Here is a 56,266-nt window from a genome sequence, read left to right as displayed (position 1 = left end):
TGGACCGGCCGGCGCAGCGGGGAGGCGGCCCACCGCTCGGACACCGTGCCTGAGCCGCAGCCCGGCGCGCTGTCCCGGGCCGGGTCCACGCTGCCGAGGGACCGCGCCCACGAGGCGGTGACCTCCGGCCGCAGCGCTCCGCCGTACGGCGGGACGGTGGCCGTCCTCAGCCGCGGCACCCAGCGGGACCACTCGTCTTCCAGGGCGGCCCTGCGCCGCCGGAGGTCACTGCGCTGTGACATCTCTTCCCCTGCCGTCGTCCGGGGACCGCCGCCGGCGGTTCCCCGCCCCGCGGGACCGCGCCTGTCCGGCCGGCCGGGCGATCCCGCTGCGGGCGGACGAGGAGCACACCGAGGCCGGCCCGCCCGCTCGCCTGCTTCGGGGCCGACGACAGAGTTATCCGTCACCCGGTGGGCAAAAGCAAGCGTGCGACGAGGGCCCGGTGGCGGCCGGCCGGAGGCGGCCCGTTCCGGTAGGCAAGGAGGGACGTCTCGTCCCGGCAAGGGGCAGCCCGTTCCGGTAGGCAAGGAGGGACGTCTCGTCCCGGCAAGGGGCAGCCCGTTCCGGTAGGCAAGGAGGGGCGTCTCGTCCCGGCAAGGGGCGGCCCGCTCCGGACAGAGGGTCGTCCCTCACCGGTCCACCGTCCCGGGCCCGGCCCCGGGGCGCGCGCGAGGCCGCACCGGCGAGCCGGGGGACCCGGCTTCCGCGGGTCCTGCGGCCGTCAGCCCGTTTCCCGGACGTGCCGCAGGAGGGTCCGCAGGATGGGGCGGGCCTGCGTCCACAGGACGGCGCCGCCGGCGCCGGGGACGAGGTGGCGCACGGCGCCCGGTATCCGGGACGTCAGCGTGCGTCCCTGGTCCGGTGAGTGGGTGCGGTCCTGCGCGCCGTACCAGACGTCCACGGGCACGGCGACGGCCGAGAGGTCGATGTCCCAGCGTCCCATGGCGAGGACGGTGTCGCGGGCGTATCCCCCGGGGCCCTGCGCGAAGGCTTCGCCGAGCGCGGTGCGGTAGGCGGCGGCGAAGCGTTCCTCCCGGTACACGGCCTGGTCCACGGCCGGGCTGCCGGCCATCACCATGTCCCACATGGCCTGCGGGGTGAAGCCCGCGAACACCTTCTCGGCGGCGTCCGGGTCGGTCCGGGTCAGTTCCACCAGGCGCCGCAGGTCCGGGGGGAGCGCCGGGGCGAAGTGCGGGGCGGCGACCTCGTCGGCTCCCGCGACCACCGCCAGGGCGCCGGCCACCCCGGCCGCGGCGCAGGCCAGGGCGAACGGGGCGCCTTGGGAGTTGCCGACGACCGCGGGCCTGCCCAGGCTCCGGTCCCCGGCGAACAGGCGGACGTCCTCGGCGAAGTCCGCGAGGGTACGTCGCGGTGACGCGGTGGAGACACCGAGCCCCGGCCGGTCCAGGGAGATCAGCCGTACTCCGAGTCCGGCCACGGCCTCCCCGCCGAAGCCGAGGTGACGGCTGGTGGCGGCTCCCGGGCAGAGCAGGACGGGGACGCCGTCCGGCGGGCCCCACTCCGCCCAGCCCAGGCGTCTGCCGTCGGGCAGCCGGTGCTCGCCGATGCGTGCGGGAGGGATGACGAAGGTTTCCATGCCGGTCATGATGCCGCCGGCGGCCGTGCCGCCCCGCGGCCGTGTGCCGGTGCCGGCCGGCCGTGTCCGCCAGTCCCACGGGAGGGTTTTCAGGCGGTCGTCCGTGACGAAGGCGGAGGCGAGGGCGTACTCGTTCTGGACGGGCAGGGGCTGCGGGACCGTCACGGACCGTCCTCGCACGCCCCCCGGCACGGCCACCGGGGCGGTCCGCCGCTCCCGGGGGCGGACCGGGGCGGCGGTGACCACGTCCCGCCGAACGCGGTGAGGTTTCCGTAACAGCCCGTTCACTGCAGGCGGGACTTCCGGGTAATGAGCACTTCCTACGGTGTCCCGCCATGGGCGCAGAACCGTATACACCGCCGTTCACACGCTCCGCCGAACGCGCGGCGCCGGCGTACCGCTCGCGGCGGAAGGAGCACGCGCGACAGCCGCGCACCGGTGCGCCGGCGCGGTGGCCGTGCGGCTCCGGCGGACGCCCGGCGGCGCCGCCCGCCCCGCGCTGATTCCCGTATCCCCCGCGCGGCGCGCCCGCCGCTCCCCCACCCTGCCGGCGACGCCGGGGGGACCGTCGGGCACCACACCCGCACCCCGGCACCCCGGCACCCACTCCAGGAGATATGACATGAGCACGACAGACTCACGACCGGTGACCGCGCCGGAGACAGTCCGGGCCACGACCGGCCGGGCGGCCGAGGAGACGCTGGAGGACTACACCCTCCGTTTCGCCCCGCGCAGCTACCGCCGCTGGAGTCCGATGGTCGTGGCGACGACCGCGCTGGGCGGCATCGCCTACATGGCCGACTTCTCCATCGGGGCGGGCATCGGACTGACCCACGGCACCGGCAACGCGCTGGTCGCGATAGCCGTGGCCGCCGCCGTCATCTTCGTCACCGGCTTCCCGCTCTCCTACTACGGCGCCCGGTACAACATCGACCTCGACCTGATCACCCGCGGCTCCGGCTTCGGCTACTACGGATCGGTCCTCACCAGCGTCATCTTCGCCAGTTTCACGTTCATCTTCTTCGCCCTCGAAGGCGCGATCATGGCCCAGGGCCTCGAACTCGGCCTGGGCCTGCCGCTGTGGCTGGGCTACGCCGTCTCCACCCTCATGGTGATCCCGCTGGTGATCTACGGCATGAAGGCCCTCAGCAAGCTCCAGGTGTGGACCACGCCCCTGTGGCTGCTGCTGATGGTCGCCCCGCTGGTCCATCTGATCGCCACCGACCCCGGCACCGTCGACCGCTTCCTCTCCTACGCGGGCACCGACGGCGAGGGCGGCGTGAACACCGCCTCCGTCCTGCTCGGCGCGGGCGTGTGCCTGTCGCTCATCGCGCAGATCGGCGAGCAGATCGACTACCTGCGGTTCATGCCGCCCAAGACCGAGGCGAACAGGCGGAGCTGGTGGACCGCCGTGATCATGGCCGGTCCCGGCTGGGTGGTGCTCGGCGCCCTGAAGCAGGCCATCGGCGTCTTCCTCGCCCTCCACATCCTGGCCGAGGCCGGGCCGGACGCCGCGCCCGAGCCGATCCGGCAGTTCCAGGGCGCCTTCGACGCGATGATGCCGTCCTGGATGGTGGTGCCGCTGGCCGTGGCGCTCGTCGTGATCAGCCAAATCAAGATCAACGTGACCAACGCGTACTCCGGCTCCCTCGCCTGGACCAACTCCTGCACGCGCGTCACCCGGCGCTACCCCGGCCGCATGGTGTTCGTCCTGGTCAACCTGGCCATCGCGCTCACGCTGATGGAGGCCGACATGTTCAGCGTCCTCAACAGCGTCCTCGGCTTCTACTCGAACTGCGCGATCGCCTGGGTGGTCACCGTCGCGACCGACATCCTGGTCAACAAGTACGTGCTGAAGCTGTCCCCGCACGCGCCCGAGTTCCGCCGCGGCATGCTGTACGCCGTCAACCCGGTCGGTGTGGTGTCCTTCGTCGCCGCCTCGGGTCTGTCCATCGCGATGTACTTCCACCTCCTGGGCGACACCCTCCAGCCGTACTCCCCCGTGGCCGCGGCCCTGATCGCGTTCGTCCTCACCCCGCTGACGGCCGTCGTCACCCGGGGCCGGTACTACCTGCGCCGCACCGACGACGGCATCGCCGAGCCGCTGCTGGACGCGGACGGCAACCCCAGTGCCGTCACCTACGACTGCCACGTCTGCCGCCGGTCCTACGAGCGCCCGGACCTCACCGCCTGCCTCACCCACGACGCGGTGGTGTGCTCCCTGTGCCTGAGCACGGACAAGACCGGCGACCACGTGCTGCCGGCCTCCTAGGGCCTGCCGCCCGGCCCGCGCCGCGGACGCGGGGCGCGGCACGCACGCCCCGGGCTCTTCGAGCAGGACCCCGGCCGCGCTGTCGTCGCTCACCGGCGCCGACGGGAGCCGCCGGTTCCCCGCGGCCCGCTCCATCCGGCCGTCCCGGGGCGCGCGGCCGGGTGGACGAGCCGGCGGCGCCGGACGCCCGTCCGGCCCGTACGGCGGCGTATCCCCGGGCCGCGCGCGGGACCGACGTGCTGCCGGACGGCCGGACCAGCACACTGGTGCCATGGGCGACCTCGATCCGCCGGAGGCAGTGACGCGTCGGTTTCCCCTCGCCCCGCAGAGCGCCGCGTCGGCACGGCGGTTTGTGCGAGCCGCGCTGCCCGCCGTCCCCCCGGACCTGGCCGACACGGCCGAGCTCCTGGTCAGCGAGCTGGTCACCAACGCCGTACTGCACGCGCGCACCGAGACCGACGTGACGGTCTCCGTCCTCGGCGGCACGGTCCGGGTGGCCGTCGGCGACCGACGGCCGGACCTCGCCCTGGTGCCCCACCGCTGTCCCCCGTACGGAGGCACCGGGCAGGGTCTGGCCCTGGTCGAGCACCTGGCGTCCCGCCATGGCGTCGACACCGGCGCGCGGCACAAGACGGTGTGGTGCGAACTGTCGCCCGGCGGGCCACCGCCACCACCGCTGCCGCCCCCGCCACCACCATCGCCGCCGTCCGGCTCCTCGGACCGGACCGTGACGCTGGCCGATGTGCCGAGCGCCCTGTACACGGCGTCCCAGCAGCACCGCCACGCCCTGATGCGCGAACTCGTACTCGCCGCGTCCACCGGGAAAGGCGTCGACGTGCGTCCGGAGGACCTCACCGCGGCCCACGACGCCAACAACGCGATCAGCGCCTGGGTGGCCGCCGCCCTGGACGGACAGCCGGCCGACGCGGGGCTCCGCTCGCTGGCGCTGCGGGTGCCGGCGGACGCGGTGCAGGCGGTGCGCGCCCTGCGCGACGTGCTCGGCCTGGGCGAGGAGTCCGCCCGGGAGGAGCGCCTGCTCACCCTGCCCGCCCTGCCGCGCTGTCTTCTGTTCCAGGAGTGGCTGTTCGACCAGATCAGCGGCCAGCTCGCCGGCGCCCAGCCGACCGCCTGGACGGTGGTGCCCCGGGAACCGGGCCTGAGCTCCTCGGAACTGGTGCCGTGGGACACCGGCCATGTGCGGGCCGGCCGGGTACCGACCATCGCCGCCGACGAGGACAACCGGATCATCGCGGTGAACGGGCCGGCGGCGGACCTGCTCGGCTGGGACCCGGAGGATCTCGTCGGGCACAAGGTCACCGTCCTCATCCCCGAGCACCTGCGGCAGCGGCACGTCGCGGCCTTCTCCTCACTGCTGCTCACCGGCCGGCCCCGCATCGTGGGCCGGTCCGTGCCGCTGCCGGCACTGCACCGGGACGGCCACGCCGTCCCCGTTCGCCTGGTCATCCAGACCCAGGAGACGGCCGACGGCCGCACCGTCTTCGTCGCCCAGCTCATTCCCCGGGCGGTCGCGTCCGACGAGCCGCCGGACGCACCGGGCGGCACCGGTCAGACGGCACCGCGGCAGCCCGACGAGACGTACGCGCCGCTGCCGCCGGAGCGCCCCGGAGGGACGGACGGCGCGGAGCCGGAGATGTCACCCGTGGAACGGCTCTCCCTGCTGGCGAACGCGGGCGCCGCGCTGAGCAACACCCTGGACCTCGGCACGGGCCTGCGGCACGCCGCGCGGCTGCTCACACGGCGGCTGGCGGACTGGTGCGCGGTGGACCTGTTCACGGGCCCCTCCCGGGTCGAGCGGATCTGTTTCGCCGCGCGCGATCCCGGCGAGGCGCACCCGGCGGCGCACGAGGGCCCGCTGCCGCCGGTCTCCGGGACCGCGCGCGGACCGCTGGCCCGTGCGCTGCGCGGCGCGGGCCCGCTGCTGCTCACCGGGGCCCCTCCGGCGCACCGGAGCGAGAACCCGCTGGACGCCCACTACCTGACGCTGTTGCGGCAGCTCGGCGCGGGCAGCGCCGTGGTCGCTCCCCTGCGGGCCCGCCACGAGATCTTCGGCGCGCTGACCCTGGCCCGTGCCCGGCGAAGACGGCCGTTCGCGCAGGAGGACCTGCCCCTGATCGAGGACGTCGTCCGCAGCATCGCCCTGGGGGTCGACAACACGCGCCTGTACCAGGCGACCCGGAACATCGCCGAACGCCTCCAGCGCTCGCTGCTGCCCGCGCTGCCCGACGTCGACCACCTGCAGCTCGCCGCCCGGTACGCCGCCTCCTCCACCACCGCGCAGGTCGGCGGTGACTGGTACGACTGCTTCGTCGTCCCCAACGGGGACACCGCGGTGGTCATCGGTGACGTCACCGGCCACAACCTCGACGCGGCCATCGCCATGAGCCAGCTGCGCAGCATGCTGCGCGGCATCGCGGTCGACCGGCAGGAACCGCCCGAGGTGGTGCTGCGCCGTCTGGACCTGGCCAACCACAGCCTGTACCGGGAGGCGACCGCCACCTGCATCTACGGGCTCGCCCACCGCTCCGCCGACGGCTCGTGGGAGCTGACGCACTCGTCCGCCGGCCATCCGCCCCCGCTGCTGACCACCCGCGAGGGGGACACCCGGTACCTGGAGGAAGGCGCGGGCCTGCTCCTCGGCATGGACCCCGAGATGCCCCGGCGCACCACCCGGGACCGCCTGCCCGCCGGGTCGACGCTGCTCCTGTACACCGACGGCCTCGTCGAACGCCGCGACGAGCCGCTCGACGACGCCCTCACCCGGCTCCGCCGGCACACCGCCGCCCTGGCCCGCGCGCCCCTGGACACCTTCTGCGACGAGCTCCTCATCGGGCTCGGCGCCGACAGCGCCGACGACATCGCGGTCCTCGCGCTCCGCCCCACACCCCCGGCCTGAACGGCCCGCCCGGCCGCCCGGAGTGCGGCGTCCCGCCGGGAGCCGTCCTGCGGCTGCCCGCGCGGCCCGTCAGAACCGCTTGGGAGGCGGCTCGGCCGCGGTCATGTGCTCCAGCACCGCGACCAGCTCCTGGCAGGCCCGCTCCACCGAGCGCCGGGTGTTGCGCTGCTCGGCGATCACGGAGGACAGCAGCAGGGCGGTCAGCGCCATCGACCCGTTGAAGGCCTGGAGCTTCGCCATGACCTCGACATCGGTCAGCCGCGCGAACGAGCCGACCCGGTCCGTGGCGGCGACGGTGGCCATGACGGAGGCGGCCAGGGCGCACAGCATGCTGCCCGCGAGCCGGAAGCTCAGTGCCGCCCAGACCAGCAGCGGATACACCAGGAACAGCAGGCTGAGGGTGCTGTGCGTGGCCAGGGGCACCAGGGCGCAGGCGATGAGGGCGAGTGCCGCGGCCTGCACCCACCGCGTGCCGTGGGGCGGCAGGCGTGCCCGGCGCAGCAGGAGCAGCAGCGGGGTGAGGATGAGGACTCCCGTGGCGTCGCCGACCCACCAGGCCAGCCAGACGGGCCAGAACCCGTGCGCGGCCAGCTTGTCCGTCAGGACGAGGGAGCCGACCCCGATGGTCGCGCTGATCAGCATGCCGGTCAGCGCGCCCAGGAAGACCAGGGCGAGGCCGTCGCGCAGCCGGCCGAGATCGGTGCGGAAGCCCACTCTGCGCAGCATGAGGCAGGCGCACACGGGCGCGGCGGTGTTCCCGAACAGGGTGGCGACCACGGCGGGCCGCACGGGGGCGATGGACATGATCACCAGGAGGGCGCCGAGCGTGATGCCGGGCACGCACCGCATCCCGAAGAGCAGCAGGCAGGCCACCGCGACGCCGGTGGGCGGCCAGATCGGGGTGACGACCGCCTCCTCCACCGCGAGCTGCCATACCAGGCCGAGCCGCCCCGCCGCGTAGTAGCAGCCCGCGACGGCCAGGGTCTGCACGGCGAGGACGACCGGCCGGGGCCACGCTCGGATACCCACCACAGCAGCCATCAGACACCGGGGCCGCCGGGTCGGCGAGACGGGGAAGGACGCGTCCCGCCCTATGGCTGAACGTTTCGCCCGTCGTGCCCCACCACCAGTACGGCGGCGTCGTCCTCGTGCCCCACGCGCTCGGCGTTCTTGATCACGGCCGCGGCCAGCGACGACGCCTCCATCCCCGCGACCGCCGCGATGCCCGCCAGCCGTACGACCTGGTCGAGCCCGTCGTCGACGTTCATCGACGGGCCCTCCACCACTCCGTCGGTGAGCAGGACGAAGACGCCGCCCGTGGTGAGCCGGTACCGGGTCACCGGGTACTCCGCTCCCTCCAGGACGCCGAGGGGCGGCCCTCCCTCGTCCTCGGAGACGCCGGACTTGCCGTCGGCGGTCGCCCACACACAGGGGATGTGCCCGGCCCGCGCGCTCTCCAGTGATCCGGTGGACGGGTCGAGCCGCATGAAGGTGCAGGTGGCGAAGAGGTCGGCGCCCAGCGACAGCAGCAGGTCGTTGGTACGGGCCAGCAGGTCGCCCGGCTCGCTCGTGACGGAGGCCAGCGCCCGCAGCCCGACGCGGACCTGCCCCATGAACGCCGCCGCGTCTATGGTGTGGCCCTGGACGTCCCCGACGGACAGCCCGATACGGCCGTCGGGCAGGGTGAAGGCGTCGTACCAGTCGCCGCCCACGTTCAGCCCGGAGTAGGCGGGCGAGTACTGCACGGCCAGGTGGATCCCGGGAACGGTGGGCATGTCCGCGGGGAGCATGCCGCGCTGGAGGGCGATGGCCAGTTCGACCCGGGACCGCTGGTGCTCCGCCAGCCGGCGCGCCTGGGCGGTCAGCGAGCCGAGTCTGGCCAGCAGCTCGTCGCCGTCGTCCGTCGGGCGCTTGCGGGACATCGATCGCTCCGGGGGGCCGGGAGACCCTTGGGGGACATACCCCATATAAGGCTTTTACCTGATCATAACGGCACGAGTAACCGCACGAGGGCGCGAGCCGACGAGGAAGGCGGGGAACTGCACGAGGGCACGAGCCGACAGGGAAGGCGGCCGCGGGACACCGGCACTCCGCGCTCCGGGAGCGCGGCCCGACCAGGCCCCTTGCCATCCGGCCGGGTTCCGCGCTATGGTTGGCGACGTTGCAGTTTTGGTACCCAAAGACTTTGTGCGCCTGACGGTATGTGACCATCAGGCGCATTTTTGTTTTCCGGAGCCCTCCGGATGGGGACATTGTTGCGGCCGGGTTCCGCGCGGTGCGGAACTTCGATCACTTCCCCCCACAGAGGAGAAAACATGGCCACCGGAATCGTCAAGTGGTTCAACTCGGAAAAGGGCTTCGGCTTCATCCAGCAGGACGGCGGCGGCGCCGACGTCTTCGCCCACTACTCCAACATCGCCACCTCCGGCTTCCGTGAGCTGCAGGAGGGCCAGCGGGTCTCCTTCGACGTCACGCAGGGCCAGAAGGGCCCGCAGGCGGAGAACATCCTCCCGGCCTGATCCGGCGATTCACCGAGAGCGGACCGCATGAAGTCCGCCCAGCGGCAGGGCCCGCGCCTTTCCCGGCGCGGGCCCTGCCGCGTTCCGCGTTCCGGAAACCGGGCTTTGGGCTCCGGGCTCCGGGCTGAGCCCGGCCGCCGCATCGTGTCGCCGGAGATCCCGCGTCCGCGCCCGCCCGCCCCTCTGAGCCGCACCACCCCGGTACCCGCCACACGGCAGTTGGCCGGAAAACGTTCCCTCATGTGTGGCGGACACGCCCCTGGGGGATACTTCGCGACCGGCCCGCGACCCGCCGCACGGTCCGGTCGGCGGGGTACCCACACGTCACCGATGCCGACAACGCGCCATTCCCCTTAACACACGCGCCAGTTGCAGCGACACGTTCGCGACGAAATCGGGTACCGCGCAGACTGTGCGCCCTGTCCGATCACGTCGCCCGTCCGGGTGGCTAGCATGTGCCAGTACCTGGCCCGGAAGATCGCCATCCTCTTGATGTCGATGGCCTTCCTCCGGCCTCCGGCCGTCCCCTGTCGGCCGGCCGCCGCTTCTCCTGTTCTCAAGGACCGAGGGACCGCGAATGTCAGTGCCCCCACCGCCCAGTCAGCACCGGTCGGCGAAGGCGCGTCCTGCCTCGCCGGCCCTGCCTGTGATCGTGCTGGCGGTGAGTGCCGCGGCGGCCGGGGCCGCGGTCGCGGCGGCACCCGCCGCGGCCCGCACCTGGACCCTGGTCTCCGCCCTGGCCGCCTGGCTCTGCGCCGCCGTCGGCGCCCTGCTGATACGGCGGGCCCGGCGCTCCGCCGCCGCCCGGGAGTCCGAACTGGCCCGGCTCAAGGCGCAGATGGCGCAGCAGTCGGCGGAAGCCGCGCACCTGGTGAACGTCTCCCTGCCCGCCGCGGCGAAGCGGCTGCGGGACGGCGCGAGCGCCGGGGACACCCTCGCGGGCGTGACACCGCCCTCCGACCCCCCGCTGCGCCAGGTCCTGGACATCTTCATCCGCCTGCTGGAGGAGGCCGTCCGGCACGCCGCGGCGCTGGACGCCGAGCGGCGGCGGACGCGGGAGGAGATCGAGCGGGCCGCGGGCCAGCTGGAGCGGCTCACCCACGAGACCCTGCCCACCGCCGTGGCGAGGTTGCGGGAGGGCAGCTCCGCCGACACCGTGCTCGCCGAGCTGGAGTGGCCGGACATCCCCCTGCTGCGCATCCCCGCCGAATCGTTCGTGCGGGAACTGGCCCGCAGCGAACGGCGCGCCGCCGCCGCGCAGGCCGCCTCGGCCAAGGCCCTCAGCCGCGTGCAGGCCAAGGCGGTCAGCATGCTCGCCGACCTGCGGGAGATGCAGGAGCGGCACGGCGAGGAGGTCTTCGGCGACCTGCTGAGGCTGGACCACAGCACCTCGCAGCTGGGTCTGATGACGGACCGGCTGGCGCTGCTCATGGGCGGCCGGTCCAGCCGCGCGTGGAACAAGCCGATCGTGATGGAGAGCATCCTGCGGGGCGCCGTCGGCCGGATCGCCGCCTACCAGCGGGTGCGGCTGCACTGCGCCACGAACGCCGCCGTCTCCGGCTTCGCCGCCGAGGGCGTCATGCACCTGCTCGCCGAACTGATGGACAACGCCGCCAACTTCTCGCCGCCCATCGACGAGGTCCACGTCTACGTCGAGGAACGCAGCGCCGGCATCGTCGTCACCATCGAGGACAGCGGCCTGAAGATGGCCGACGCCGCGATGCGCCACGCCGAGGAGGCGGTGGCCGGACGCATGACGGACCTGGCCTCCCTCCAGGGCACCCGGCTGGGCCTGGCCGTGGTCGGGCGGCTGGCCGTCAAGTACGGCATCGGCGTCAGCTACCGGCCGTCGTCGCGCGGCGGTACCGGCGTGGTCGTCCTGCTGCCCCCGCAGCTGCTGGCCCAGCAGCGCGGTCCCGCGCCGCAGGAGACCCCGCGCCGGCCCGCCGTCGCCGCCGCGCCCGCCCCCGCTCCCGCGGCGGCCGAGCTGCCCGGCTCCCCCGCCGCGACCGGGACCGCGGTGCCGCCGGCCACCCGGGCGGAGCTGCCCGAGCAGACCACGCACGAGCGTGCGCGCGGTGCCACGCCGAACGGCCTGCCCGTGCGGACGCCCGGCCGGACCATGGCGGAGGCGGAACGCGAACGCGAGCAGCGCCGGTCCGCGCCCGACGCCTCCGCGCCGGACGGCACGCGCACGGCCGAGCGCGCCCCGGCGCGCGACGCGGGCTCGCGCTTCGGCGCCTTCCACCGCGGCCGCCGGTCCGGCAGCCGTACGGCCGGACCGGGTGCCCTGCCCGACGCCGAGCCGCCGTCCGTCCCGTAGGCGGACCACCGTCCTTCCGCACGGCGCAGGGCCCTGGAGCCCACGTCCCCCCTTGAGTACGTGAGATTGGAGGAACGGGCCGGTGACCGGGCAACCGGGCACCACCGTCCCATCACCCACCATGCAGACCACCGACAACAGCCTCACCTGGCTCCTGCAGAACCTCCTGGAGCGCACGCCCGGCACCCGGCACGCCCTGGTCCTGTCCCGGGACGGCCTGAAACTGTGCTGGACCGAGCATCTGACGCTCGACCAGGCCGACCAGCTCGCGGCGATCTGCTCGGGCATCCAGGCCCTCGCCCAGGGCGCGTCCGTGGAGTTCGGCGACGGCACCGGCGGCGTCCGCCACTCCATGACCGAGTTCCACGGCGGTCTGCTGTTCATCGTGGAGGCCGGCGAGGGCGCGCATCTGGCCGTCGTCGCCGAGGAGGACGCCGACCCGGGCGTGGTGGGCCATCAGATGACCGAGCTGGTCGAGCAGATCGGTGAGCACCTGCGGGCCGAGCCCCGCAAGCCCGTCCACGGGAGCGCCTCGTCGTGATGCGCAAGCCCGTGGACACCGGTGACCCCGACCGGCTCTACACGGTCACGGGCGGACGCAGCCGTGCCGACGACTCCTTCGACCTGGTCACCCTGGTGGTCAGTGAGTGCGAGCCCACCGCCGGGATGCAGTCGGAGCACGCGCGGATCCTCGAGATGTGCCGGCATCCGACGGCCGTGGTCGAGATCGCCGCGGAGCTGAAGCTGCCGATCACGGTGGTGCGGATCCTGCTCGGCGACCTCCTCGCCATGGGCCGCATCACCGCCCGTCACCCGCGCGCGGCGCAGTCCGTCGCCTCGCTCCCCGACTCCGCCCTTCTCAAGGAGGTGCTCCATGGGCTCCGCAACCTCTGAACTGCCTGTCCGCCGCACACCCCTGGCCGATGCCGCGGAAACCGGCCTGAAGATCGTCATCGTGGGCGGGTTCGGAGTCGGCAAGACCACCCTGGTCCGCTCCGTCAGCGAGATACGGCCGCTCAACACCGAGGAGGTGATGACGCAGGCCGGCGTCGGCGTCGACGAGACGCGCGGGGTGGCGGCGAAGACCACCACGACCGTGGCGTTCGACTTCGGGCGGATCAGCCTCAACGAGCGCATGGTGCTCTACCTGTTCGGCGCCCCGGGGCAGGAACGCTTCTGGTTCCTGTGGGACCGGCTGTTCTCCGGCACGCTGGGCGCGGTCGTCCTGGTGGACACCCGCCGGATGGACGACTCCTGGTACGCGATAGACCGGCTGGAGCACCACAGGACGCCGTTCGTCGTGGCCGTCAACCGGTTCGACGACGACACCCACCGCCACTCCCTGGACGAGATCCGCCAGGCGCTCGCCCTGCCCGCGCACGTGCCCATGATCGACTGCGACGCGCGGGTGCGGCAGTCCGGGAAGGACGTGCTGATCACCCTCGTGAACCACCTCTACGAACGGGCCGTGGCCCAGGAGGCGACCCTGTGACCGACACCGGACCCTCCGCCGGCGGCGCCGCCCCGGCCGGCTGCCCGGCGCACGCGGGCGCGGTGCGCCTGGGCGGACTGGAGTACCAGCAGACCCCCTCCCAGCTGTACCGCGCCCTGCGCCGGGAGCACGGTGCGGTCGCGCCCGTGCTGTTGGACGGGGACATCCCGGCGTGGCTGGTCCTCGGCTACTCCGAGCTGACCTATGTGACCAGCCACGACGAGCTGTTCGCCCGTGACTCGCGGCGCTGGAACCAGTGGGAGAACATCCCGGCGGACTGGCCGCTGCTGCCGTTCGTCGGCTACCAGCCGTCGGTGCTGTTCACCGAGGGCGAGGAGCACCGGCGGCGGGCCGGGGTGATCACGCAGGCGCTGGAGGGCGTCGACCAGTTCGAGCTGGCTCGCGACTGCGAGCAGATCGCCGACCAGCTCATCGCCTCGTTCGCCGGGAGCGGCGAGGCGGAGCTGATGAGCGCCTACGCGCACGCGCTGCCGATGCGCGCGGTGGTGCGGATGTGCGGGATGCCGTCCGCCGGTACGGACACCGAGCAGCTCGTGGACGACCTGCGGATCTCCCTGGACGCGGCGGAGGGGGACGACCCGGTGGCCGCGTACGCGCGGGTCGGGGAGCGGATCCACCGGCTGGTGAAGGAGAAGCGGGAGCGTCCCGGCCCGGACGTCACCTCGCGGATGCTGCTGCATCCGGCCGGGCTGTCCGACGAGGAGATCGTGCAGGACCTGATCTCCGTGATCGCCGCGGCCCAGCAGCCCACGGCCAACTGGATCTGCAACACGCTGCGGCTGCTGCTCACCGACGAGCGGTTCGCGCTGAACGTCTCGGGCGGCCGGCTCAGCGTCGGGGAGGCGCTGAACGAGGTGCTGTGGCTGGACACGCCGACGCAGAACTTCATCGGCCGCTGGGCCGTGCGCGACACCCAGCTCGGCGGGCGGCTGATCCGGGCGGGCGACTGCCTGGTGCTGGGGCTGGCCGCGGCCAACACCGACCCGCAGATCTGGCCGGAGTCGCACGTCGGCGCGGAGAACGCCGCGCACCTGTCGTTCAGCAACGGGGAGCACCGCTGCCCCTACCCGGCGCCGCTGCTGGCCGACGTCATGGCCCGTACGGCGGTGGAGACGCTGCTGGAGCGGCTGCCCGACCTGGTGCTGGCGGTGGAGCCGGAGGAGCTGACCTGGCGCCCGTCGGTCTGGATGCGCGGGCTGACCTCGCTGCCGGTGCGGTTCACGCCCGTGGTGCACTGACGGCCGGGCCGCGCGGCGGATGCCCCGCGCGGCCCGGCACGCCCCGTTTCAGGAGGCGACGGGGGTGAACCGTACGGGCAGGGCCTGCGGGCCGCGGGTGAAGACGCCCTGCTCGGCGGGTTCGAAGCCGTCGGCGAGCCGGACGTCGGGCATGGCGTCCAGCAGCTGGCCGACGCCGGTCTCGACCTCGGCCTTGGCCAGCAGGGCCCCCACGCAGAAGTGCCGGCCGAGCGCGAAGGCGAGGTGGTCGGCGGCGGCGGAGAAGGCGGTCGTGGTGGTCAGGTCGTCGCGGAAGATGTCGAACCGGTCGGGGTCGCGGTAGCGGGTCTCGTCCCGGTTGGCGGCGCCGATCAGGCAGGTGACGGTGGCCCCGGCGGGGATCGTTCCGCCGCTGAGGGTGACCTCGGCGGCGGACTGCCGCATGATCATGTGGACCGGGGGCGTGTAGCGGAGGGTCTCGGCGAAGGCGCGGGGGATCAGGGAGCGGTCCTCCCGTACGGCGGCGAGCTGCTCGGGGTGGCGCAGCAGGTTGGCGAAGATGCCGGCGATGGCCTTGTCGGTGGTCTCGCCGCCCGCGGCGAGCAGCAGGCTGCAGAAGGACTTGATGTCCTCGTCGCTCATCCTCACGCCGTCGACCTCGGCGGCGCACAGCGTGGACAGCAGGTCGTCGCCCGGCTTCTCGCGGCGTTCCCGGATGATGGGGAACATGTACGCGGCGAACTCCGCGCGGGTCCGCTCGCCGGCGGCCGCCACCTCGGGGTCGCCCGACAGGTTCCCGAGGAAGGCGATGACCGACGTGTACCAGCGGTGGAACTTGTCGTGGTCGGCCTTGTCCAGGCCCAGCATGTCCGCGATGACGTTGACGGGGAAGCGGGTCGCGTAGTCGGTCACCAGGTCGGCGGAGCCGGTGTGCCGGAAGGCGTCGATCAGCTCGCGGGAGTTGCGCTCGATCACGGGCAGGAACTTCTCCTGCAGGTCGCTGCCGCGGAACGCGGGGGCGACCAGCGCGCGCCGCACGGCGTGTTCCCGGCCGCTGAGCTGGAGGATCGTCTTGCCGTGGACGGGTTCGATCTGCCAGTCGTAGTTGTCGGTGGTGAACTCGCCGTTCTTGTCCTTGAAGACGCGCTCCACGTCCTCGTAGCGCGAGATGATGTAGCTCTGGGTGGCCTCGTGCCAGATGAGGGGTGCGCTGTCGCGCATCGCGCGATAGGCAGGGTAGGGATCCGCGGCGAACTCGGCAGAGAGGATGTCGGGGACCTGCTGCGCGGTGGGCATGGAGCTCCCTGTGGTCTGTGGCCGGATGTACCGCACAAGGTTATGGATCACCCGGTGACCGGAACAGGTGCCTCCTGGCCGTCTGCCGGGTCCGGGACGGCTGTTGGCCGAAAATCGACCATGTGTTCCGGGCGTGCGCCGGTCCGGGCCGGCCGTCTCGCCCACAGCGCTTCCGCAGCCGTCTTGAGTCGCCTGCTGTCAACAACCCTCCAGTCGATTTGTCACATTCCTTGGTGGCTGTTACATCATGAGGGTGTCGTCACGGACCGTGTCAGGACTCGTGCTCACGGAAGGAGCGACTCGTGTTGATATCCGCCGTGGTGATCCCGTTGGTGCTGCTCGCCGCCGTTTTCGCGCCCGACGTCTACGAGGACTGGAAGCTCTACGTCCGGCAGAACCGCCTGCCGCTCCCCTCCCCCAGGCCCGCGCTCCGGCCCAGGTTCCCGCGGCCCGTGACCGCCCGGGAGAACCGGGGTACCCGGGTGCACGATGTCCGGACCTGACCGTAATCGGACGGAAGGGAAGGTGACGATGAAGTACGAGGAATTCCTGGCCCGGGTCCGCGAACGCGGCGAGTACGACAGCCAGGACGAAGCCGCCAAGATCAGTGAAGCTGTCCTCGCCGTGCTGGCGGAACGGATCAGCCCCGGGGAGAGCGAGGACCTGGCGTCCCAGCTGCCCGGACCGCTCGGCGCGTCGCTGAGGGACGCCCGGCCCCAGCGGGCCGAGAGCTTCGGCATCGAGGAGTTCTACCGCCGCGTCGCCGAACGCACCGGCGCCCACACCCGCACCGCTCAGTGGGACGCCTCGGCGGTGCTGACCACCGTGGCCGACGCGATCAGCGGTGGCGAGCTGAACCAGGTCATCAGCCAGCTCCCCTCCGGTTACGCGGTGCTCTTCGGCAAGGCCGACCTGGCGGACTGAACGGACGAAGCCGCCCCCCTCCCCCGCCGGGCGGCCGCCCCCGGCAGGCCCGCGGCGCGCGTCACCCCTTGATCCCCACCCCGGCCCACAGGCTCACCTCGGCGTCCGTGGGCTGCTCCGTGGGCTGCTCCGCCCCGGCGTCCGTGGCGGCGGCCTCGGGGCGCCAGCGGTGGCCGACGGCGAGGCCCGGTTCCAGCAGGTCCAGCCCGTCGAAGAAGCGGGCCACCTCCGCCTTGGTGCGCAGTTGCATGGCCGTTCCGGACCGGGTGTAGATCTCCTTGATCCGGGCCACGGTCTCCGGGTCGAAGTCGGGCGTTCCGTGGCTGAGGGCCAGGGCGCTGCCCGGGGGGAGGACGTCGAGCAGCCGGGCGACGATGCCGTAGGGGTCCGCGGCGTCGGTGACGAAGTGCAGGACCGCGTTGAGGGAGAGGGCCACCGGGCGGCTCAGGTCCAGCACGCCGGTGGCCCGTACGCGGTCGAGCAGGGTGCCGGGGTCGGTGACGTCGGCCTCGACGTACGCGGTGCGGCCCTCGGAGGTGCTGCGCATGAGGCGCTCGGCGTACTTCAGGACCAGCGGGTCGTTGTCGACGTACACCACCCGCGCCTTCGGCAGGACCGACTGGGCCACCTGGTGGAGGTTGGGCTCGGTGGGGATGCCGGTGCCGATGTCGAGCCACTGGCCGATTCCGTGGTCGCGGGCCAGGACCCGGGTGGCCCGGTGCATGAAGGCGCGGTTCTCCCGGGCGCACACGAAGACGCCGGGCCAGGTGAAGGCGACCGCCTCGGCGGCCTGTTCGTCGACCTCGAAGTGGTCCTTGCCGCCGAGGTAGTAGTCGTACATACGGGCCGAGTGCGGCTTGCCGGTGTCGAGGTCCCGCGGGGCGTTGTCGGTCATCCTGTCCTCTGTCCTGGGGTGGTGGGCACGTGGGCGGTCGGGTGCGGCGCGGCTCGCGCGGGCGGCCGGGCGGCGATGGGGGCCGGCGCGGTTCAGGATGCGGGGCGAGGGGCCGCCAGGTGGTCCGCGAGGCCCTTCTTGACGCCGGTGACGAAGGCCGCCATCTCCTCGGCCGTGTAGATCAGGGCGGGGCCGGCGGGGTCGGTGGACTGGCGGAAGGCCACCCGCCCGTCGGCGAGCCGCTTCACCTCCACGCACTGCCCGCCGTTGGGGCCGCTCCAGGGGCGTTCCCAGCCCTGTTCGCCGAGGTGCGAGGCGGGCATGCCGTTGTAGGCGCCGCCGGGGGCGATGGTCATGAGTACTCCTTGCGCATCCGGTGCAACAGCGCCTTGCTGGTCTCGTCGCAGGTCCGCAGCGACATCCGGCTGTGCGCCTCCAGGTGGGCGGCCACGTCGGACCGCCGGTCCAGGTACACGGAGGCGGAGAGGATCTCGCTGTAGACGATGTCCGGCAGCTCCGGCTCGGCGAAGCGGAAGTACGTGAACGGGGCGCCCGCCCCGGCGTGGGGTCCGGCCGAGAAGGGCACGACGTCGACGCTGACGTGGTCCAGCTCCGAGACCTCCAGCAGGCGGTCGATCTGCTCCCGCATCACCTCGGGGCCGCCCACGGGCCGGTGCAGCACGGCCTCCTCCATCACCACCCACAGCGTGGGCGGGTCCGGTCTGCCGAGCAGCCGCTGGCGGCGCAGGCGCAGTTCGACCCGTCGTTCCAGGTCGGCGTCGCCGTCGCCCGGGAAGCCGGCCCGCAGGACGGCGCGGGCGTAGTCCGGGGTCTGGAGCAGACCGGTGACGTACTGGGGTTCGTAGGTGCGCAGCACCGTGGCGTCGGTCTCCAGGCTCACGTAGGCGGTGAACCAGGCGGGCACGACATCGCGGTAGGCGTGCCACCAGCCGGGCCGGTTGGCCTGCTCGGCCAGGGCGAGGAACTCTTCGGTCTCGCGCCGCCCGACCCCGTAGGTGTGCAGCAGTTTCTCGACGTAGACGATCCTCAGCGCGACTTCCGCCTTCTCCAGGCGGCGGATGGTCAGCGGTTTCACGCGCAGGGCCCTGGCGGCGTCCTCCAGGGACACGCCGGCGCCGCGCCGCAGTTCCTTCAGCCGCTTGCCCAGGATCATGCGGAGAACGGTGGGCGCGGGGGCACCGCTCGGGCGGGCTTCGCTCACGGCTCCACCTCCTGATATGCCCTCACGGAGCCGACAGTGCCCGGCAGTTGGCGGCGGCGTCCACGCGGATACCGGCTTGCTGAAATTATCAGAGAGTCGGTTGCGGCGTGAATACGGCCGAGAGCATGATTGCCTGGGCGAGCGAGCCGTGAAGGCGGGCCCACTCGTCCGCCTCCCGCCGCTCTCCGCCCGCACACCGGTGCACCGCCCCGTGGCCGGACGGCTGCTCCGGCCCACGAGGCGTGGACGCGGTCGCTGTCACCCGCCGGTCGTCACAGCCCCCGTTCCCGACGGAAGGCGCCTGCCGTGTCCCCCCACACCCCTCCCCTTCCCCATCCGCCGGACGCCGCCCACCGGAAGAGGACCCAGTGGCTCGAACTCCCGGCCCGCGCGGACAGCGTCACCGCCGCTCGCCGGTCCCTGGAAGCGCGGCTCACGGCCTGGCGGGTGCCCGGCGACGCGCGCGCCGATGCCGCCCTGCTGCTGTCCGAGCTGGCGGCCAACGCCGTTGTGCACACCAGCAGTTCCTGCATCCTGTGCGGCATCGGGATGATCGGTGACGCCTGCCTGCGCATCGAGGTGCACGACCACGACCGGCGGCGTCGCCGGCTGCCCCGGGGCGGCGTCCCCGGTGTGGACGCCGAGAGCGGGCGCGGCCTGTTCCTCGTGGAGCGGCTCGCGACGGCCTGGGGGGTCGGCCGGTCCCGGCTCACCGGGGGCAACGCGGTGTGGGCAACCCTGATCACGGTCCCCGGCGTCACGGCCTGACACCGGCGCGGTGCCCCGCGCGCCGGAGGGCGCCGCCCCGCACGGGACGGCGCCCTCCGGACCCGGGCGTCAGCGAGCCGTACCGCCCGCCTGGCCTCTGCGCGCGTTGTTGTACAGGCGCAGCAGGTGTTTGGCCACGGCGCAGCGCGCCGCGTCGGCATGGCACTGACGGCAGGTCCGCATGTGGTGCTCGTAGGCCGTGCGGGCTTCTTCCAGGGCGTCGTTCTCAGAAGGCATGGATTCTCCGGGTGAGACGTGGGTCGACAGAGCCGCCAAGTGGTTGTATGACACACCCGAGAGATAAGGTGATCATGTTACTGGCGGTACTGGAAAGTCAGCTTCCGCTCTCTCTCACCGCCTGTACCGACGGCCTCGCACGGCGAACAAGAAGATGACGCTCGAACACGCCGGAGGCATTCGCCAGGGCACGCCACCCCTTCCGGCGCATAGAAATATCCACCAGCATGAGGGGCCCTGAACGGGCGCCCTTTCCGCCCGCGGTCACACAGGGCTGTCGGGTCACGTCCTCGTGCGGGCCCGTTCCGGCGAAGCCGATCGTCGTGCTGGGGGTAGGACATGCAGCGCTGCTGGGGGAAACAGGCCATCGAGTGGCTCGCCGCGGCCGCCACCGACCCACGTCGGTGCAAACGGGAGTGGGACGAGGGAACGGGTACGGCGCTGCTGCCGGCGGGGCGGTTCTGGGACGTGCTCAGCGTCCCCGAACGCCTGGGGCTGTGCGCCGTGGACCTGCTCAGGCGCGACCTGACGGGGGCACCCGCGCCCATCCTGATGGACCACACGGCCGCCCGGGTCGGGTTCTTCCTGCCTCCCGATCCGGCCAGCGAATGGACCGGATCGGGCGTGCGCCGCGTCGGCCGGGGGTCGTGGGTCGCGGTACCACCGCCCTACCGGGCCACGGGGCGTCTGGGCTGGCTCGTGCCGCCCGACGGGACCGGCGCGCTCCACGACCCCGGCGCGGTCGAGCTGGCACTGCGCGAGGCCACCGGCATCCTGGCCGTGCTGGCCCCCGTCAGCTGTCAGTCGTCCGCGGGGGGCAGGCTTTCGCCGGGCCTCGGGTACCGGTAGACGTCGCCGGTCTCCTCGGCGAGCAGGCCGTCGGCGGCGGGAGCGCGCTCGTCGTTCCGGGCCCCGTGGATCGCGGACGGCCGCCCGGACCCGGCCGCCCCGGCGAAGCCGTTCGCCTCCGCCGCGCTCGTCCACGGCGCGCGGACCGGCGCCGGCGGCGTCTCGTCCCGCCACCCCGGTGACGTGTCCGTACGTCCCCGGGGTGGCGGAGCGCCTCCTCGACGACATGGCCGAGGGAGGGGGGACGACCGCGGCCGGGCCGGCCCGCTCGTCGCCGGGCCGGCCCGCTCGTCGCCGGGGCGGACCGCTCGTCGCCGGGGCGGCCCGCTCGTCGCCGGGGCGGACCGCTCGTCGCCGGGGCGGACCGCTCGTCGCCGGGGCGGACCGCTCGTCGCCGGGGCGGACCGGTCACGGCCAGGGGATCTCCGTGGAGGCCAGGTACGCGAGCCCCCGCTCCCTCCAGAGCCGCCCGTGGCGGGCGAGGCGGGAGCGGTGATCCGCCCAGTCCGGCGCCCGGCCGGCCCACGCGGTCTCCGCCACGGACGCCAGGCGCGGCAGGAGCAGGGTCGTCAGGTCGTCGAACGCTTCGACCGATTCGCCGAAGAGCGTCGCCTCGACACCGGCGATCCGCGCGTCGGGGATGCCGTGGGAGGCCGGGTCCCACAGGGCGGTGTGCCGGACACCGCGCGGCCGGTAGGCGGCGAATCCCAGGCGGGCGGCGTGCCCGGCCTGGTGGGGCGGTGCCACCTCCGGGGCGTAGGGGCGGTCGAGATACAGGTGTGACTGCGGGGACAACAGGAGGCGTCCGCCTCCCTCGACGACGCGGGCGACGTCGTGGTCGGCGGGGGCGAAGAACCGCTTGAGGGCCTTGATGAACTCCAGGGTGTGGCCGGCCGCGAGCAGTTCGGGCCGGCGGGCGAGCTCCTCCTCGGTGTCGGGCAGGTCCGTCATCGGCACGTCCACCCAGAACTGGGCGATGTCGTCCTCGGTGATCCCGGCGCGCGAGGACTCCTGCCAGGCCAGTGGCCGTTTTCCCGCCTCCCTGACGAGGGCGCGCAGTTCGCGCACCGCGAGGGCGAAGCTGTCCGCGGTCATCCCGACGGCCTCGTCGCCGCCGATGTGGACGAAGGGGCCGGTGGTCAGCCGGCACACGTCGGTGAGGACCGAGGCGACGGTGTCCCGGGTGGCCGGGTCGGCGAGGTCGAGGGGAGGGACGAACGGATAGCGGCCGGCCAGTCCCTCCGGCGCGGGTGCGGGCGGCAGGTGCGGCAGGGCCTCGCGCAGGGCGGCGCAGTGGCCCGGCAGGTCGATCTCGGGGACGACGGTCACGAAGCGTTCGGCCGCGTACTCCTGGAGGTCCCGGTAGTCCTCGGCGGTGTAGAAGTCGCGTGGCGCGCCGTCGTCCCCGGCGGCGGCCGGTCCGGGGACGGCGGGCAGGCGCAGGCGCCAGCCCTCGTTGTCCGTCAGGTGCAGGTGCAGCACGTTCAGCTTGTAAAGGGCCGCGAGGTCGATGACGCGGCGCAGTTCGTCCGGGGTGAGGTAGGCGCGCGCCGGGTCGACCATCAGACCGCGCCACGCGTAGTGCGGGGCGTCCGTCAGCTCCTGGCGGGGGACGGGGGCGGTGGACGCGATCAGCAGCTGGGCCGCCGTGGTGGCGGCGCGGAACACCCCCTCGGGCGTGGCGGCGCGGCAGGTGATGCCGTCCGCGGTGACCGTGAGGCGGTACGACTCGTCCGCCGGTTCGGCCAGGCCGCGCGGGCAGACGCCGACGGGGACGCGCCGCGGCGCCGGCGGCGCGCCGAAGGCCAGGACGAGGGCGGGTGCGGCGGGGAACCGCCGGTCGTCGTCCGGGTCCGGCGGCAGCAGGCGGTCGCCCAGGTGCGGTTCCAGCAGCGCCCGCACCGTGCGGGCGACCGGCGCGAGCCGGCTGTCGGCGACGTGGATCCGCCAGGGGCCGGCGACGGGCGGTCCCCCGTCGGCCGCGGCCGTCGTCTGCCGAGCGGGCCGGGGAATGACGGCGTTCATGGTCTCCTCCAGCGGGCCGATACGGACCGGTTCCCCGCCCGCGCGTACCGGGCGGAAACCGGGGGGCGGCGCCACGGCCCGGCGGGGCGGCCGGCCTTCGCCGCAGTGGCCCGGCGCCCTCGTGAGGTCGGCGCCGGGCCCCGCGGGCGGGCCTGCCGCGTCCGCGGCGGCGACCCGCCGCCACCTCTTCCTGCCGGACCGGGGCCGCCTGTACGCTAACACGAAAACCGATCAATGAACGCTTTTCATGGAGCCGGAGCGGGCCGTCGTCCGCCGCCCCCTGCGCTCCCACGGAAGGAGCAACCCCCTATGACGCCTTCGACCGAGCCCGGCCTCGTGCTGCCGGACGGCTTCCTGATGGGGGCGTCCACGTCCGCCCACCAGGTCGAGGGGAACAACGTCTCCAGCGACTGGTGGGCCCTGGAGAACCGGCCGGGCAGCTTCGTCGCCGAGCGCAGCGGGGACGCGGCCGACAGCTTCCACCGCTGGCCCGAGGACATGGACCTGTTGAGCGGACTCGGCTTCAACGCCTACCGGTTCGGCATCGAGTGGGCCCGCATCGAACCCGAGCGCGGCCAGGTGTCCCGGGCGGCCGTCGCGCACTACCGTGCCATGGTGCGCGGCGCGCTGGAGCGGGGCCTGACCCCGGTGGTGACGCTGCATCACTTCACCTCGCCGCGGTGGTTCAGCGAACTCGGGGGCTGGACGTCACCGGAGTCGGACGAGCTCTTCGCGGCTTACGCGCGCACGGCCGCCGAGATCCTGCGCGAAGGGGTCCGCTACGTGGCCACCATCAACGAGCCCAACATGATCGCGTTGATGCACACCCTGGTACGCCGTGCCGTCCGGGACACCGGCGGCGGGGACGGCTCCCCGGCCGGCGGACACGGGGAAGGCGCCGCGGCCCTCGGCCCCGGTGCGGTCGAGCCGGACGCCGAGGTCACCCGGGCGCTGATCCGTGCCCACCGGGCCGCGTCCGCCGCTCTGAAGGAGGCCGGTCCCGGGCTGCGGGTGGGCTGGACCGTGGCCAACCAGGTCTATCAGGCCGAGCCGGGGGCCGAGGAGGTCGCCGCCGCCTACGCCCGGCCGCGCGAGGACGTCTTCCTGGAGGCGGCCCGCGAGGACGACTGGATCGGCGTACAGGCGTACACGCGGCACCGGATCGGCCCCGACGGCCCGCTTCCGGTACCGGAGGGCGCCGCCACCACGCTGACCGGCTGGGAGGTCTACCCCGAGGCCCTGGGCGAGGCGATACGGCACACGGCCGGCGTGGTCGGCCCGCACGTCCCCGTCCTCGTCACCGAGAACGGCATCGCCACCGACGACGACGGCCTGCGCATCACGTACACGACGGGAGCGCTGGCGAGCCTGGCCTCGGCCCTGCGCGACGGCGTCGACGTACGCGGCTATCTGCACTGGAGCGCCCTCGACAACTACGAGTGGGGCTCCTACCGGCCGAGGTTCGGGCTCATCTCGGTCGACCCGCACACGTTCGCCCGCGAGCCCAAGGAGTCGGCCCGCTGGCTGGGCGCGCTGGCCCGCGCCGGACGCATCCCCGAGCACCCGGCCGCCGCGCCCGGCGCCCTCCCCTGCGCGGGTTAGGCTGACCGGCATGGCGAAACGGGGCCCGTACGAAAAGGGCGAGGCGAAGCGCACCGAGATCCTGCACGCGGCGCTGGAGATCTTCGCGGCCGAGGGCTACCGGGGCACCTCGCTGCGCAAGGTGGCCGCCCGGTGCAATCTGAGCCTGCCCGGCCTGATGCACTACTTCGGCTCCAAGGAGGACCTGCTCACCCAGGTGCTGCGGATGCGCGACGAGACCGCCCGGGAGCGGCAGGACGGGCGCACCAGCCCCGAGAGCTACCGGGAGATCATCCGGGAAGGCGCCAAGACCCCCGGCCTGGTGGAGCTGTTCGTGTCGATGGCGGCCGCCGCGAGCGACCCCGGCCATCCGGCGCACGAGCACTTCGCCCAGCGGTACCCGGTCCTGCGGGAGCGGGTCGCCGCGTTCGTCCGCAAGCGGATGGACGAGGGACGGATCACCACCGTGATCCCCGCCGACCGGCTGGCGGTCCTGCTGCTGGCGGTGGCCGACGGCATCCAGCTGCAGTGGCTCATCGACCGGTCGGTGGACATGGAGCAGCCGATCGACGACATCATGCGGCTCCTGGAACCGGGGCGGGAGGCCTGACCGGGGCGGGAGGACGAGGACGGGGCGGGAACCGGTACACGCCGGTTCCCGCCCCTTCGTGTGCGGCGCCCGTCCCCTCCCGCGCGTGCCGCCCGTTCCCCGCGGCGAAGCGGCGTCAGACCCGGCCGGGGAGGCCCGCCGCCTCCCGGACGGCCGCCGTCCACTCCGCCCAGCGCGGGTCGGGTCCCGCGGAGGGCTCCCAGGACATCGCCGTGCAGACGTAGCCGACCGCGACTCCGCTCCCGGGGTGGGCCATGCCGAGGCGGCCGCCCGCCCCGGCGTGGCCGAAGGAGCCCTCGCCCAGCAGGGGCAGGCCCGCGCGGGGCAGTTCGAAGCCGAGCCCGAAGCGGGACCGGCCGGGGCCGTCGAACCGGTCCAGGGGCGCGGGGAGCGGCAGGTGGTCGGTGTGCGGGGCGCGGGCCCGGCCGACGGTGGACGGGGACAGCAGCCGCACGCCGTCCACCCGGCCGACGAGCGCCGCGTACAGCCGGGACACGGAACGGGCGTTGCCGATGCCGCCCGCGGCGGGGAACTCGCCCGCCCTGCCCCGGCGGGTGCCGAACGCCTCGGTCACCGCGGCCAGTTCGGCCGCCGACGCCCGCAGGGCGGTGGACAGCCGGTCGTCCGGGGCGAGGCCGAGGCCGGCGATCGCCGCCGCGGTCTGCTCGGCCGTGGGCGCGGGCCGGACGGCGAGCTGCGGGACGAAGCGGTACTCCTCCCGCCGCGGCAGCCCGATCCACAGGTCCAGCCCCAGCGGTCCGGCCACCTCCCGGGAGAAGAACGCGCCGATGCTCGTTCCCGAGACCCGGCGGACGACCTCGCCGACGAGGTGGCCGTAGGTGAGGGCGTGGTAGAGGAAGGCCGATCCCGGACGCCACAGGGGGCGCATCGCCGCGAGGGCGCGCACGCGCGCGTCCCGGTCGAACAGGGCGGGCGGGGCGACGCCCGCGGCCTCGTCGGCGAAGGCCGGCAGCCCGGCGCGGTGGGCGAGCAGGTCGGCCACCGTCGTGTCCGCCTTGCCGCGCGCCGCGAACTCGGGCCAGTACCGCGCGACCGGCGCATCCGGCTCCAGCGCCCCGCGTTCGGCCAGCAGATGGGCGCAGACGGCGACCGCCGCCTTCGAGACGGACATCAGCACGCCGACCGAGTCCGGCCCGAACGGCCGCCCGTTCCGCACCGCCGTCCCCGCGGACCACAGGTCCACGACGAGCCGGCCGTGCCGGTGGACGGCCAGCTGGGCGGCGCCCGGATCGTGTTCCTGTGCCCGGGCGAAGGCGTCCCGGACGGCCTCCCAGCCGGGCCGCACGCTCCCCTCCACCACCGCGGCCGTCATCCCGCCTCCCCCGGCGCGTCGTCGCCGGCGGCGGCGACGAGAGCGGCCAGTTCGGCCACCTCCTCGGGCGGTACGGGGCTCTGCGGGAACTCGGAGATCACATCGAGCGGCATCCCCGCGAGGAACTTCCGCATCACCGGATCGTCCAGGGCGCTCGGCCCCGCCCCCTGGGGCCTGGCCCGGGCGAACCTCTCCCTCAGCAGCGGCCCGCCCACGGGGTGCCCCCACCACTCCGCGAGCGTGTTGCGTCCGCTCAGGCGCAGGCGCGAGGGGTCGCCGGTGACGGTCACCTCGGCCGACGCCCGGATGTCGCGCGAGGAGGAGCCCGCCTCGATGCGGTAGGTGCCGCCCTCGACCCGCCAGCCGCCCTCGCGCGCGCTGTAGTACGCGAGGTCGCCGCGTGCCAGCTCCACCACCACCTCGCGGCTCTCGCCGGGGGCGAGGGTCACGGAGGCGAAGCCGCGCAGCTCTCTCGGCGGCCGGGCGACCGCGGAGCCGGCCGGGCCGGCGCTGTAGACCTGGACGACCTCCCGCCCCTCGCGGTCCCCGGTGTTGGTGACGGTCAGCGCCACGGTGAGCACCGCGCCGTCCTCGCTCCACATCACACGCATCCCGGAGTAGGCGAACGTGGTGTACGACAGTCCGTGGCCGAAGGGGAAGGCGACCTCGCAGCGGCGGGCGTCGTAGCCGCGGTATCCGACGAAGACGCCTTCGCCGTACCGGACCCGGCCCTCCTCGCCGGGGAAGGAGAGGAAGCTGGGGGCGTCCTCCAGGCGCAGGGGGATGGTCTCGGCCAGTTTGCCGGAGGGGTTGACCGCCCCGAAGAGCACGCGGGCGAGCGCGCCGCCGCCGGCCTGGCCCAGCAGCCAGCCCTCCAGCAGGGCGGGCACCGTCTCGTGCCAGGGGGCGGTGCGCACCACGCCGCCGTGGGAGAGCACCACGCACACCCGCGGGTTGACGGACCGGATCCGCTCCAGCAGGCGCAACTGGACGGCCGGCAGGTCGATGTGGTCGCGGTCGAAGCCCTCCGACTCGTCCTGTGCGGGCAGTCCGAGGAACAGCACCACCGTGTCGCTCGCGGAGGCGAGCCGTACGGCCTCGTCGGCGAGGGCCGCTTCCGTACCGGCGTCCGTGTCCGTGTTCGTGTCCGCCGGTTCGGTGCCCGGGAGCGCGTAGCCCGCGGCGAAGTCCACACGGGCGCCGCCGGACAGCTCGCGCAGGCTCTCCAGCGGTGTGTCGAGGCGGGTCGGGGTCACCTGGGAACTGCCGGCTCCCTGGTAGCGGGGGGTACGGGCCAGTTCGCCGATGACCGCCACCGTCCCGGAGGCGGGGTCGAGGGGCAGCAGCCCCCCGTCGTTCTTGAGGAGCACGACGCACCGGTCCGCGGCCTGTCCGGCGAGGCGGTGGTGGTCCTCGGCGGGCACCGGGCCCGCCGTGCGCGGGCCGTCCGCCGCGCACCGGGCGAAGCGGATCAGCCGCTGCACCGCGGTGTCGAGCACCGACGCGTCGAGGTCGCCCGCGGTCACCGCGGCCACGATCTCGCGGTCGGTGCGTCCGCCGGTGCCCGGCATCTGGAGGTCGAGCCCGGCGCGCAGGGCGGCGACCCGGTCGCGCACGGCGCCCCAGTCGGACATGACGATGCCCTCGAAGCCCCACTCGGTGCGCAGGATGTCCGTGAGCAGCCGGGTGTTCTCCGAGACGGGGACGCCGTTGACGGCGTTGTAGGAGGCCATGACGGACCAGGGGCGGTCGCGGCGGACGATGCGTTCGAAGGCCCGCAGGTAGATCTCGCGCAGGGGGCGCTCGTCGACGTCGGCGCTGACGCGCATGCGGTCGGTCTCCTGGTTGTTGGCCGCGTAGTGCTTCAGCGCCGCCCCGATCCCCGCCTCCTGCAGGCCGCGGACCATGGCCCCGCCCATCTCGGCCGTCAGGAGCGGGTCTTCCGAGAAGTACTCGAAGTTGCGCCCGCACAGCGGTGACCGCTTGATGTTGATGCCGGGGCCGAGCACGACGCGTACGCCGTGGGCGGCCGCCTCCGCAGCGATCGCGCCGGCGACCCGCCGGGCGAGCTCCGGGTCCCAGCTGCTGCCGAGCGCGACGGCGGGCGGGAAGCAGGTGGCGGGCGCGGCGCTGTGCAGGTCGGCCTGGCCGCCGTCGCCGCTCTCCTTCGGCAGCCGCAGCCCGTGCGGTCCGTCGGACAGGGTGACCGCGGGGATGCGGGCGGAGTCGACGGCCGTGGTGACGAAGTCGCCGGCGCCGCTGGTCAGCGACGCCTTCTCGGCCAGGGAGAGGGAGGAGGGTGCCGGATCGCCGGCCGGGGAGGGCGGGGGCTGCTGGGTCATACGGCGCACCTGTCGGGTCGTGTGGGGCGGGTGGGACCGGCCCGACGCTCCGAACCATGTGCGGTGGGCCGTTGACTGACGGTATGTCGATCGTGTTCGGGCGAGGCGGGCGAGCCGCGCCGACGGCCGAGTGATCCAAAAACCGTACGTTGATCGGTTTTCACTGTCAAGGGGGACGCCGGGAGGCATTACCTGTCGGTAACCATGCGATAACGGCGGCCGTTTCGCCTGCGCGCGACCTATTGACGACCAGAAACCGATCAACTTACGGTTTTCGCGCTCACACCGCTCCGCGCCGCGCCGCACCCCACAGCGCCGCGCCGCACCGCACCGCACCGCACCGCACCGGGACAGTGCCCTGCCCCCGCCGCCACGCCGCCTTCCGCCCGCCGACGAAAACGAGGAACGGTCATGCCTCCTGCCAGTCAGCCGTCCGCCCCGCCCCCGGAAAGACGCGTGCTCCGCGCGGCCGGTCCGGACCGCCTCGGCGCGCGCCGCCGGACGGCGCGCGCCGCTCTCGCGGCCGTGGCCGCCCTCGCCGTCCTGGCCGGCACCGCCGCGACCGCGGCGGCGAGGCCCGCGTCGCCGCGTCCCGCCGCGCACGCCGCCGGCGAGGTGCGCTACGTCGCGCTCGGCGACTCCTTCAGCTCCGGTCCCGGCATCCCCGAGCAGACCGACTCCGTCTGCGGACGCTCCTCGGACAACTACCCGTCCCTGGTGGCCCGCGCGGCCGGCGCGACGTCGTTCACCGACGTGACCTGCGCGGGCGCCGACACCGGCCACATGACGAACCCTCAGGATTCGATCCCGCCCCAGCTCGACGCGCTGCGCCCCGACACGACCCTGGTCACCCTGGGCATCGGCGGCAACGACCTGGACCTGGTCGGCGTGATCACGCGCTGTGTGCTCCTGGGGTACCTGGCGCCGCAGGGCGCGCCCTGCAAGCAGAGCTACACCCTGTTCGGGACCGACGAGATCGGCTCCCGCATCACCGCCACGGCGCCGAGGATCGAAGCGGTGCTGAAGGAGATCCGCGCCCGGTCGCCGCAGGCGCGGGTGCTCCTGGTGGGCTACCCGGCGCTCTTCCCCGACGACGGCACCGCCTGCCGGGAGACGGTCGCGCTCGCCACGGGCGACTTCCCCTGGATCCGGGACAAGGAGAAGCAGCTCAACGCGATGCTCGCGCAACAGGCCGCCGCCCGCGGCGCCGTCTACGTCGACGCCTACGCGCCGTCGGTCGGACACGACGTGTGCAAGCCCGCGGGCGTGCGCTGGATCGAGCCCGAGGACACCGCGGAAGGGGCCGGGTTCCACCCCAACGCCGCCGGTCACCGGAGTACCGCCGATGCCGTGCTCGCCTCCCTCAGCCGCTGACGCCGCCCTTTCCCGCACCGCCTTCGGGAACGAGTCCGGCCCGGTGCAGGAAGTCGCGCACCAGCTCCTCCATCGGCACGGCGTCCGGCTCCAGCAGCCACTGCGTCTGCAGGCCGTCCATCAGCGCCAGCAACTGCCGGGCCGTGACCGCCGGATCGCCCGCGACCGGCGGGCCGGCCTCGGCCTGCAGAGCCGCGACGAGCACCGTCACCTCCTCCCGGAGGATGCGGTAGCGCTCCTTGAAGTAGTGGTGCGCGGGGTGCCCGGGGTCGGTGGCCTCGGCGGACAGCTTCGTGTAGAGCGCGACGAGTCCGGGGGTCGCGCTGTTGCGCGCCACCAGGGCGATCAGCCGGCGCAGCCGCTCGTCCGGGCCGGGCTCGGGAGTGCCCGGACGGACGATGCCGGGGAAGACCGACTCCGCGTCGGTCCGGTCGCGGCGGCCCAGCACCTCCACCAGCAGGGACTCCTTGCCCGGGAAGTGGTGCAGCAGCCCGGCGTGGGTCAGTCCCGCGTGCGCGGCGATGTCGCGCAGTGACACGGCGTTGAAGCCGGAACGGGAGAACAGCTCGGCCGCGGAGTCGAGGATGCGGGCGCGGGTGCGCTCGCCCTTCGACGGGCGGCCCGGGGCGCCCCCGGTTCCCGGCGGGCCGTTCGGGGAACTCCCGGACCCCGGCGAGCTGTTCGGAGAACTCCCGGCTCGTCGGCTCACGTCGGCGGCCTCCTCGCTCCCGTCGGACCGGCCCTCGCGGCCGGCACCCGCCAGAACCTACCAGCCGGTCAATCGAACCCGCGGAAAACCTACCAAGTGGTTGATTCCGCAGGTAAGCTCACCGCCCATCTCACCCGGGACGCCCCTCCCCGGCTCTCCAGACGGAGTGAACCCCATGAACAGAACCACCCGAAACGGGGCCGTCGCCGCGTGCGTGGCCGCAACCCTCGCCCTCACGGGATGCACCGGCTCCGGCACCCGGAGCGCCGGCTCGTCGACCCTGACCATCGCGACCATGACCTTCCCCCAGAGCCTGGACCCCGCGCAGGCGGTGGGCAGCGCCCTGCCGTTCTTCCAGGCCACGTACGACACCCTCGTCAAGCGGGAACCGGACGGCAGCTTCAGCCCGATGCTCGCCACCGGGTGGACGTACAACGACGACCGCACCGAGCTCGGCCTCACCCTGCGCAAGGACGTGAAGTTCGCGGACGGCACCGCCTTCGACGCGGCGGCGGTCAAGGCCAACATGGAGCGCTTCAAGAAGGGCGGCGGCGCCGACGCCAAGTGGCTGAACGACCTGGAGTCGGTGCAGGTCACCGACCCCACGCACGTGACGCTGAAGCTCAAGCAGGCCAACCCCGCCATGCTGTTCTACCTGAGCGACGCCGCCGGCCTCATGGCCAACCCGGCGAAGTTCGAGGAGGCCGACGGCCTCAAGACCACCCCCGACGGCACCGGCCCCTACCGCCTCGTCAAGGCCAGGACGACGATCGGCACCAAGTGGGTCTACGAGCGCAACCCCGACTACTGGGGCGAGCGGCTCCCCTACGACAACGTCACGATCAGCTTCTTCGACAACGAGACGGCGATCGTCAACGGCCTGCGCACCGGCCAGGTGAACGCGGCCCTCCTGCAGAGCGCCGACCAGCAGGTCAGCATCGAGTCCGACACCCGGCTGAAGACGGCGGAGCAGGAGTTCGACTTCCAGGGGCTGCTGCTCTTCGACCGCGGCGGGAAGCTGACGCCCGCGCTGAAGGACGCCCGCGTCCGCCGGGCGCTGAATTACGCCGTCGACCGCGAGACCATGCTCAAGACCATCCGCCAGGGCCGCGGTGAGACCACCGGCCAGGTCTTCGGCCCCGGCACCCAGGGGTACGACGAGAGGCTGGACACGTACTACTCCCACGACCCGGCCAAGGCGAAGGCACTGCTGAAGGAGGCCGGTTACGCCCAGGGCTTCACGCTGAAGCTGCCCCGCATCGCGGCCATCGTCAACGACGCCCTCGCCACCTCGCTCGTCACCGACTTCAAGGCCATCGGCGTGAAGCTGGTCTGGGAGGACCTCGACGGCGCCTCGGCGGTCCGGAAGGTGTTCACCGACCGCGCCTACTCCGGCATGGTCATGAACATCGGCCAGTCCTCGTCCGACTGGGTCGTCGTCAACGAACTGGTCACTCCGGGGGCCTTCAACATGTTCGGCACCACCGACCCCACCGTGCGGAAGCTGGTCCCCCGGGTGCAGACCGGCACGGAGGAGCAGGCGAGGCAGGCCGCGCGGGCGCTGAACGAACACCTCGTGAAGGAGGGCTGGTTCGTCCCCTTCTACCGGATGACCTATCTGCACGTCTCGGACGGCACGGTGAAGATCACCCCGCAGTCCGGGATGGCCGTCCCCTCGATCTACAACTACGCCCCCGCCAAGTGAGCCCGTGCCGGGGGGTGGTCGCGGAGGTCTCCGCGACCACCCCCCGGCGACCGGCCACGGATACCCGGATACCGAGTGTCATGCTGACCTTCATCGCCCGCAGGATCGCGGCGGGGGCCCTGCTCCTGGTCGTCATCTCGTTCCTGTCCTACCTGCTGCTGTCGGTGCCCGACATGGACGTCGGCCGGCAACTCCTCGGCCAGAGCGCCGACCAGGCGGCCGTCGACGCCAAGAACGCCGCGCTCGGCCTGGACCGGCCGGTCCTCACCCAGTACACCGACTGGCTGGCCCACGCCGTCCGCGGCGACCTGGGCACTTCCTGGTTCACCAGCGAGGACGTCGGCCAGTCCGTCGCGGCCCGGCTGCCGGTCACCGCGAGCCTGATGGTGGGCGTCACCCTCGTCACCACCGTCGTGTCGTTCCTGCTCGGCGTCTGGGCGGGTGTCCGGCGCGGCGCCGTCGACCGCTTCGTGCAGGTCCTGGGCGTCGTGGGCTACGCGCTGCCCGGCTTCCTGGTCACCCTGGTCCTGGTGCTGGTCTTCGCGGTCCGCCTGAACTGGTTCCCGGCCATCGGGTACACCCCGTTCACCGAGTCGCCGGGCGGCTGGCTGTCCACCATCACGCTGCCGGTGCTGTCGCTGTCGGTGGCCTCCGTGGCCGGCGTCTCCCAGCAGGTCCGCGGCGCGGTGATCGACGTCCTGCGCCAGGACTACGTCCGCACCCTGCGCGCCCGCGGCCTGCCCGCCTCCCGGATCGTGTTCCGGCACGTCCTGCGCAACGCCTCCGCGCCCGCCCTGTCGGTCCTCGGCATGCAGTTCGTGGGCCTGCTCGGCGGTGCCGTGATCGTGGAGCAGATCTTCGGCCTGCCCGGCATCGGCAGCATGACCGTCACCTACACCACCCGCGGCGACATCCCCGTGATCATGGCGCTCGTCATGCTCACCGTGGTCGGCGTCGTCCTGATCAACCTCCTGGTCGACATCGCGATCGGCTGGCTCAACCCGAAGGCGAGGGTCGCATGAGCGAGAACCTCCCGGCCGACGCTCCCCCCGCTGGGCTCTCCGGTGTGCCGCCCCGGGGCGCCGGCGCCGCGCCCGTGCCCGTGCGCCGGGGCGGCGCCGTGCGGCGCCTGCTGCGCAACCCCCTCGGCGCGTTCTCCGCCGCCGTCCTGCTCCTCCTCGTCGCCGCCGTCGCCCTGGCGCCCCTGCTCTCGCCGCAGGACCCCGCCGCCTCCTCGCTCGCCGACGCCTTCGCCGGACCCGGCGGCGCCCACCCGCTGGGCACGGACTCCGCGGGCCGGGACATCCTTTCCCGCCTCCTTCACGGCGGCCGCAACACCCTCGGCGGGGCGCTGATCGCCCTCGGGATCGCCCTCGTCCTCGGCGTGCCCTGCGGCCTGTACGCGGGCTACCGCGGCGGCTGGTTCGACTCCGCCGCCGGCTGGGTCGTCAACCTCGTCATGGCCCTGCCCGCCATGGTGGTCCTGCTGGCCTCCCGGGCCATCCTCGGCCCCGACGTGTGGGCCCTGATGACCGTGCTGGGCGTGCTCGCGGCCCCGAGCTTCTTCCGCCTGGTCCGCGGCATCGTCGCCGGCGTCCGCAAGGAGCTCTACGTGGACGCCGCGAAGGTGTCCGGGCTGTCCGACCTGCGCATCGTCGCCCGGCACATCCTGATCGTGGTGCGCGGCCCCGTCATCATCCAGGTGGCGCTCGTCGCCGGCGTCGCCATCGGGCTCCAGGCCGGCCTGGAGTTCCTCGGCGTCGGCAACGGGTCGGCCCCGACCTGGGGGGCGATGCTCAACGAGGCGTTCCAGAACATCCAGCGCGCGCCGCTGCTGATGCTGTGGCCGGGCCTCGCCCTCGGGCTGACCAACGCGGCCCTCGTCCTGCTCGCCGGGGCCCTGCGCGACGGGCTGGAGGACCGCGCCGGGCAGCCGGCCGCGCCCCGGCGCCGCGCCACCGGAACGGCCCCCGCCGCTCCCGCCCCGGACCTCTCCGCCGGCCGCGCCGGGCTGCTCTCGGTGCGCGGCCTGACCGTCGCCTACGCCCGGCCGGACGGCACCGGCAAGGAGGTCGTGCACGGCGTCGACCTCGACGTGCGCGCCGGGGAGATCGTGGGCCTGGTCGGCGAGTCCGGCTCCGGCAAGACGCAGACCGCCTTCGCCGTGCTCGGCATCCTGCCCGAGGGCGGCCGGGTCGCCGGCGGCAGCATCACCGTCAAGGGGCAGGAGGTCGTCGGCCTGCCCGAACGCGCCCATCGCGCCCTGCGCGGCGGCACCGTGGCCTACGTCCCGCAGGAACCCATGAGCAACCTCGACCCCGCCTTCACCATCGGCAGCCAGCTCACCGAACCCCTGCGCCACGTCCTCGGCCTCTCCCGCCGGGAGGCGGCCCGCCGCGCCGTCGACCTGCTGCGCCTGGTGGAGATCCCCCACCCCGAGCGCGTGCTGCGCCTGTACCCCCACGAGATCTCGGGCGGCATGGCCCAGCGCGTCCTCATCGCCGGCGCGATGTCCTGCGACCCCGAACTCCTCATCGCCGACGAGCCCACCACCGCGCTCGACGTACGGGTCCAGGCGGAGGTCCTCGACCTGCTGCGCCGCCTGCAGAAAGACCGCGGGCTGGGCGTGCTCCTGGTCACCCACGACCTCGGCGTCGTCGCGGACCTCTGCGACCGCGTCGCCGTGATGAACGCCGGCCGGATCGTGGAGACCGGCACCACCGAACAGGTCCTGCGCGCCCCCGAGGACCCCTACACCCAGGCCCTGCTCGACGCCGTCCTCGACGAGGCCCCGGCCCGTGCCCCCTGGCAGCCCCGAGAGGCGAGGAGCGCCACCGCATGACCGCCACCGACCCCACCGCCACCGCCACCGCCACCGCGGACGCGGAGGCCCTGCTGCGGGTGCGGGACCTGCGGGTCTCCTTCCCCGGCAAGGGCCGGCGCGCCCCGCGCACCGAGGTGCTCAAGGGGATCTCGCTCGACATCCGGCCGGGCGAGACCCTCGGCCTGGTCGGCGAGTCCGGCTCGGGCAAGACGACCCTAGGCCGCGCGGTCCTCGGCCTCGTCCCCGTCGTGTCGGGCACCATCGCCTTCGCCGGGGAGCGCATCGAGCGGGCCGGCCGCGCCCGCCGCCGGGAGCTGAGCCGCGACCTGCAGGTGGTCTTCCAGGACCCCTACACCTCCCTGAACCCCTCCCTCACCATCGGCGACACCCTCGCCGAGCCCCTGCTCGGCCACGGGGTGGGCGCCCGGGAGGCCCGCGCCCGGGTCGGCGGTCTGCTCGACCGCGTCCACCTGCCCGCCGACGCCGCGGCCCGTCTGCCCCGCGAGTTCTCCGGAGGCCAGCGCCAGCGCGTCGCCATCGCCCGCGCCCTGGCCCTGCGCCCCCGGCTCGTCATCTGCGACGAGCCGGTGTCCGCGCTCGACCTCACCACCCGGCGGACCGTTCTCGACCTGCTCCTGGAGATCCAGGAGGAGACGGGGGTGGCCTACCTCTTCGTCACGCACGACCTGTCGGTGGTGCGGTTCATGAGCCACCGGGTGGCGGTGATCCACCGCGGGGAGATCGTCGAGACGGGCGACGCCCGTACGGTCACCACCGCGCCGCGGCACGCGTACACCCGGGCCCTGATGCTCTCCGCCCCCGTGGCGGACGTCACCGAGCAGCGCCGCCGCAGGCAGGCCGCGCGCGCGTCGGCCGTCCGCTGACCGCGCGGACGGCCGGCGCGGCACCGGGCGCCGTCCGCCGGGTGCGCCCCGCCGGCCGTCGCCCGGCCGGCGGGGCGCACCGGCGAGGGGCCTCAGCCGCCCAGGGCGCCCAGGACCACCTGCTGGGCCTCCTCCTGCACCCGGCGCAGGTGATCGGGGCCGCGGAAGGACTCCGCGTAGACCTTGTAGACGTCCTCGGTGCCCGAGGGGCGGGCCGCGAACCAGGCGTTCTCGGTGGTGACCTTGATGCCGCCGATGGGGGCGCCGTTGCCGGGCGCCTCGGTGAGCACGGCGGTGACCGGCTCCCCGGCGAGGGTGCCGGCGGTGACCTGGGCCGGGGAGAGCTTGGCCAGGCGGGCCTTCTCCTCGCGGGTCGCCGGCGCGTCGATGCGGGCGTACGCCGGTGCGCCGAAACGCTCGGTGAGCGCGGCGTAGTGCTCGGACGGCGTCCTGCCGGTGACGGCGGTGATCTCGGAGGCGAGCAGGGCGAGGATGATGCCGTCCTTGTCGGTGGTCCACACCGAGCCGTCCCGGCGCAGGAAGGACGCCCCGGCGGACTCCTCGCCGCCGAAGCCGATCGACCCGTCGGCCAGCCCGTCCACGAACCACTTGAACCCGACGGGCACCTCGACCAGCCGGCGGCCCAGGTCGGCGGCGACGCGGTCGATCATCCCGGAGGACACCAGCGTCTTGCCGACGCCCGTGCCGGCGGGCCACTCGGTGCGGTGGGCGTACAGGTAGGAGATCGCGGCGGCGAGGTAGTGGTTGGGGTTCATCAGGCCGGCGTCGGGGGTGACGATGCCGTGCCGGTCGGCGTCGGCGTCGTTGCCCGTCGCGATCCGGAACCGGTCCCGCTGTTCGATGAGGGAGGCCATCGCGTGCGGCGACGAGCAGTCCATGCGGATCTTCCCGTCCCAGTCCAGCGTCATGAACCGCCAGGCCGGGTCGGTGAGCGGGTTGACCACGGTCAGGTCCAGGCGGTGCTGCTCGGCGATGCGGCCCCAGTACGCGACGGAGGCACCGCCCAGCGGGTCGGCGCCGATGCGCACGCCCGCCGCCCGGATCGCGTCGAGGTCGAGCACACTGGGCAGGTCGGAGACGTAGGTGCCGAGGAAGTCGTAGCGGCCGGTGCCGGGCGCGGCGAGCGCCTGGGTGTAGGGGATGCGCCGTACGTCCTTCAGGCCGCCCGCGATGATCTCGTTGGCCCGGTTCTGGATCCAGGAGGTCGCCTCGCTGCCCGCCGGGCCGCCGCTGGGCGGGTTGTACTTGAAGCCGCCGTCGGCGGGCGGGTTGTGCGAGGGGGTGACGACCACGCCGTCGGCCAGGCCCGAGGTGCGGCCGCGGTTGTGGGCCAGGATGGCGTGCGAGACCGCGGGGGTGGGGGTGTAGCCGTCCGCCGCGTCGATCAGCACGGTCACGTCGTTGGCGGCGAACACCTCCAGCGCGGTGGCTCTGGCGGGCTCGGACAGGGCGTGGGTGTCCGCGCCGAGGAACAGCGGGCCGTCGGTGCCCTGGGCGGCGCGGTACTCGCAGATGGCCTGGCTGGTGGCGGCGATGTGGTCCTCGTTGAACGCCGCCGCGAGCGACGATCCCCGGTGCCCCGATGTCCCGAACGTCACCCGCTGCCCCGGATCGGCCGGGTCGGGGTGCAGCGTGTAGTACGCCGTCACCAGCCGGGCCACGTCCACCAGGTCCTCCGGTTCGGCCGGCTTGCCCGCTCGCTCGTGCTGCATGGGCTCACTCCTCCACATCGATCGTGCGTGCGCTCGCGCTCCCATCTTCCCCCCGGGCGGCAGGACCAGCCGCACCACCGCCGACCGGCGTCTGTTGTGTCTGTCATACCTGCTCAGCCATGTCTGTCCAGCCATACCTGTTCAGCCTGTTTCGCGGGGCCCGGTCCGGTGGGACCGCCCGTGGCCGAGCGCATAGGGTGAAGGCATGGCCGACGTGGAGGTGCTGCAACTGCTGGTGTCGCCGTCGCACCGGCTGGCCGGGCGGCCCGCCGACGGGCTGCCGTCCGGTCCGCCCGACGAGTGCGTGCCGCAGGTGGAGGTGCGCGGCCGGCTCGGACTGGTCGGCGACCGCTACTACGCCAGGCCCGCGCACCGCGACGCGGCGGTGACCCTCATGGCCGTGGAGAACCTGCCCCGCGGCATCCTTCCGTCCGCCGATCTGCGGCACACCCGCCGGAACATCCTTCTGCGGGGTGTGGACATCGACGCCTTCCTCGGGTCGACGGTCTCCCTCGACACCGGCGGCGGTCCGGTCCTGTTCGCCGTCAACCGGCCCGCGCGGCCCTGTGCCTGGATGGACGTCACCATCGGCCCGGGCGCCCAGCGCGCGCTGCGCGGCAGGGGCGGTGTGCGGTGCACGCCCCTGAACGACGGTGTGATCGGGCTCGGGCCGGCGGTGTTCCGCGTCGTCGACGGCCCGGACGCCACCGCGCGCCCCGGGACCACGGGGGCGGACTGACCCGAGGGACGGGACGTGGCCCGGCCGCCCCCGTGTCCCGTCGCCGGCCGGCGGCCGACGGCTGGTCCGGCCGGCGTGGGGGCGGGCGTGGCCGGTCGCCGGGCAGGCGGGCCACCGGGGCGGCGGGGCCGTCGGTCACCGCGGCGTACTCCGCGGCGGCCCGGGGAAGACGCCCCGGGCCGTCAGGGATTCCTCGGCCGCGGTGCGGTCCCGGCCGGCCTTCGCGCGGGCCGTCGGGCCGTTGGGCACCGTTGGGCCGTTGGGTCGTCGGGTGCGGCCCGGACGGCGAGTCCGGCGAGGCGGCGCCGGGCGGCGACGCCGACCGGGACGGATCTGGCGCTGGCCGAGGCCCTCCAGGTCCGGCCTCGCGCGCCGTGGGCGCGGATCGCCGCCGCGATCGATGTCGACGCCACCACCGCGGCGCGCCGCTGGCGACGGCTCACCGCGGGCGGCCTGGCCTGGATGACCGCCTGCCCGTCCCACCACATCGCGGCCACCGGGTGCGCGGAGATGTCCTGCCGGCCCGAGGCCCTGGAAGCCCTCACCGGGGAACTGGGCGCCCGGCCCTACGTGTTCAGCGTCGAGCGGACGACGGGCCGGCACCAGCTCCTCTGCCGCGTCGCGGCCCGGGAGGCGCCGGACCTCGACACCTTCGCCACCCGGGAGCCGGCCCGCCTCGGCGGCGTGACGGGCGTCCGGCTCAGTGTCGGCACCTGGGTCTACCGGGAGGGCAGCGGCTGGCTCGTCCACGCGCTCGGCGAACGGCAGCGTTCCCTGCTCGCCGACGACCGCGCCGCCTCGCGCACGCCCCGTCCGGCGGCCGGGCCCGGGGAACGCGACCACCGGCTGCTGTGCGCGCTGGGCGCCGACGGACACCTCAGCCACGCCGCTCTGGCCGCCGCCTGCGGGCTGAGCGAGACCTCCGTACGCCGTCGGCCGGCCCGCATGACGCGCGACCGCGGGAACCACTTCCGCTGCGACCCCGCCCAGCGGCCGGCGGGCTGGCCGGTGTCCGTCACCTACCGGTTCGACGTGCCCGGCGGCCGGCTCGACGCGGTCGGCGCGGCGCTGTCCGCCCTGCCCCAGACCCGGCTGTGCACGGCGACGACCGGCGTGTCCAACCTGCTGCTGCGGGTCTGTCTGCGCTCACCCGCCGAGTCCCGGACCCCGGAGGAGCAGATCCTGCGACGGTTCCCCCAAGTGCCCGTGGTGGAGCGGCAGATGACCCTGTACACGGCCAAGCGGATGGGCCACCTGCTGGACGGCCCTGGGCGGACGGCCGGTCGTCTGCCCCTCACCGCCTGGCCGCACGGCGGAGCGCTCCCGCGGCAGGCGCGGCGGGAGCCGTCCCGGCCGTCAGGCGGCCGCCGCGAACGCGGCGGCGGTGACGGCGGTGTCGGCGTGCGCGTGGATGACCAGACGGGTGCCGCTGGTGTCGGCGTTCGCCTCCAGCAGGCGCCGGGTGGGCGCGCTGTGGGTGGCCACGGACATCAGGATGCCGAGGCCGCTGCACAGCCGGTGGGCCCGCAGGACCACGCTGACCGCCGCGCCGGTCGCCGCCGGCTCGTCCAGGACGATGACGACGGGGGCCGGCCGGTGGGCGCGGACGAGTCCGCCGATCTTCTCGAGAAGCGGCGCCCGCCCGTCGATGCCCGGGTCGCTGGGCACCGTGATGACGAGCACGCCGCGCTCGAGTGCATGAGACAGCATCACGCCCGGTCCTCCCTGCCGCTTTTCATCCATAGCGGAACTACCCCGGCCGGAACATGTCATACACCCCCAGGAGATACCGTCTCGGTCACGACCGGAGGGGCCTGCCCGGTCACGACCGGAGGGGGCTCACCGCCCGGTGACCACGCCCGCGCGCCGGGGCCGGCCGGCCCCGGCGTCCCGTGTGGGCCGTTGCAGTGATTCCGGGAGTCTCCCGGTGTGTCGGCACAGGGGTGCGGTTACTGACAGCCGTATGAGTACAACGTCATGTTTTATGACCATCCGCAAGCGTCGGCCGCTGCGGTCGATGGCCGTTCTCTGCGCCCTGGGCGGCTCCGCCCTGCTGCTGACCGCCTGCGGAAACGCGGAGACCACCGCCGCCGGTGTCGCCGCGCCCGCCCAGACCACGTCCCCCGCCGCCTCCCCCTCGCTGTCCGAGGACCAGGCCGAGCGCAAGGACCTGGTGCCGAAGGCGAAGGTGAGCTGGGACAAGGCGGCGGACACCGCCGTCGGGGAGGTCCCCCGCGGCAAGCTGACCCACCTCGAACTGAAGCGCACCTCACGTGAGGCCACCGCCGCGACGGGCTCCCCCTCCCCCAGCACCCCGAACCCGGCCCCCTCCGTGGGTTCCCCGGAGTGGGCCGCCGAGGTCGCCGCCCCGGACGGCACCGTGCACCGCATCGACATCGACGCCGCCACCGGCAAGGTGTTCCGCACGCAGCCCGACTCCGACCAGGACGCGGACGACAAGCGCAAGGTCGCCGACCGGCTGGGCAAGGCCCGCCAGAGTCCGGAGCAAGCGGTGCAGGCGGCCACCGACAGGACGAAGGGGACCGTCACCGGCATCGAACTCGACGAGAACGACGACCGGCGGCTGATCTGGTCCGTCGACATCGTCACCACCGACAACTGGAACAAGACCACGTACGACGTCGACGCGGGAGACGGCAAGATCCTGCGCGAGCACGTCGACCGCGACTGAGCCGTGCCGGGTTGCCGCCGTCCGCCGCGCGGGCGGCGGCTTCACCGTTCCCGGCACCGGGGCGCGCCGTACCCGCGGCACCTGCGCGGCGAGGCCCGTTCTTCCGTGTCGGCCACCGGAGTGAAACGGATGCTTTCGTGTGAGGACCGGCGTGTCGTGCGAGATCCATCTGTGCGGGGTGCTGGAGCAGCGCCCTCTCGGCAGATCCGCCCGGCCGCGGCGTGCGGCGGGCGGGAAGGGAGCACGTTGTGATGCGTACCAGGAGCACGTCGATAGCCGCTCTGGTGCTGGCGGCCGCCGCGGCATCGGCGGCGCCGGCCGTGGCCGCGCCGGTCGGTGACCAGGACGTCCGGTTCGTCAAGGCCGCCCACCAGGGCAACCTCGCCGAGATCGCCGCCGGTCAGGACGCACAGAAGCACGCGACGACCGCGTGTGTGAAGACGGTCGGCGCGGCCCTCGTCCGCGACCACGGCAAGCTGGACTCCGACCTCGCGGCACTGGCCGCCAAGCTCGGCATCGCGCTGCCGGCGTCGCCGACCGCGGAGCAGAAGCGGGAGCTCGCCGCCGTACAGGCCAAGGCCGGCAGCCCCGCGTACGACACGGCGTGGCTCAAGGCCCAGGACGCCGCGCACACCAAGACCCTCGCCCTCATCGACCACGAGCTGCGGGCGGGCGGGAACGCCGAGGTCAAGGCGGCTGCCCGGGCGGCACGTCCGGTGGTGGCCAAGCATCTGGACATGGTGCGCAGCGGCACCTGCCACGCCGCGGCGGACGCGGGCATGGTCAAGGCGGGCAGCGGTGGGCAGTTCGCCGCCGGGGGTTCCTCCGGGGATTCCTCGCCGTCCGCCGCCGCGTTCGGCCTGGCCGGCGGTGCGCTGCTCGCCGGTCTGGGGGCCGTCCGGCTGGTACGGGGGCGGCGGGGCCCGGCGCCGGGCCGTTGAGCCATGGCCGTAGCCCGCTGGGCGCCGCCGCCGCGTGCGGTGCCGGGGCGGTGATGGCGGCGGTCTCCGGCTGGGCCTTGTTCACCGGATTCACCGGATTCACCGGATTCACCGGATTCACTGGATTCACTGGAATCGCTGGAACCCCGGCTCCGGAGAGCCGGGGAGCGCTGCCGCCACCGGTGGCGGCGGGCGACCGGCGCGGGCCGGCCGTGCCGGAGCGGGTGCGCGCTCCCGGGCTGGACGCGCGGCTCGTCCCGGTCGCGGCGCGGGCCGACGGCGCACTGGACCTCCCCGAGGACGGCCGCGACGGCGCCTGGTGGGCGCTGGGCTCCCCCGTCGGAGCGGCCCGGGGCACCGTGCTCGTCGCCGGTCACGTCGACACGCGGCGCGACGGCCTGGGCGCGTTCGCCGCCCTGCACGCCCTGCGGCCGGGCGCGCCGGTCGAGGTGGTGGGCGCGAACGGTCACGCCTACCGTTATGTGGTCACCGCCCGCCGCACCTACCCGCAGCGGTCGCTGCCCCGCGACCTGTTCGGCCGTGCGGGCCCCCACCGGCTCGCGCTCGTGACCTGCTCCGGCACCTATCGCGGGGCGGGACGCGGATACGACCGCAACCTCGTGCTGTACGCGACGCCCGCGGCGGCGGCCGGGCCGGGCGCGGGGCCCGGCTGACGCACCACGAGCGCTGCCGCGCCATGAGCGGAGAAGCACGGCCGGGGCGGGAGCCGGCGGAGACACAGCCGGCGTGCCCACCGGCAGCGCACGTACACCGACCACCCGGTGACGTACGGCCACCTGGGGCTGTACGCCCCGGGAGGCAAGGTGCGCAGCCGTCCGCCCTGCCGTGTGCGCCGCCGGCTTCTCCGCCGCCGGCCTGGAGCGGCGGCGCGCCGAGGCCGCACGGCAGGGACCGGCCGGGCGGGTGGCGTCGCCGGTGCGCGACGTGCGCGAGCCGCTGCCGCCGTCCCGCCGAGCCGGTCCGCCCTACGGTGCCCCACGTCTCCCGCGGGCCGTGCCGTGCAGGTGTTCGAGGGCGTCCAGGACGACCGTACGACGGTGCCACGCCAGCCAGTGCCCGGCCGTGCCACCGATCTCCTCCAGCGTGCGCAACTGGGCCTGGGTGAAGCCGGCCAGCGGGCGTTCGTGGTGCGAGGAGACCATGCCCAGCACCGTTCCGGAGCGGTCCACCAGCGGGACGCTGTGGCAGGCGCGGCTGCCGGCGCGCAGGATCGTGCGCCGGGAGGCGTCGTCGAAGAGCGCCGCGGTGGCGATGTCGCGCACGGTGACCTGCCGTCCGCTCTCGGCGGCCTTCCCGCAGGCCGTGGAGGAGTCGTCGACGAAGGCGAAGAAGTCGGTGAACTCCTGTCCCAGCCCCACGTGTTTGACCAGTCGCAGCCGGCCGTGCTCGGCCAGCTGCACGTTGCCCATGCCGGCTCCGGTCACGGCGAGGACCCGGCGCAGCACCGCGTTGAGCACGGCGCCCTGGTTGTCCCGTCCGGCGGGGTCCACCGGCAGCCCGCGCAGAGCGGGCGGGCCGCCGCGGGCCCGGCCGGGGAACCACACGGCGGCGTCCGGATCCGGGCCGGGCATGCGGGCGACGGCGTCGGCCAGCGTGTGCATCTTGATGTTGAACCGCTGGGAGGCGTCCCGCAGCAGGGAGAAGGCGTCCTCGGGTGTCGCCGGCGCGTAACGCTCCATGAGGATGCCCTGGGCCAGCGAGATGCCCGGGTGGGCCAGCAGGCGCCCCCGCAGGTCGGCGACCTCCCTGCGCAGCCGGGCGACCTCCGTCTCCCCGCCCGGCTCCGCGCCCGCTCCGTCCGGGCCGTCGTGGGCGGTCTTCGCCACAGGTGACGGGGACGGTGTCCCGGCCTGATGGTCCATCAACAGATCCTCACTGACGGCGTGTCGCCGGGCGGCGGCCTCCGCTCCGCGTCGGGGCATGACGGAACCACCGCCCGCAGCGGCCCGGGGCATGCGCCCGCGGGACCCGCTGTTCAAGGGCCTGCCTGCTTCCCAAGCACTTCCCCGAGCCTAACCACGAGGGGTACCCCGGTGACAACCCCGGATGATCTTCGGGAACCTGTCCGGGCCGCGTGCCGGGTCGTCCCGGTCCGGCGCCGCGCGCTCAGCGCGGGGCGCCGGTGTCCCGGCGGACGTCCCGGCGCCGGCCCCCGCGTCGCGCGGCGGCCACCCCGGCGAGCACCACGCCGGCCGCGAGCACCACGAGCCCGCGCAGCCACACCTCCGCCTCGACCTGGGTGGCGAGCAGCACGCAGGAGGCGGCGCCCAGGACCGGCAGCACGGTGGGCGCCCGGAAGTGGCCGGCCTCGCCCGGCTCGCGCCGCAGGACGAGGACGGCGACGTTGACGATGAGGAACACCACCAGAAGCAGCAGGACGAGGGTGGAGGCCAGGGTGGCGACGCTGCCGGTGAGCGCCAGGAGGACGGCGGGCACCGTGGTCGCCGCGATCGCGGCCCAGGGGGTGCGGCGGCCGGGCAGCACCCGGGTGAGCCCGGAGGGCAGCAGTCCGTCCCGGGCCATGCCGTAGGCGAGCCGGGAGGACATGATGCCGGTGAGGAGCGCCCCGTTGGCGACGGCGACCAGGGCGATCGCGCTGAACAGCCGGGTCGGCACGGTGCCCGCCTCCTTGACGACCTCCAGCAGCGGCCCGCTGGACTCCACGAGCCGCGCGGTCGGTACGGCGGCGGAGGCGGCCACGCCGACCAGGACGTACACGGCGCCCGCGGTGACGAGGGCGCCGAAGAGGGCACGGGGGTAGGAGCGCCGCGGGTCGCGGGTCTCCTCGGCGACGTTCACGGAGGTCTCGAACCCGACGAAGGAGTAGTACGCCAGCACGGAACCGCTCAGGACGGCGGCGGCCGCGCCCTTCTCGGGCGTGCCGAGCTGGGTGAGGCGCCCCACGTCGCCGTCGCCGCGCAGCAGCAGCCAGGCGCCGAGGGCGACGATGACGGCCAGGCCGCCGACCTCGACGACGGTGGCGACGACGTTGGCGCGCGTCGACTCCTTGATGCCTCTGGCGTTGACCAGCGCCAGCCCGGCCAGGAAGACGACGGCGACGAGTCCCACGGGCAGCGTGAGGAACTCCGACAGGTAGTCGCCGCCGAAGCCGCGGGCGAGCGCCGCGACCGAGACGATGCCGGCCGCGAGCATGCAGAAACCCGCGACGAAGCCGGCGAACGGCCCGAAGGCCCGGGTGGCGTAGTGGGAGGCCCCGCCGGCTCTCGGGTACTTGGTGGCGAGCTCGGCGTACGAGGCGGCGGTGAGCAGCGCCAGGAGGAGGGCCACGAGGAGGGGGAGCCAGACCGCTCCGCCGGAGTCGGCGGCGACCTGGCCGACGAGGACGTACACCCCGGCGCCGAGGACGTCCCCGAGGATGAAGAAGTAGAGCAGGGGGGTGGTCAGGGCACGCTTGAGCGCCGGGCCGCCCGAGGCGCGGGCCGGCGACTGGTCCGTGGTTGTCGGCATGTCGCCCCGTGTCCCCTGCGTCACACGAGTCACGCGCCGCCGTGCCGGGGTTTCGCGCCCGGTGGACACGTCCGGATGGCGCGCGACGGGGTGTGACCCGGATGCGTGTCGACACGACGGGGTGTGACCCGGATGCGTGTCGAAGGGGCGACGAGTCGGTCCCGAAGACCTGCGCAGACCGGACCGGAGCCTGGACGACCCGTTCGGCCGCTACGCCGTCACGGCCTTCGTCCAGGCGGCCACCTGGTGGGGGTGGGCCGCGGCGGTGCGCATCGCGTAGAGGCCGCCTGTGCAGTAGCCGGTCAGCGCGACCGGACCGGCGCCGGCCTCGGGCTGGGCGGTGAGGAACCCGAGGCAGGCATCGGCGTCGCGCAGGACACGCTCGGCGGTGTGCGCCTCGGTCAAGGGCATCAGCCGGGCGAAGACCGCGGGCCGGGCCTCTTCCCCGATGTGCCCGGGAAGCTCGACCACCGGTGCCGGGCCGGGCCGGTGGAAGAGGCCGGGGACGAGCACGCAGTACCCGTGCCCGGCCGGTTCGCGGGCCGTCTCCCGCGGCACGGGCCGGATGCCGAAGCCGTCCGCGTACGTCAGCGCCCTGGGTGCCGTCCGCCGCGGCCGGGCAACGGCGATGCGTGCGAGGACCTCGGTCGTCTGCGGCGCGTCGCGGCGGGCCGGTCGCTCACTTCGCCTGGTCCGCGTGACGGCGTAGCTCCTCGGCCTTTCGGTTCATGTAGTCACGCCAGCGCAGGTACTCCTGTACCACCGCGTACCGGCGCTCGTCCGCCTGCCGCCCGTCGGGGAGGCGGGCGTGCCACAGAGCAATCGCATTGATCATGAACTGCCTGCTGCGCTGTTCCGCCTCCACGGCGACCGCCTCGGCGGCATCCGCGCGCGTCGGCTCGCTCACACGGCGGGCTTCCCGCCGTACCTGCGACAGGTGACGTTTGACCACCCTGTTCAGCAGCTCCGTGTCCACCCTCTGCCGCAGCATCGCCTCATGGTCCTTCTCGGCTGCCCAGCGACGGATCCACCCCATCATCAGCGACTCCCCCGGCCGTCACGTCACCACAGCCCCGACCGGTACACGGGAACCGGCCCGGCCCCCGCCGTGGCTCCGTCGTGTCGATGCCCCCGTCGCACCCTTCCGAATCACCGGTGGGCTCACGCCGTCCGGCGCTCGGAGGTGAGCGGGCCGGACGGCCGCCGGCGGGCGGACGTCCTCCGATCCCGGCGGCGAGGCGGAGCGGGCCGGGACCGTGGACGAGTGCCTCTCCGGGCTGACGGTCCATGGGGAGTCGTCCGAGCGTCGCGGTCCGGCCGTGCGGCGCCGGGCCGGCGACGGAGCTCTTGCCGATGGGGCCGGTCCCCAGGGCGGTCTGCTCGTCGATCAGCGGGTGCGAGCGGCCGTGCCGGGCCGGCGGCTGCGCCCGCGGTCGCGTCACCGCACCGCAGAGCACACGGAGGAGGACGAACCTCCTGGCCACGGGGGCTGGGGACTCAGGAGGGCCGCAGGGGAACTCACGGGATGTCGCGCAGACCTGCCGTGCGTCCGCGCGGCGCCGCCTCCCGGGCCACCTCACGGCCCGCCGCCGCGGGGCGCGGACGGGCGGCGTCCTGCCCGCGTCCGGTTCCGTCCGGGCGTGGACTCCCCGGCGGGAAGAACCCCCGTCCGCCGTCCCCCCGTCCACCGTCCCCCGTCCGCCGCCCCTCGGTCGGATGACCGATGCGGGACCCCGCCGGTCCGGGGGACAGTGCTCGCCTCCCCCTGCGGTGTCTCCCCACGGCTCGTCGCGCCGCCGGGGCCACCGCGGGGTGCGATCCCACCCACCCCGATGGAAGGACGTCACCTTGGCTGCCGCACACCCGGCGGATCTCGTCTTCGTCAACGGTTCCGTGCTCACGGTCGACGCCGGCTTCACCGTCGCCTCCGCCCTGGCGGTGACCGGCGGTGTCGTCTCGGCGGTCGGCGACCGGTCCGAGGTCATGGCGCACGCCGGCCCCGGCACCCGGATCGTGGACCTGGCGGGCGGCACGCTGCTGCCCGGTATCAACGACGCGCACCTGCACGGATGCGCGTTCGGGATGACCAGGCCCCCGCTCTCCCTCGACCTCACCCATCCCACGGTGCGGTCGATCGCCGACGTGGCCGACGCGGTGCGCGCCGCGGCCGGCCGTACCCCCGCGGGAGAGTGGATCGTCGGGCACGGCTGGGACCCGGGCTTCCTCCAGGAGTGCGCCGCCGGTCCGTCGCGGCTGCCGACCCGCCGGGACCTGGACCCCGTCAGCCCGCACCACCCGGTCCTGCTGTACTCCGCCTCCGGCCACGCCACCTGGGTCAACTCCGCCGCGCTCGCCCGCGCCGGCGTGGACCGCGACACCCCCGCCCCGCCCGGCGCGGTCATCGTCACCGACGAGGCGGGCGAGCCGGCCGGCCTGCTGTACGAGGGCGCCCAGGACCTCGTCCACCGGGTCCTGCCCGCCCCCTCCCCCGAGGTGAAGGCCGACGCGGTCCGGGCCACGCTCGCCACGCTGGCGCGGCTCGGCATCACCAGTTACACCGAGCCCGGCCTCGGCCCCGGCGGCGACCACCTGATGCGCGGCGCCCTCGGCCAGGACGTCCTCGGCGTGTACCAGGACCTCCTGGCCAGGGGCGAACTCACCGCGCGGGTCAGCGCGTTGCTGCTGCCGGCCGGGATGTCGGGCACGGCCGGGGAGTTCGTGCGGGCGCTGGAGGGGATGCGCGTCGGGCCGTCCGCCGACCCCCGCCGGTTCGCCGTCCTCGGGGTGAAGGTCTTCGCCGACGGCATCCCGCTGAACAAGACGTCCTGGATGCACGAGCCGTACGTCTCCGGCGGGCACGGCGCCCTGTGCGTCGGCGGGCACACCGACCGGGAGCGGACGGCCGGCCTGGAGGAGATGATCCGGCACGCGCACGCGGCCGGTCTCCAGGTCGGCGTCCACGCCACCGGGGACCGCTGCATCGACACCGTCGCCGGCGCCTTCGCCGCGGCGGCGGCCGCCCACCCCAGGCCCGACGCCCGCCACTACGTCATCCACGGCGACTTCCTCACCGCCGGCAGCATGAGGAAGCTCGCGGAGCACGGTTTCGGCGTCACCATGAACCCCACCATCAAGTGGACCGTCGCGGACATCGAGGAGGAGTACGTCGGTCCGGAGCGGGCGGCGTACGAGTGGCCCTACCGGGACGCCCTCGACGCGGGCGTGCGGGTGACCAGCGGGTCGGACGCGCCGGTCACCTTCCCCGACTGGCGGCAGGGCGTGGCGACGATGATGCTGCGCGAGGCCAGGGGGAGCGGGCGGGTCAGCGGCGCGGACCAGCGCATCGGGCTCGCCGAGGCGGTGCGGACCTACACCGCCGACGCGGCCCGGCAGGACTTCGCGGAGAGCTGGAAGGGCTCGCTGGAGGTGGGCAAGGCCGCCGACCTGTGCGTCGTCGCGGGAGACCTGCGGGCGGCCGACCCGCACGAGATCCCGGACCTGCCGGTGGTGTTCACCGCGGTCGGCGGGGACGTGGTGCACGACGAACTCGCCGGTTGACGGCCGCCCCGCCCGGTGATCATCCTGGGCGGATGACGACGACGCGGGGGACGGCGCAGGTGCTGGACGCGGCCGTGGGCCTGCGCCGGGCCGCCCGGGGCACGGGCGGCCCGGACGCCGTCCTCGCGGCGCTGTCCGGCGTGATCGACCACGACTTCGCCTCCCTCGCGCAGTGGGACCCGTTGCGCCGCCGTCACGTCACCCTGGCCGGCACCTACCCGGCCGCCGCGACCGCGTACATCGAGCACCGGCTCCACGACGACCCGGCCTTCGCCGCCGTCCGCCGCTCACCGGACGGCCTGCGCTGGTGGCAGGAGGTGCCGGAGACCGAGCGGCGGGACTCCCCCGGCCTCCGTGACGTCCTCGGCCCCCTGGGGGTGCGGGGCGGCCTCGCCCAGTGCCTGTTCGCGGCGGACGGCAGGTACGTCGGCGTCCTCAGCGTGAGCACCACGCGCGAGTGCCGCGCCCCGGAGGCCCTGCGCGCCGTGATGGCCCTGCTGGGCGAGTCCCTCGGCGCCGTGGCCGATCCCCTGGTGCTCCCCGGGCCGCCCGGCGCGCCGGAGAGCGGGGCCTGTGCCGTGCTGCTGCCGCCGGGGCGGGACGCGGCTCCCGTGCCGGTGAGCGGGCGGCCCCTGCCCGGGCTCGCCTCGGCCGACGCCCCGCTGACCCGGCTCGTACGGCAGGTCGCCGCCGGCCGGCCCCTGCCCGCCACCGTCCTGGTGCCGTACCAGCGGCGTCTGCTCGAAGTCCGGCTGGCCCGTCAGGGCACGGCCCTGCGCGCCGTGTGCCGTCCCGTCGCGCGGCCCGCGGCGCTGTCCGCCCGCGAGACCGAAGTACTGGCGGAGCTGACCCGCGGCCGGACCAACCGGGAGATCGCCGGCCGTCTGGGCATCGGGCTCCGTACCGTCGCCACGCACATCGAGCACATCCTCGCCAAGCTCGGCGTCCCCAACCGGGCCGCCGCCGCGGGACGGGCCGCCGCCTGGGGCCTGGAACCGGCGCCCTGAACGCCGCCGGGCGGCTTCCCCGGGTCACTCGCTTTCGGACAGACGCGGTGAATCGCTTTACCGGGGCTTGACGGAGACGAGACACGCTCGGCCTACTGGAGGGGCAGCCGGGCGTACGGGGGGACCCGCCCGGCGCCGACCCCGTCTGTCGACCCGTATGCCGGCCCCCGCCGAGACGCAGGCCGGGGGTTTCGATGGTGCGGCGTGGAGGGGCGGCGGCCGTGGTCCTGCTGGCTTCCGCGCTGCTGTACTTCTTCCTCCCGGCGCCCTCGCCGGACGCCGGCGGCACGGGCGCCGTGGCGGTGGGCACGGAGGCGGCCGGTCGGACGCCGGGCCCTCGGGCGGAGGGCGTCGCCGGGGAGCCGGAGCCGGTACGGGGTGAGGACGACGTGCCCGTACGCCGGTCCGCCGCGCGCTGTGCGCGGACGGCGCCCGCGGCCGGGTCCGGCCCCGAGACGGCCCGTGTCCCGGTGCGGTGGTCCGCGGACGGCGGGCCCGGGACGGCCGGGCCGTCCGCGGCGACGGCACCGGGGCGGCAGGCGGGTGCCCGTGCCCCCGGTGACGCCGTGTTGCAGACGTTCCGCTGCTGAGCGACGGCAGTACCCCATCGAGGCCCGCGCGTGCGGCCCGGACGCCGTCCAATGCCAATACGCGGTGACGAGCGGGCCCTCGCGTGTGTCCGGCACGGCGACGACACAGGAGGCGGAGTTGCCCGGAAAGCGCATTCTCGTCCTGGGACCGCACGAACTGAGCCCGGACGACCGCAAGATGTGGAGAGGGATACGGGAGGAGGCCGGGGCACCGGCGAACCCGTTCCTCGACCCGGCGTTCGCCACGGCCGTCGGCCGGGTCAGACCGGGAGCGCGCGTGGCGGTGCTGTCGGAGGACGGGGTCCCGGCCGGGTTCTTCCCGTTCGAGAAGGGGCCCTTGGGGCAGGGCCGGGCCATCGGGCTGGGGGTGTCGGACAGTCAGGGGGCCGTCCTGCGCCCCGGAGTCGGGCTCGACGCCCGCCGGCTGCTGCGGGCCTGCGGGCTGTCGTCCTGGGAGTTCGACAACCTGGAGGCCGGCCAGCGGGTGTTCGTCCCGCACGCCGACGAGGAACTGGCCGCTCCGGTGGTCGGCCTCGGTGACGGGTTCGAGCGGTACCGGGAGCGGTTGCGCGAGAGATCGCCGGGCTTCCTCCGGCAGATCCTGGCCAAGGAGCGGAAGCTCGCCCGGCAGGCCGGCGAGGTGCGGTTCGTGTACGACGCCCAAGATCCGCAGGCGCTGCGGGCGCTGATGCGGTGGAAGTCCGCGCAGTACCGGCGGACGGGCCGCCGGGACCGGTTCGCGCAGGAGTGGATCACCGGGCTGGTGGAGCTGCTCGCCCAAGGCGAGGTGCCCGAGTGCCGCGGGGTGCTGTCCGTGCTGTACGCCGGCGGCCGGCCCGTGGCCGCGCACTTCGGGCTGTGCTCGCCCACCGTGCTGTCGTGGTGGTTCCCGGCGTACGACCGTGCGTACGGCAGGTATTCGCCCGGGCTCGTGCTGCACCTGCGCATGCTGGAGGCCGCGGCGGCCCGCGGGATCGAGAGGGTCGACCTGGGCAGTGGGCCGGCCCGCTACAAGGACTCCTTCAAGACCCGGGACGACACCGTCTACGAGGGCGCGGTGGTCCGTCCGGGGCCGGGCGGGGCGGCCTACCTCCTGGGGCGGGAACCGGCGCGCGCCGCACGCCGCTTCGTACGCGGCCGGCCCCGGCTGGCCGGTGCCGCCGCGAGGACGCTGACGCGCCTGGGGCGGTTGCGCGACCGCTGACCGCCGACCGGCGCCGCACGGACCGGCACCGTGCGGCGCCGGGCGGCGTGGTTCCCGGGTCCGTGGCCATACGTCGCGCCCGTCCGGTCACGCCGCCGGGTGCGGCGCGTGGCCGGGGTACGGCGGCAGCTGGGCCGGGCTCACCCGGGTGCCCAGCACCTCCGCCATGAACTGGACCAGCCACCGCTGCGAGGGGCTGCGCGAGGACTCGTGCCGGGCGTAGAGGGCCACCTCGACCGGCTCGGTCTCGAACGGCAGCCGTACCAGGCGCAGCCGCCGGGAGGCGGTGAAGACCTCCCCGACGTACTCGGGGAGGATGGCGACCAGGTCGGTGTGTTCCAGCAGGTACGGCAGCATCGAGAAGCGGGTGGCGTCGACGGCCACACGGTCCAGCAGGCCGTGCATCGCCAGTACGGCCCGCGGCACCACGTGCCCGCTGGGGCCGAAGACCGTCGCGTGGTGCTCGGCCGCGAGCTGCTCCAGGGTGACCGCGTCGCCCCGGATCCGGGGGTGGTCGGCGGCGACCATGGCGACGTAGCGCTCGTGGAAGAGCGGGACGCGCACGGTCAGGTGCGAGGTGAGCACCGGGGTGGCGACGAACGCGTCGAGCTCGCCGCGGCGCAGCTGCCGCTCGGCGTCGTCCACGTCCAGCGGCCGGACGGTGAACGACACCCGGGGCGCGCGTTCGCGGGCTGCCGCCAGGAGGCGGGGCAGGAGGGTCGCCTCGCCGAGGTCGGACAGGGCGATGGTGAAGCGGCCCGCCATGGTCTCGGGGTCGAAGGCGTCGGCCTGCCGGACCGTCCCGTCGATCTCCGCCAGGGCGCGCTGCAGCGGTTCGTACAGCCGGCGGGCCCCGGCGGTGGGCGTCAGCCCGCGCCCGGTGCGCCGGAACAGGTCGTCGCCGAAGTGCCGGCGCAGCTTGGCCAGGCTGTAGCTGACCGTGGGCTGGGTGACGTGGAGCGTCTCGGCGGTGGCCGTGACGCTGCCGGTCTCGTACAGCAGCACGAAGACCCGGGCGAGGTTGAGGTCGAAGGTCCCCATATCGACGGACTCTATATCGGGACGTCGAAACATCTATTGGTGCCCATGTCACGGCGTTCCTTAGCGTGTCCCGCATCACTTCCGGAAAGGAACGTCAGTGCCCTCCGTGCGTCACCTCTCCCACGAGTTCCTGGAACGTCAGGGGCTCACCACCTTCTTCGGCAACCCGGGCTCCAACGAGCTTCCGTTCCTGGCCGATCTGCCCGACGGTTTCCGTTATGTGCTCGGGCTGCACGAGGGTGCCGTGCTGGGGATGGCGGACGGTTACGCGCAGGCGACCGGCCGGCCGGCGCTGGTCAACCTGCACGCCGCCTCCGGGTCCGGGAACGCGATGGGCGCGCTGACCAACGCCGTGGCCTCCCGCACCCCGCTGGTGATCGTCGCCGGGCAGCAGGTGCGGTCCGCCGTCGGCCCGGAGGCCAACCTCGCCAACGTCGACGCGCCGGCGCTGATGAAGCCCCTCGTCGGCTGGGCCGCCGAGCCGGCCTGCGCGCAGGACGTGCCGCGGGCGCTGGCGCAGGCCGTGTTCGAGGCGCGGTTGCAGCGGCGCCCGACCTATCTCTCCGTGCCGTACGACGACTGGGACGCCGAGGCCGGCGACAACGGCCTGCCGGTGCTCGACCGGCAGGTGCAGCGCGCCTCGGCGCCCGGCGGCGAGCAGGTCCGCCGGCTGGTCGGACAGGTCACCGCCGCCCGGCGGCCCGCGCTGGTGCTCGGCGGCGACATCGACGCGGCCGGCCTCTTCGACGACGCCGTGCGGCTGGCCGAGCGCCTGGGCGGACCGGTGTGGGCGGCGCCCTCCCTCTTCCGGCTCCCCTTCCCCAACCGCCATCCGCTGTTCCGCGGCGTGCTGCCCGCCGGGATCGCGCCGGTCTCCCGGGCGCTGGAAGGCCACGACCTGGTCCTGGTGCTCGGGGCCCCGGTGTTCCGCTACCACGAGTACCTTCCCGGCCGGTACCTGCCCGAGGGCACCCGGCTGATCCAGGTCACCGACGACGCCTCCGCCGCCGCGCGGGCCCCGATGGGCGAGGCGCTGGTCGCCGACCCCGGCGCGGTCGTCGGGCTGCTGACGGAGGCGCTCGGCGCCCCGCCCGCCGCGGCGGACGCGTTCCGGCCCGTGCCCGAGCCGCTCACCGCCGAAGGGCCGCGGCTGCACCCCGAGGAGGTCTTCGCCGCGCTGCGCGACGAGATGCCCGAGGACACCGCGTACGTGGTCGAGTCGACGTCGACGAACGCCGCGTGGTGGCGGCAGATGGACCTGCGCCGGCCCGGCTCCTACTACTTCCCGGCCGCCGGGGGCCTCGGGTTCGGGCTGCCCGGCGCGGTCGGGGTCGCGATGGCCCACCCGGACCGCCCGGTCGTCGGCGTGATCGGGGACGGTTCGGCCAACTACGGCATCACCGCGCTGTGGACGGCGGCCCGGCACCGGCTCCCGGTGACCTTCGTCCTGCTGCGCAACGGCACGTACGGGGCGCTGCGCTGGTTCGGCGGCCTCCTCGGCGTGCCGGACGCCCCCGGACTGGACATCCCCGGGCTGGACTTCACCCGCATCGCGGAGGGCTACGGCGTCCCGTCCCGGCACGTCGGCGGCGCCGGGGAACTGCGCGCCGTCCTCGCCGAGCGGCCGGACCACCCCCGGCTCGTCCAGGTGGACACGGCGCTCACCACCCCTTCCTGACCCGCGGACACCCCTCTCGACCACCTCCGCACCACCCTGGAAAGGCAAGCCGATGACACTCCTGGACAGTGACGTCTGGGGCAGCAAGTTCTTCAGCGACGGCTGGCGGGTCTCCGCCGTCGAGCACCCCGTGGTCGAACCGGCCACCGGGAACCGGCTCGGCACGGTGGGCCTGGCCACGGCCGAGGACGTGGGCCGCGCGGCGGCCAGGGCCGCCGAGGCGCAGCGCGCGTGGGCGGCGACCTCCCCGCAGCGGCGGGCCGCCGTTCTGCGGCGGGCGGGCGAACTGTTCACCGAGCACGCCGCGGAGATCGAGGACTGGCTCGTACGGGAGGCCGGTTCGGTGCGGGCCAAGGCGGGCTTCGAGACGCACCTCGCGGTGGGCGAGTGCTTCGAGTGCGCGTCGCTGCCCACGCATCCGCAGGGCGAGGTGCTGACCTCCGAGGAGGCCCGCTGGTCGCTGGCGCGCCGCCGCCCGGCCGGTGTGGTGAGCGTGATCGCTCCCTTCAACTTCCCGCTCATCCTCGGCCTGCGGTCGGTGGCGCCCGCGCTCGCCCTCGGCAACGCCGTACTGCTCAAGCCGGATCCGCGCACCGCGGTCGGCGGGGGTGTCGTCATCGCGCGCGTCTTCGAGGAGGCCGGGCTGCCGGACGGCGTCCTGCACCTGCTGCCGGGCGACGGCTCGGTGGGCCGGGCGGTCGTGGACGCCCCCGAGGTGCGGGTCGTCTCCTTCACGGGGTCCACGCCGGTCGGGCGGGCGATCGGCGAGCGGGCCGGGCGGCTCCTGAAGCGGGCCCACCTCGAACTGGGCGGCAACAACGCGCTGGTGGTGCTGCCCGGGGCCGATGTGCGCAAGGCGGCCTCCGCGGGGGCGTTCGGCTCCTATCTGCACCAGGGCCAGATCTGCATGACGACCGGCCGTCATCTCGTGCACGAGTCGCTGCTCGACGACTACACGGCCGCGCTCGCCGCGAAGGCGAAGGCGCTGACCGTCGGTGACCCGGCCCGCGAGGACGTGGCGCTCGGCCCGATCATCGACCGCCGCCAGCTGGAGCGGGTGCACCGCATCGTGACCGACAGCGTCGCCGCGGGTGCGACCGTCGCCGCGGGCGGCGAGATCGTGGGCGCCGGCTACCGGGCGACCGTGCTGACCGGCCTGACGACCGGCATGCCGGCGTGGCGGGAGGAGATCTTCGGCCCCGTCGCGCCCGTCATCGGCTTCTCGACCCCGGAGGAGGCCGCGCGGATCGTGAACGACTGCGAGTACGGGCTGTCGGTCGGCATCCTCGGGGACGTCGGCACGGCGATGAAGCTGGCCGACCGGATCGACTCCGGCAAGATCCACATCAACGAGCAGACGGTCGGCGACGAGCCCAACGCGCCCTTCGGCGGCGTCAAGGACTCCGGCACCGGGTCCCGTTTCGGCGGCGCCGCCGCCAACGTGGAGGCGTTCACGGAGACCCAGTGGCTCACGGTGCGTCCGGACATCGCCGACTATCCGTTCTGACCGCCGCGCCCGTCCCCGCTCCGCCCCCGTTATGTTTTCCGCGGTCCTGCAAGAGGGCCGCTGGCCTCCGGGCCCGGCATGACTGTTGCCCCCTGTCGAACGGATGACCTGGGGGGTGGTGTCACCGGGCCCGAGGGGTGCCGTCGGAGACGCT

48 protein-coding genes and 2 pseudogenes (1 of these 50 cut by a window edge) are annotated in these 56,266 nt (G+C 74.3%); 30 read left to right on the top strand and 20 right to left on the bottom strand.

Annotated features, from left to right (window positions below):
* Positions 1-242 carry the beginning of a transcriptional regulator gene (locus ABZ340_RS15670; protein ID WP_358782324.1) on the bottom strand. 988 nt of this gene lie to the left of the window's left edge, so the window shows 242 of its 1,230 coding nt (coding positions 1-242); its start codon is at positions 240-242; its stop codon lies off the left edge, out of view.
* A gap of 479 nt (positions 243-721) precedes the next feature.
* Complete coding sequence (locus ABZ340_RS15665) at positions 722-1,597, bottom strand: alpha/beta fold hydrolase (protein WP_358782377.1); 876 nt, start codon at positions 1,595-1,597, stop codon at positions 722-724.
* 622 nt (positions 1,598-2,219) lie between these two features.
* Between ABZ340_RS15665 and ABZ340_RS15660 the strand changes: the two genes are divergently transcribed.
* Entirely contained in the window at positions 2,220-3,869 is a 1,650-nt protein-coding gene (locus ABZ340_RS15660; RefSeq protein WP_358782323.1) for an allantoin permease, read from the top strand.
* Between the two features lie 271 nt (positions 3,870-4,140).
* Positions 4,141-6,783, top strand: coding sequence for a SpoIIE family protein phosphatase (locus ABZ340_RS15655; RefSeq protein WP_358782322.1), 2,643 nt, complete (start codon positions 4,141-4,143; stop codon positions 6,781-6,783).
* A 69-nt stretch (positions 6,784-6,852) separates the two neighbouring features.
* Here the strand turns inward: ABZ340_RS15655 and ABZ340_RS15650 are convergent, their stop codons facing one another.
* Together ABZ340_RS15650 and ABZ340_RS15645 are read right to left on the bottom strand one after the other, a co-directional pair.
* A complete protein-coding gene (locus ABZ340_RS15650) occupies positions 6,853-7,824 on the bottom strand; it encodes an MASE1 domain-containing protein (protein WP_358782321.1) in 972 nt (323 codons plus the stop codon).
* Between the two features lie 50 nt (positions 7,825-7,874).
* Entirely contained in the window at positions 7,875-8,705 is an 831-nt protein-coding gene (locus tag ABZ340_RS15645; protein ID WP_358782320.1) for a PP2C family protein-serine/threonine phosphatase, read from the bottom strand.
* A 393-nt stretch (positions 8,706-9,098) separates the two neighbouring features.
* On the opposite strand from ABZ340_RS15645, the gene ABZ340_RS15640 reads away from it, so the two are divergent.
* From ABZ340_RS15640 to ABZ340_RS15615, 6 genes are all read left to right on the top strand, one after another.
* Positions 9,099-9,302 carry a cold-shock protein gene (locus ABZ340_RS15640; protein ID WP_358782319.1) on the top strand — a complete coding sequence of 68 codons (204 nt, stop codon included), beginning with the start codon at positions 9,099-9,101 and terminating at the stop codon, positions 9,300-9,302.
* A 577-nt stretch (positions 9,303-9,879) separates the two neighbouring features.
* Complete coding sequence (locus tag ABZ340_RS15635) at positions 9,880-11,625, top strand: ATP-binding protein (RefSeq protein WP_358782318.1); 1,746 nt, start codon at positions 9,880-9,882, stop codon at positions 11,623-11,625.
* Positions 11,626-11,707: 82 nt separating this feature from the next.
* The gene (locus ABZ340_RS15630; protein ID WP_358782317.1) at positions 11,708-12,166 is read left to right on the top strand and encodes a roadblock/LC7 domain-containing protein; all 459 of its coding nucleotides are present in this window, start codon (positions 11,708-11,710) and stop codon (positions 12,164-12,166) included.
* Complete coding sequence (locus ABZ340_RS15625) at positions 12,163-12,519, top strand: DUF742 domain-containing protein (protein ID WP_358782316.1); 357 nt, start codon at positions 12,163-12,165, stop codon at positions 12,517-12,519. The genes ABZ340_RS15630 and ABZ340_RS15625 overlap by 4 nt, the downstream gene beginning before the upstream one ends.
* Complete coding sequence (locus ABZ340_RS15620) at positions 12,500-13,117, top strand: ATP/GTP-binding protein (RefSeq protein ID WP_358782315.1); 618 nt, start codon at positions 12,500-12,502, stop codon at positions 13,115-13,117. Before ABZ340_RS15625 ends, ABZ340_RS15620 begins: the two co-directional genes overlap by 20 nt.
* Positions 13,114-14,376 carry a cytochrome P450 gene (locus ABZ340_RS15615; RefSeq protein WP_358782314.1) on the top strand — a complete coding sequence of 421 codons (1,263 nt, stop codon included), beginning with the start codon at positions 13,114-13,116 and terminating at the stop codon, positions 14,374-14,376. Before ABZ340_RS15620 ends, ABZ340_RS15615 begins: the two co-directional genes overlap by 4 nt.
* Positions 14,377-14,424: 48 nt before the next feature.
* On the opposite strand, the gene ABZ340_RS15610 is transcribed toward ABZ340_RS15615, so the two are convergent.
* Positions 14,425-15,651 carry a cytochrome P450 gene (locus ABZ340_RS15610; RefSeq protein WP_358782313.1) on the bottom strand — a complete coding sequence of 409 codons (1,227 nt, stop codon included), beginning with the start codon at positions 15,649-15,651 and terminating at the stop codon, positions 14,425-14,427.
* Positions 15,652-15,953: 302 nt separating this feature from the next.
* On the opposite strand from ABZ340_RS15610, the gene ABZ340_RS15605 reads away from it, so the two are divergent.
* Together ABZ340_RS15605 and ABZ340_RS15600 are read left to right on the top strand one after the other, a co-directional pair.
* Positions 15,954-16,154, top strand: a complete 201-nt coding sequence (locus ABZ340_RS15605) for a hypothetical protein (protein WP_358782312.1) — start codon at positions 15,954-15,956, stop codon at positions 16,152-16,154.
* Between the two features lie 28 nt (positions 16,155-16,182).
* Positions 16,183-16,575 (top strand): DUF2267 domain-containing protein, encoded by a 393-nt coding sequence (locus ABZ340_RS15600; protein ID WP_358782311.1) that lies wholly within the window; start codon positions 16,183-16,185, stop codon positions 16,573-16,575.
* A 61-nt stretch (positions 16,576-16,636) separates the two neighbouring features.
* On the opposite strand, the gene ABZ340_RS15595 is transcribed toward ABZ340_RS15600, so the two are convergent.
* The 3 genes from ABZ340_RS15595 to ABZ340_RS15585 form a co-directional block, all read right to left on the bottom strand.
* Entirely contained in the window at positions 16,637-17,470 is an 834-nt protein-coding gene (locus ABZ340_RS15595; RefSeq protein WP_358782310.1) for an SAM-dependent methyltransferase, read from the bottom strand.
* A 92-nt stretch (positions 17,471-17,562) separates the two neighbouring features.
* A complete protein-coding gene (locus ABZ340_RS15590; RefSeq protein ID WP_358782309.1) occupies positions 17,563-17,826 on the bottom strand; it encodes a DUF397 domain-containing protein in 264 nt (87 codons plus the stop codon).
* Positions 17,823-18,692, bottom strand: a complete 870-nt coding sequence (locus ABZ340_RS15585; RefSeq protein ID WP_358782308.1) for a helix-turn-helix transcriptional regulator — start codon at positions 18,690-18,692, stop codon at positions 17,823-17,825. The genes ABZ340_RS15590 and ABZ340_RS15585 overlap by 4 nt, the downstream gene beginning before the upstream one ends.
* A 306-nt stretch (positions 18,693-18,998) precedes the next feature.
* Here ABZ340_RS15585 and ABZ340_RS15580 point away from each other — a divergent pair, with 306 nt between their 5' ends.
* Positions 18,999-19,460: an ATP-binding protein gene (locus ABZ340_RS15580; RefSeq protein WP_358782307.1), complete on the top strand. Its 462-nt coding sequence runs from the start codon at positions 18,999-19,001 to the stop codon at positions 19,458-19,460.
* Positions 19,461-19,529: 69 nt separating this feature from the next.
* On the opposite strand, the gene ABZ340_RS15575 is transcribed toward ABZ340_RS15580, so the two are convergent.
* On the bottom strand, positions 19,530-19,697 hold the full coding sequence (locus tag ABZ340_RS15575) for a hypothetical protein (protein WP_358782306.1): 168 nt from the start codon (positions 19,695-19,697) through the stop codon (positions 19,530-19,532).
* Positions 19,698-20,036: 339 nt separating this feature from the next.
* Here ABZ340_RS15575 and ABZ340_RS15570 point away from each other — a divergent pair, with 339 nt between their 5' ends.
* Entirely contained in the window at positions 20,037-20,546 is a 510-nt protein-coding gene (locus ABZ340_RS15570) for a hypothetical protein (protein ID WP_358782305.1), read from the top strand.
* A gap of 408 nt (positions 20,547-20,954) precedes the next feature.
* On the opposite strand, the gene ABZ340_RS15565 is transcribed toward ABZ340_RS15570, so the two are convergent.
* Positions 20,955-22,571, bottom strand: a complete 1,617-nt coding sequence (locus tag ABZ340_RS15565) for a family 20 glycosylhydrolase (RefSeq protein ID WP_358782304.1) — start codon at positions 22,569-22,571, stop codon at positions 20,955-20,957.
* 309 nt (positions 22,572-22,880) lie between these two features.
* On the opposite strand from ABZ340_RS15565, the gene ABZ340_RS15560 reads away from it, so the two are divergent.
* Both ABZ340_RS15560 and ABZ340_RS15555 read left to right on the top strand, forming a co-directional pair.
* Positions 22,881-24,173, top strand: coding sequence for a family 1 glycosylhydrolase (locus ABZ340_RS15560; RefSeq protein ID WP_358782303.1), 1,293 nt, complete (start codon positions 22,881-22,883; stop codon positions 24,171-24,173).
* Between the two features lie 10 nt (positions 24,174-24,183).
* Positions 24,184-24,762: a TetR/AcrR family transcriptional regulator gene (locus ABZ340_RS15555; protein WP_358782302.1), complete on the top strand. Its 579-nt coding sequence runs from the start codon at positions 24,184-24,186 to the stop codon at positions 24,760-24,762.
* Positions 24,763-24,877: 115 nt separating this feature from the next.
* Here the strand turns inward: ABZ340_RS15555 and ABZ340_RS15550 are convergent, their stop codons facing one another.
* Both ABZ340_RS15550 and ABZ340_RS15545 read right to left on the bottom strand, forming a co-directional pair.
* Positions 24,878-26,095, bottom strand: coding sequence for a serine hydrolase domain-containing protein (locus ABZ340_RS15550; protein ID WP_358782301.1), 1,218 nt, complete (start codon positions 26,093-26,095; stop codon positions 24,878-24,880).
* Positions 26,092-28,437 carry a glycoside hydrolase family 3 C-terminal domain-containing protein gene (locus ABZ340_RS15545; RefSeq protein ID WP_358782300.1) on the bottom strand — a complete coding sequence of 782 codons (2,346 nt, stop codon included), beginning with the start codon at positions 28,435-28,437 and terminating at the stop codon, positions 26,092-26,094. Before ABZ340_RS15545 ends, ABZ340_RS15550 begins: the two co-directional genes overlap by 4 nt.
* Before the next feature lie 411 nt (positions 28,438-28,848).
* Here ABZ340_RS15545 and ABZ340_RS15540 point away from each other — a divergent pair, with 411 nt between their 5' ends.
* Positions 28,849-29,811 (top strand): SGNH/GDSL hydrolase family protein, encoded by a 963-nt coding sequence (locus ABZ340_RS15540; protein ID WP_358782299.1) that lies wholly within the window; start codon positions 28,849-28,851, stop codon positions 29,809-29,811.
* Here the strand turns inward: ABZ340_RS15540 and ABZ340_RS15535 are convergent.
* On the bottom strand, positions 29,801-30,520 hold the full coding sequence (locus tag ABZ340_RS15535; protein ID WP_358782298.1) for a TetR/AcrR family transcriptional regulator: 720 nt from the start codon (positions 30,518-30,520) through the stop codon (positions 29,801-29,803). The genes ABZ340_RS15540 and ABZ340_RS15535 overlap by 11 nt on opposite strands.
* A gap of 175 nt (positions 30,521-30,695) precedes the next feature.
* On the opposite strand from ABZ340_RS15535, the gene ABZ340_RS15530 reads away from it, so the two are divergent.
* The 4 genes from ABZ340_RS15530 to ABZ340_RS15515 all read left to right on the top strand — a co-directional run bounded on the left by ABZ340_RS15530 (position 30,696) and on the right by ABZ340_RS15515 (position 35,933).
* Positions 30,696-32,225 carry an ABC transporter substrate-binding protein gene (locus ABZ340_RS15530; protein WP_358782297.1) on the top strand — a complete coding sequence of 510 codons (1,530 nt, stop codon included), beginning with the start codon at positions 30,696-30,698 and terminating at the stop codon, positions 32,223-32,225.
* Between the two features lie 80 nt (positions 32,226-32,305).
* Positions 32,306-33,247, top strand: a complete 942-nt coding sequence (locus tag ABZ340_RS15525) for an ABC transporter permease (protein WP_358782296.1) — start codon at positions 32,306-32,308, stop codon at positions 33,245-33,247.
* Positions 33,244-35,067, top strand: coding sequence for a dipeptide/oligopeptide/nickel ABC transporter permease/ATP-binding protein (locus ABZ340_RS15520; protein WP_358782295.1), 1,824 nt, complete (start codon positions 33,244-33,246; stop codon positions 35,065-35,067). The genes ABZ340_RS15525 and ABZ340_RS15520 overlap by 4 nt, the downstream gene beginning before the upstream one ends.
* Positions 35,064-35,933, top strand: coding sequence for an ATP-binding cassette domain-containing protein (locus tag ABZ340_RS15515; protein WP_358782294.1), 870 nt, complete (start codon positions 35,064-35,066; stop codon positions 35,931-35,933). The genes ABZ340_RS15520 and ABZ340_RS15515 overlap by 4 nt, the downstream gene beginning before the upstream one ends.
* Positions 35,934-36,025: 92 nt before the next feature.
* On the opposite strand, the gene pgm is transcribed toward ABZ340_RS15515, so the two are convergent.
* Complete coding sequence (pgm, locus tag ABZ340_RS15510) at positions 36,026-37,666, bottom strand: phosphoglucomutase (alpha-D-glucose-1,6-bisphosphate-dependent) (RefSeq protein ID WP_358782293.1); 1,641 nt, start codon at positions 37,664-37,666, stop codon at positions 36,026-36,028.
* A 205-nt stretch (positions 37,667-37,871) separates the two neighbouring features.
* On the opposite strand from pgm, the gene ABZ340_RS15505 reads away from it, so the two are divergent.
* On the top strand, positions 37,872-38,405 hold the full coding sequence (locus ABZ340_RS15505; RefSeq protein WP_358782292.1) for a molybdenum cofactor biosysynthesis protein: 534 nt from the start codon (positions 37,872-37,874) through the stop codon (positions 38,403-38,405).
* Positions 38,406-38,420: 15 nt separating this feature from the next.
* A pseudogene (locus tag ABZ340_RS15500) lies at positions 38,421-39,347 on the top strand (Lrp/AsnC family transcriptional regulator); the annotation flags it as partial.
* A gap of 414 nt (positions 39,348-39,761) precedes the next feature.
* Here the strand turns inward: ABZ340_RS15500 and ABZ340_RS15495 are convergent.
* Positions 39,762-40,115 (bottom strand): hypothetical protein, encoded by a 354-nt coding sequence (locus ABZ340_RS15495; protein WP_358782291.1) that lies wholly within the window; start codon positions 40,113-40,115, stop codon positions 39,762-39,764.
* Between the two features lie 274 nt (positions 40,116-40,389).
* Here ABZ340_RS15495 and ABZ340_RS15490 point away from each other — a divergent pair, with 274 nt between their 5' ends.
* The 3 genes from ABZ340_RS15490 (at position 40,390) to ABZ340_RS15480 (ending at position 42,712) form a co-directional block, all read left to right on the top strand.
* A complete protein-coding gene (locus ABZ340_RS15490; protein WP_358782290.1) occupies positions 40,390-41,097 on the top strand; it encodes a PepSY domain-containing protein in 708 nt (235 codons plus the stop codon).
* A 251-nt stretch (positions 41,098-41,348) separates the two neighbouring features.
* Positions 41,349-42,038 (top strand): DUF4142 domain-containing protein, encoded by a 690-nt coding sequence (locus ABZ340_RS15485; protein WP_358782289.1) that lies wholly within the window; start codon positions 41,349-41,351, stop codon positions 42,036-42,038.
* Positions 42,035-42,712, top strand: a complete 678-nt coding sequence (locus ABZ340_RS15480) for a class F sortase (RefSeq protein WP_358782288.1) — start codon at positions 42,035-42,037, stop codon at positions 42,710-42,712. Before ABZ340_RS15485 ends, ABZ340_RS15480 begins: the two co-directional genes overlap by 4 nt.
* Before the next feature lie 312 nt (positions 42,713-43,024).
* Here ABZ340_RS15480 and ABZ340_RS15475 read toward each other — a convergent pair whose 3' ends face one another.
* The 4 genes and pseudogenes from ABZ340_RS15475 to ABZ340_RS15460 all read right to left on the bottom strand — a co-directional run bounded on the left by ABZ340_RS15475 (position 43,025) and on the right by ABZ340_RS15460 (position 46,566).
* Complete coding sequence (locus tag ABZ340_RS15475; protein ID WP_358782287.1) at positions 43,025-43,921, bottom strand: GAF domain-containing protein; 897 nt, start codon at positions 43,919-43,921, stop codon at positions 43,025-43,027.
* A 244-nt stretch (positions 43,922-44,165) separates the two neighbouring features.
* Positions 44,166-45,527, bottom strand: a complete 1,362-nt coding sequence (locus ABZ340_RS15470) for an APC family permease (RefSeq protein ID WP_358782286.1) — start codon at positions 45,525-45,527, stop codon at positions 44,166-44,168.
* A 240-nt stretch (positions 45,528-45,767) separates the two neighbouring features.
* Positions 45,768-46,150, bottom strand: a pseudogene (locus ABZ340_RS15465) (dienelactone hydrolase family protein); the annotation flags it as partial.
* A 56-nt stretch (positions 46,151-46,206) separates the two neighbouring features.
* Positions 46,207-46,566 (bottom strand): hypothetical protein, encoded by a 360-nt coding sequence (locus tag ABZ340_RS15460; protein ID WP_358782285.1) that lies wholly within the window; start codon positions 46,564-46,566, stop codon positions 46,207-46,209.
* 809 nt (positions 46,567-47,375) lie between these two features.
* On the opposite strand from ABZ340_RS15460, the gene ABZ340_RS15455 reads away from it, so the two are divergent.
* The 4 genes from ABZ340_RS15455 to ABZ340_RS15440 all read left to right on the top strand — a co-directional run bounded on the left by ABZ340_RS15455 (position 47,376) and on the right by ABZ340_RS15440 (position 51,886).
* A complete protein-coding gene (locus ABZ340_RS15455) occupies positions 47,376-49,085 on the top strand; it encodes an amidohydrolase (protein ID WP_358782284.1) in 1,710 nt (569 codons plus the stop codon).
* 32 nt (positions 49,086-49,117) lie between these two features.
* The gene (locus tag ABZ340_RS15450) at positions 49,118-50,092 is read left to right on the top strand and encodes a LuxR C-terminal-related transcriptional regulator (protein WP_358782283.1); all 975 of its coding nucleotides are present in this window, start codon (positions 49,118-49,120) and stop codon (positions 50,090-50,092) included.
* 194 nt (positions 50,093-50,286) lie between these two features.
* The gene (locus tag ABZ340_RS15445; protein ID WP_358782282.1) at positions 50,287-50,682 is read left to right on the top strand and encodes a hypothetical protein; all 396 of its coding nucleotides are present in this window, start codon (positions 50,287-50,289) and stop codon (positions 50,680-50,682) included.
* A 118-nt stretch (positions 50,683-50,800) separates the two neighbouring features.
* Positions 50,801-51,886 (top strand): GNAT family N-acetyltransferase, encoded by a 1,086-nt coding sequence (locus ABZ340_RS15440; protein WP_358782281.1) that lies wholly within the window; start codon positions 50,801-50,803, stop codon positions 51,884-51,886.
* Positions 51,887-51,973: 87 nt separating this feature from the next.
* Here the strand turns inward: ABZ340_RS15440 and ABZ340_RS15435 are convergent, their stop codons facing one another.
* The gene (locus tag ABZ340_RS15435) at positions 51,974-52,927 is read right to left on the bottom strand and encodes a LysR family transcriptional regulator (protein ID WP_358782280.1); all 954 of its coding nucleotides are present in this window, start codon (positions 52,925-52,927) and stop codon (positions 51,974-51,976) included.
* Between the two features lie 97 nt (positions 52,928-53,024).
* Between ABZ340_RS15435 and mdlC the strand changes: the two genes are divergently transcribed.
* Positions 53,025-54,605: a benzoylformate decarboxylase gene (mdlC, locus tag ABZ340_RS15430; protein ID WP_358782279.1), complete on the top strand. Its 1,581-nt coding sequence runs from the start codon at positions 53,025-53,027 to the stop codon at positions 54,603-54,605.
* Positions 54,606-54,657: 52 nt separating this feature from the next.
* Positions 54,658-56,112, top strand: a complete 1,455-nt coding sequence (locus ABZ340_RS15425) for a benzaldehyde dehydrogenase (RefSeq protein WP_358782278.1) — start codon at positions 54,658-54,660, stop codon at positions 56,110-56,112.
* Positions 56,113-56,266: the final 154 nt, after the last annotated feature.

Source organism: Streptomyces sp. NPDC006134 (genome assembly GCF_040628835.1).
Taxonomy (GTDB): Bacteria; Actinomycetota; Actinomycetes; order Streptomycetales; family Streptomycetaceae; genus Streptomyces.
Note: the sequence above shows the minus strand (reverse complement) of the source record. Positions and strands in the feature narration are given on the sequence as shown.

Coding starts and splice junctions, on each gene's coding strand:
- ABZ340_RS15660 (WP_358782323.1), top strand. CDS start 2,220: ATGAGCACGACAGACTCACGACCGGTGACCGCGCCGGAGACAGTCCGG.
- ABZ340_RS15470 (WP_358782286.1), bottom strand. CDS start 45,527: ATGCCGACAACCACGGACCAGTCGCCGGCCCGCGCCTCGGGCGGCCCG.
- pgm (WP_358782293.1), bottom strand. CDS start 37,666: ATGCAGCACGAGCGAGCGGGCAAGCCGGCCGAACCGGAGGACCTGGTG.
- ABZ340_RS15645 (WP_358782320.1), bottom strand. CDS start 8,705: ATGTCCCGCAAGCGCCCGACGGACGACGGCGACGAGCTGCTGGCCAGA.
- ABZ340_RS15545 (WP_358782300.1), bottom strand. CDS start 28,437: ATGACCCAGCAGCCCCCGCCCTCCCCGGCCGGCGATCCGGCACCCTCC.
- ABZ340_RS15565 (WP_358782304.1), bottom strand. CDS start 22,571: ATGAACGCCGTCATTCCCCGGCCCGCTCGGCAGACGACGGCCGCGGCC.
- ABZ340_RS15655 (WP_358782322.1), top strand. CDS start 4,141: ATGGGCGACCTCGATCCGCCGGAGGCAGTGACGCGTCGGTTTCCCCTC.
- ABZ340_RS15530 (WP_358782297.1), top strand. CDS start 30,696: ATGAACAGAACCACCCGAAACGGGGCCGTCGCCGCGTGCGTGGCCGCA.
- ABZ340_RS15515 (WP_358782294.1), top strand. CDS start 35,064: ATGACCGCCACCGACCCCACCGCCACCGCCACCGCCACCGCGGACGCG.
- ABZ340_RS15520 (WP_358782295.1), top strand. CDS start 33,244: ATGAGCGAGAACCTCCCGGCCGACGCTCCCCCCGCTGGGCTCTCCGGT.
- ABZ340_RS15640 (WP_358782319.1), top strand. CDS start 9,099: ATGGCCACCGGAATCGTCAAGTGGTTCAACTCGGAAAAGGGCTTCGGC.
- ABZ340_RS15665 (WP_358782377.1), bottom strand. CDS start 1,597: ATGGAAACCTTCGTCATCCCTCCCGCACGCATCGGCGAGCACCGGCTG.
- ABZ340_RS15495 (WP_358782291.1), bottom strand. CDS start 40,115: ATGCTGTCTCATGCACTCGAGCGCGGCGTGCTCGTCATCACGGTGCCC.
- ABZ340_RS15610 (WP_358782313.1), bottom strand. CDS start 15,651: ATGCCCACCGCGCAGCAGGTCCCCGACATCCTCTCTGCCGAGTTCGCC.
- ABZ340_RS15540 (WP_358782299.1), top strand. CDS start 28,849: ATGCCTCCTGCCAGTCAGCCGTCCGCCCCGCCCCCGGAAAGACGCGTG.
- ABZ340_RS15505 (WP_358782292.1), top strand. CDS start 37,872: ATGGCCGACGTGGAGGTGCTGCAACTGCTGGTGTCGCCGTCGCACCGG.
- ABZ340_RS15560 (WP_358782303.1), top strand. CDS start 22,881: ATGACGCCTTCGACCGAGCCCGGCCTCGTGCTGCCGGACGGCTTCCTG.
- ABZ340_RS15485 (WP_358782289.1), top strand. CDS start 41,349: ATGCGTACCAGGAGCACGTCGATAGCCGCTCTGGTGCTGGCGGCCGCC.
- ABZ340_RS15555 (WP_358782302.1), top strand. CDS start 24,184: ATGGCGAAACGGGGCCCGTACGAAAAGGGCGAGGCGAAGCGCACCGAG.
- ABZ340_RS15450 (WP_358782283.1), top strand. CDS start 49,118: ATGACGACGACGCGGGGGACGGCGCAGGTGCTGGACGCGGCCGTGGGC.
- ABZ340_RS15475 (WP_358782287.1), bottom strand. CDS start 43,921: ATGGACCATCAGGCCGGGACACCGTCCCCGTCACCTGTGGCGAAGACC.
- ABZ340_RS15490 (WP_358782290.1), top strand. CDS start 40,390: ATGACCATCCGCAAGCGTCGGCCGCTGCGGTCGATGGCCGTTCTCTGC.
- ABZ340_RS15435 (WP_358782280.1), bottom strand. CDS start 52,927: ATGGGGACCTTCGACCTCAACCTCGCCCGGGTCTTCGTGCTGCTGTAC.
- ABZ340_RS15525 (WP_358782296.1), top strand. CDS start 32,306: ATGCTGACCTTCATCGCCCGCAGGATCGCGGCGGGGGCCCTGCTCCTG.
- ABZ340_RS15650 (WP_358782321.1), bottom strand. CDS start 7,824: ATGGCTGCTGTGGTGGGTATCCGAGCGTGGCCCCGGCCGGTCGTCCTC.
- ABZ340_RS15570 (WP_358782305.1), top strand. CDS start 20,037: ATGCAGCGCTGCTGGGGGAAACAGGCCATCGAGTGGCTCGCCGCGGCC.
- ABZ340_RS15635 (WP_358782318.1), top strand. CDS start 9,880: ATGTCAGTGCCCCCACCGCCCAGTCAGCACCGGTCGGCGAAGGCGCGT.
- ABZ340_RS15595 (WP_358782310.1), bottom strand. CDS start 17,470: ATGACCGACAACGCCCCGCGGGACCTCGACACCGGCAAGCCGCACTCG.
- ABZ340_RS15600 (WP_358782311.1), top strand. CDS start 16,183: ATGAAGTACGAGGAATTCCTGGCCCGGGTCCGCGAACGCGGCGAGTAC.
- ABZ340_RS15460 (WP_358782285.1), bottom strand. CDS start 46,566: ATGATGGGGTGGATCCGTCGCTGGGCAGCCGAGAAGGACCATGAGGCG.
- ABZ340_RS15550 (WP_358782301.1), bottom strand. CDS start 26,095: ATGACGGCCGCGGTGGTGGAGGGGAGCGTGCGGCCCGGCTGGGAGGCC.
- ABZ340_RS15590 (WP_358782309.1), bottom strand. CDS start 17,826: ATGACCATCGCCCCCGGCGGCGCCTACAACGGCATGCCCGCCTCGCAC.
- ABZ340_RS15425 (WP_358782278.1), top strand. CDS start 54,658: ATGACACTCCTGGACAGTGACGTCTGGGGCAGCAAGTTCTTCAGCGAC.
- ABZ340_RS15575 (WP_358782306.1), bottom strand. CDS start 19,697: ATGCCTTCTGAGAACGACGCCCTGGAAGAAGCCCGCACGGCCTACGAG.
- ABZ340_RS15445 (WP_358782282.1), top strand. CDS start 50,287: ATGGTGCGGCGTGGAGGGGCGGCGGCCGTGGTCCTGCTGGCTTCCGCG.
- ABZ340_RS15620 (WP_358782315.1), top strand. CDS start 12,500: ATGGGCTCCGCAACCTCTGAACTGCCTGTCCGCCGCACACCCCTGGCC.